Origin of the sequence: Varunaivibrio sulfuroxidans, assembly GCF_029318635.1 — a bacterium.
In the GTDB taxonomy this organism is placed as follows: domain Bacteria; phylum Pseudomonadota; class Alphaproteobacteria; order Rhodospirillales; family Magnetovibrionaceae; genus Varunaivibrio; species Varunaivibrio sulfuroxidans.
Genome location: NZ_CP119676.1, coordinates 1,795,074 through 1,851,658, shown reverse-complemented (window position 1 = coordinate 1,851,658; position 56,585 = coordinate 1,795,074). Strand labels below are relative to the sequence as shown.

Genomic DNA, 56,585 nt, shown 5'->3' with positions numbered 1-56,585 from the left:
TCGAGAAAATGCTTAGGATTGGACATAGCGGGAGCTCCTTAAGACGCTTGCCGGGCGGCGACCGCGGCGAGAATGCCCAGGGCCTCCTCGACGTGCGCTTGTTCGATGATCAGCGGCGGCAGAAAGCGCAGCACATTTTCTCCGGCCGGGGCGACCAGAAGACCGGCGTCCTCCAGGGTCTTTTTGAGATCGCGGTTTTCGACTCCGGGGGCGCATTTCAAGCCGAGCATCAAGCCCTGGCCTCGGCTTTCGACGAAGACCTGGGGGAAACGCCGGGCCAGATCGTCGAGCCCGGCCTTGAGGGCGCCGCCGACCTCGACCACATGACCGAGAAAGCCGTCTTCCAAAATAACATCGAGAACCGCGTTTCCGACCGTCGTCGCCAGGGGGTTGCCGCCATAGGTGGTGCCGTGGTTGCCGACGCCGAGCACGGCGGCTTTTTCGGTGGCGAGACACGCACCCAGGGGGAAGCCGCCGCCGATGCCCTTCGCGGTGGCGACGATGTCGGGGCGGATGTCGGCCCATTCATGGGCGAACAGCTTGCCGGTGCGGCCCATGCCGCACTGCACCTCGTCGAACATCAAAAGCAGGCCGAACTCGTCGGCGACACTGCGCAGGCGCTTTAGATATTCGGGGTCGGCGGCGCGCAGGCCGCCCTCGCCCTGCACCGGCTCGACCAGGATGGCGGCGGTCTGGGGGGTGATGGCGGCGCGCAGTTCGTTTAGATTGCCGAAGGCGACATGGTCGAAGCCGTCCATCGCCGGGGCGAAACCCTGAAGATGCTTTTCCTGGCCGCCGGCGGCGATGGTCGCCAGGGTGCGCCCGTGAAAGGCGTTGCGACACGCGATGACGCGGTACTTTTCTGGATTTCCGGCGTCGTCGTGATACTTACGGATCATCTTTAGGCCGCATTCCACCGCCTCCGCCCCGGAGTTGGTGAAAAACACGCTGTCGGCGAAGGAGGCATCGACCAGCCGTTGGGCCAGGCGCTCCTGCGTGGGGATTCGGTACATGTTCGACAGGTGCCACAATTTATCCACCTGCGCATGCAGCGCCGCCACCAGATGGGGGTGGCAATGGCCCAGCGAGGAGACGGCGATGCCGGCGGCGAAATCCAGGTATCGCTTGCCGTCCACGTCGTATAAATAAACGCCTTCGCCCTTTTCGAACACGACATCGCCGGGAGCGTACGTTGGCATCAACGCGGGGATCACAATTCTCTCCTTCAACTGGCTGTGGCCGCGACATCGCGGACCGTAAAATTACGGAAAGCCGGAGAGTATCTGGCCCCGCACCGGGGCTGTCAACGCTATTTCATCGTGGTGTCAACGGATGACGGTATGTGGTGGCGGGGGTTTGGGCGGAAACTGAAGGCTCACGCCTTCAGTTTATAGCCGGTCTTGAACATGCGATAGCAAATGACCCACAACACCAGATTGACGAAGAAAATCACCGCAAGTCCGCGCATGGGCGGCGCGTCGGCGACGCCGATGAAGCCATAGCGAAAACCGTCGATCATGTAGAAGAAGGGATTGATATGGGCGAAAAACTGAAAATTTTCCGGCAGCCGGCTGATCGAATAAAAAGTGCCCGACAAAAATGACAGTGGGGTCACGATGAAGTTGGTGACCGCCGCGATATGATCGAACTTGTCGGACCAGATGCCCCCCACTAGCCCGAGCAAGGAAAGCATCAAAGACGCCCCCACCGCGTGAAATAGGATATAGCCGAAATGATGGATGTGCAGGGGCACGAAAAGGGCGACCACCGCGGCGACGACGACGCCCACCACGACACCCCGGGTCGCCCCGCCCATGGCGATCGCCAGGGTTTGTTCGTGGGCGGTCAGCGGCGGCATCAGGGTATCGACGATATTGCCTTGGACTTTCGAAATCACGATCGAGGACGAGGTGTTGGCGAACGCGTTTTGCACCATCGCCATCATAATCAGGCCGGGGGCGAGGAATTCGGTGAACGGGATGTCGCCGACCATCCTGACCGAACGTCCCATCGCCAGAACGAAAACGGCTAAGAATAATAGTGTCGTAACCACTGGGCCAATGATGGTTTGCGTGTAAACTTTTAGAAAGCGGCGCACCTCGCGCACATAAAGGGTGCCCAGGCCGATCCAGTTACTGCCGGCAAGATTGTCCATGTTTTTCGTTTCCTCGGGACTGTCGAGATTGTCGCCGTTGCGGGCGGCGGGCGCATGTGGGGTAATATAGGGAAAAGAGCCGCGCACGCCACCCCACGTGAAGCCGCAATGTAGGATTTTATGTCGATGAAGAGAGAAAAATCGAAAAAAAGCGCGGTAAAAAACACGGCGGCCTCGCGCGTACGCGAGGTGACGCCGCGCTATCTGGAGAACGCGGCGTTATACTACCTCGAACGGTTTGCCTCATCGGCGGCTAATTTGCGCGCGGTGCTGATGCGTAAAGTCGTCAAATCGGCCTATCATCACGGCGCCGACCCCAAGGAGGGCGAGACCTGGGTGGATGCGTTGATCGCGCGGTTTGTCGCCTCGGGGTTGCTTGACGACCGCGCCTATGCCGAGGCGCGGGTTGCGAGTTTACGTCGTCAAGGAAACTCGGCGCGGGCCATTCGGGCCAAGCTTTTGCAAAAGGGCGTGGATGGGGAGCTCATCGAAGAGGCGCTAAAAAAGCACGGCGCGGGAGAAGAGCTTTCGGCGCAGGATGAAGAATTCGAGGCGGCGTTGCGCTTCGCCCGCAGGCGCAGGTTGGGGTCCTTTGCGCCCGCCGCCACCCGCGCCGTGCGCCGCGATAAGGACATGGCGGCCCTGGCGCGCGCCGGATTTTCCTACGATACCGCCCGGCGCATCATCGACGCCGTCCCCGAGGACCCGGAGGCGTGAAGCGTGAGACATGAGGCCGGGCCTTCCGAAAATTGCGCAGTCATGATACCTCTGGGGACCGTCGCCATGCGGGGGCGCATTTTTTAACGTATTCGGGGTGTCATGGGTCAAGACATTGGAGTGAAGTTGGAAAAATTCTGGGTGTTGGTGGTCCAGGTCTGGCGCACCGGGGTCCTCGGGATTGACATCGGGCATATTCTGGGCGCGATGGGTATTTTTCTTGTCTTCATTGTGTTGCGGCGGGTCGTCAGCGCCTTCATCATGGCGCGGCTCGAAGCCTGGACCCGGCGCACAAAGACCGACATCGACAATCGAATTGTCGATGTTCTCGAACCACCCATTCAGTTTATTCCCATCGTTCTGGGTGCGTTTTTCGCCGTCGATTTTCTCAATCTGAGAAGCACGTATGCTCTGCTCGGCGACAATATCGTGCGCAGCCTGATCGTGTTCACGATCTTCTGGGCCTTTCACCGCGCCGTGGCGCCCCTAAGCGACGGCCTCAAGCGTTTGGAAAAGCTGTTCACCGCGGCGATGCTGGAATGGTTGGTCAAGGCGATCAAGGCCGCGATTATTTTTATCGGCGCGGCGACGATCCTGCAAATCTGGGGGATTCAGGTGGGGCCGCTGATCGCCGGACTGGGGCTGTTTGGCGTGGCCGTCGCCCTGGGTGCGCAAGACCTGTTTAAAAACTTGATCGCGGGTCTTCTGGTGATCGCGGAAAAGCGCTTCAATCAAGGCGACTGGATCTTGGTCGAAGGCACCGTCGAGGGCACCGTGGAAAGTATCGGCTTTCGTTCTACCTTGGTGCGCCGCTTCGACAAGGCGCCGGTGTACGTTCCCAATTCGAAGCTATCGGATACCGCCGTGGTCAATTTTTCGAAAATGACCCACCGGCGGATTTATTGGAAAATCGGCGTCGTTTACAGCACCACGGTGGCCCAGTTGCGCCAAATCCGTGACGATATCGAGGCCTATGTGTTGGCCGGCGACGATTTCGCCAAGCCGCCCGAGGTGGCGATGTTCGTGCGTATCGACCGGTTCAACGACTCGTCCATCGATATCATGCTGTATTGCTTCACCAAGACGACCGTTTGGGGGGAATGGCTGGCGATCAAGGAGCAGCTCGCCTATCACGTCAAGGAAGTTGTCGAGGGGGCGGGATCGTCGTTCGCTTTTCCGTCGCGTTCGCTGTACGTCGAAACGCCGGGCGCCGACCAGGCGGAGACCTTTTTGCCTCCGAACGACACCCCTCCTCCATCTTTATGACCGAAACGATAAAGGATACGCCGTGATGACGACGACAATTTATCACAATCCCCGATGCAGCAAATCGCGACAGACCCTAGCGCTGATCGAGGAAAAAGGAATATCGCCACGTATTGTGGAATATTTGCAAACGCCGCCGGACGCCGCCACGTTGCGCGATATTTTGACCAAGCTGGGCAAGGGCCCGAAAGACATCGTACGCGTCAAGGAGGCCCGAGAGGAAGGGTTGGACATCGCCGCGCTGGATGACGACGCCGTGATTGCGGCGATGGTCGCCCACCCGCGGATTATCGAGCGTCCAATCGTTGTTAAGAACGGTAAGGCCGCCCTAGGACGGCCTCCCGAAAGCGTTCTCGACATTCTCTTATAAACTCATAAGAGGTTGTCGAGGCGCGCCCGGCGGCCCCGTTAGTCTTCGCGGATTTGGACGATGAAACGCTGAACCTCGCCGCGCAAGGATTCGGACTGGCGGGAAAGCTCCGTCGCCGCCGATAGGATTTCCGCTGAGGATTGCCCGGTTTCGGTCGCGGCCTGAGTGACCTCCATGATGTTCGTGGACACCCGAGACGTGCCGTCGGAGGCCTGCTCGACGTTGCGGGCGATTTCCTGGGTCGCCGCGCCCTGTTCCTCGACCGCGGCGGCGATCGCCGAGGCGATCTCGTTCATCTCTCCGATGACTTTGCCGATCGACCCCATGGCCTCCACCGCCTCGCGGGTGGCCCCCTGGATGCCGCCGATCTGGGCGCCGATTTCCTCGGTCGCCTTGGCGGTCTGGTTGGCCAGGTTCTTGACTTCGGAGGCGACGACGGCGAAGCCCTTGCCCGCCTCGCCGGCGCGCGCCGCCTCGATGGTGGCGTTGAGCGCCAGCAGGTTGGTCTGATCGGCGATGTCGGTGATCAGCGCCACGACCTCGCCGATTTTATTGGCGGCCTCGGCGAGGCCCTGAATTTTGGCGTTGGTGCCATCGACCTCGGCCACCGCGGTGCCCGCGATCTGGGTCGATTGGGAAACCTGGCGCGAGATTTCGCTGATCGAGCTGGACAGTTCCTCCGCCGCGCTGGCCACCGTTTGCACGTTGCTCGAAGCTTCCTCGGCGGCGCTGGTCACCGCGCCCGAACGGCTTGAGGTCTGTTCCGCCGTCGCCGACATCGACTTGGCCGAGGCCTGCAATTCGGTCGCCGCCGACGATACCGCCTCGACGACGTGACCGACGCTGGATTGGAAACTTTCCGCGAGATCGTTTCTTTGGCGGCGGCGCGCTTCGAGATTTTTGCGCTCGACGTCCTGACGGTCGATTTCCGCTTGGTCGGCCTGGGCCAGACGCTCCATCGCGGTGTGCAAGATTTTCGCGACGCGGCCAAATTCGTCTTTGCGCGCCGTGCTTAAACTTAATCCCGCGCCATAGTTTTTATCGGAAATTTTGGTGATGTCATCGAGTAGAGCATCGATACTGCCCTTGATAAGCCGGTATAAATAAAGCGCGCCGCCCAGGGCGATCAAAAAACCGACCCCGGCCAAGATGAGGTTGATGCGGATAATCTGAGCGTTTCCCGTTTCGAGGGCCTTGTTGGCGCCGGCAAGGGCCGCGAGGCGCGCATCGGTCGCTTTTTCGACGAGAGACGTCAAGCTATCCATGCTTTTGCCGATTTCCGAGGCGACGGCATCGAAGCTGGGCATCATTTTATTGCCCCCGGCGGGTCCCTGTTCGATATAAATTTTCGCCATTTTTATGCCGGTTTGGTAGTAGGGGTCGAACGCCTTCGTCGCTGCGTCGAGCGCCGTGACCACGTCCGCGTGATTCATGGAGCCGGCGAGGGCGCGGGCTTTTTTGACGTCCTCGGCGAATTTTCCGGCAAATTGCGCCGCGACGTCCAGGCCGTCGTTCAGGCCGTCTTGGCCGCGCGTCGCGGAAATATCGGAAATCCATTGCTGTACCTGGATAACGTCTATTTTGATTTCCTTGATCGACGAGAGCAGCGGGATCGCCCTGTCGCCGACCGCAGCGGCCTCTTCGCTGGCGGCGCTCAATCGGTTCGTTTGGGAGCCAAGATTGAAGAAAGTTACCGCCGATGCGCCGGAAAAAACAATCAAAATGGCGATTAAGATGGCGCCCAAGCGAAACGTAACGGTCATAGCGGCCTGTTCCTTTATTTCAAGCAACGCATCTGTGCGTTGGGAGAATTCTTAAAACATGTGGTGGAGGGTATGCAACAAGTCCCTCGCAAGGGGGTTCACTGAGACATAGGGACGATCACTCTAAGTTACACATGATAAATTTATACATATTATTTTTGTTAAATAGAGCCCGGCAAGCGCACGACAGCCCCGCTCGTGTCGGTTTTTTAGAGATGGCGTAGGGCAGGTTGGCGCAACCGCGTACGCCCCTTGAGCGCGCGGTCGATTTCATCGATCAAGCGGTTGCGATCCTTTGGTAAGACGCCGGCGAGCGCGAGGCAGTTGGAGGCATGATTGGAACGAAAAATGATCCCCTTCGCGGAGTCGATTGCGGCGATGAGGTGGCGCTGTTCATGCAAAACGGCCAAGTCGTCTTGGGCGTCGAAACCGCCGTCGTAGGCCGTGAGGAAATGCCTTTCGATCGCTTGTTCGAGGGTTAGTTGGAGGGTGGATAGATAGGTCGGCGGCGCGGCGTTGAGCAGTTCGGCGGTGGCGTTGATATGCTCGCGCCATAGGCGGCGCCCGCCAAGGCCCAGAATGACCGTGGCGGAGACCTTCATGCGTGCTTGCGCCGCCTTCTGCAGGGCCTCGACCATGGTCTCGGCGCGGCCTTTGCGGACCGCCCTCAACACCGTGTTTGAACCCGATTCGAGGCCGAAGTATAACAAGGAAAGCCCACCCGCCCTGAGTGCCGTCAATTCCCGGGGAGTCTTGCGTTTTAGGTTGATCGGCGTGGCGTAGCACGAAACCCGCGTCAGCCCGGTAAAGCGTTCTTTCAAACGTTCGAGAATGCGTAGCAGGTGATCGCCGGGCAGGCCCAGGGCGTCGCCGTCGGCCAGAAAGACGCGCCCGGCGTCCGGCCAGACGGCGTGGGCGCGGTCGATATCGGCGAAGACGTCGCCCAGCGCGCGCGCGCGATAGCTCTTGTCCTTGTACATCGAACAAAAGGTGCAGGCGTTGAAGCTGCATCCAAGCGTCGCTTGGATGATCAGGTTTCGCCCCTCCGAGGGCGGGCGGTACAGCGGCATGTCATAGGTGATCATGAGGACAATCTAACGCCGGGCGGAGGCTACGACAAAAACATTTCCAAGACTTGCGAAAAGTCCGTCAAAATTCAATACTATCGGGATGTTCGGCAACGCGAAGACCAAGGCTCGGTAACTTTAAAGAGTTGTCACTTTCAAAAAGGGGCACCACATCGTGCTGTATGCGCCGACGCGCGCGCGGCTCCGTGTGGATGCGAGGCGAGCAATATCCGGGAACGACAAAAACCGGAGATGATAACGAGATGTCCATGGCGCGACAGGAAGCCAGCATGCCAAACAACGCACCTGTGGAATCCGATGTGGCGGAACAACGCCATCCGGTCCGTGTTCAAGAGGCCCGGCGTTTGTTCGCCATGGCGTCCGACCATCATCGCCGCGGCAACCTGGACGAGGCGGTGCGCGGATATAGCCGGTCGATCGCATTGGATCCGAAGGTGGCCGAAGTGTTCGCCAATCTGGGCGCGGCGATGCGCGCGCAGGGCAAGCGGGAAGCCGCCATCGCCTGTTATCGTCACGCCCTGGCGCTCAACCCCGACTTGGAAGGGGTTTATATCAACCTCTGTCATGTCTTCCGCGATCTGGGGCGCTTCGAGCAAGCCGCCGTCGCCGGCCAGAAAGCCGTGAAAATCAGTCCGCACTCGCGGCAGGCGATCTTTAACATGGGGCTGGCGCTCAGGGATTTGGGGCGCGCGGACGTGGCGCTGGGGTTTTTCCAACAAGTGCTGAACGCGGCGCCCGACTTCCCCGAATGCCGTCTGGAACGGGCCAAGACCTGGTTGCTCAAGGGCAATTTCGAGGCGGGCTTCGCGGATTACGACTGGCGGGAAAAGGTTTCTCCGGTTTCTTGGGGAAATACGCCAAAGCCGCGCTGGCAAGGCCAGCCCCTGGCCGGCAAGACCCTCCTTATCCACGGCGAGCCGACGCTTGGCGAGACGCTGCTGTTCGCGCGGTTCGTTCCCCGGGCCAAAAAACAAGGATGCCGCGTCCTGCTCGAAAGTCCGGCGGAAACCGCGCGCCTTTTGACCGGCGTTGATGGCGTGGACGAAGTCATTATCGCCGGCACGGGGGTGGATGATTTTGATTATCATGTTTCCCTAGGATCCCTGCCCGCCCTGCTCAAGACGGACTGGGCGGCGCTCGCCACGCTGACGCCCTACGTTCGCCCTCCCGAGTTACACACGATCCACGTTCCCACCCGGGAAAATATCCAACTTAAGGTCGGTCTCGTTTGGAACGGTGCGCCCGATTGTGAAGAAACGGCCCAGGATAACTGCCCTTTTGAGACCTTTATCGACCTGATGGGGGTGCCTCGGGTCGCCTTTTTTTCCCTTCAAGGAGGAGAGAAGGCGGGAGATTTGCACACCCACGCTTGCGCGCCGCTGATTACCGACATGGGGGCGATCTTCGACGATTTGTCCGACGCGGCGGCGGCGATCGCACAGCTGGATTTGGTGATCACGGTCAATGCGCCGATAGCCCATCTGGCCGGGGCGATGGGACGCCCGGTATGGCTCCTCGCCGCGCGTCGCAGCGATTGGTTTTGGATGGATGGGCGCGCGGATACGCCGTGGTACCCATCCGTGCGAATTTTTCGTCAGACGCAACAAAACGACTGGCTTCAGCCGATGGGCGCGATCCGCACGGCGTTGCTGGAAATGAGCGATAAGATGATGGCCTCTCTTAAGGGCCGGAAGAGCGCCGCCGCCGCCGGGAGTTGAGATGGCGACACCCAAACCCGCATCGCCTCCTTCTCGGGACGCTCCGCCCGATCCGCCTTCCCGTCTTGGCTTTTGGTCCCGGTTGTTCGGCCTTGGTCCATCCGTCGGACGGATCGATATTCGGGTGTCGCCGTTCATTGACGCCGCCGGGCAAGATCAATCGGCGGCGATTCTGGAAATTTTGGGGGCGCAAAAAGAATTTCGCGTGCGCACGTTGGCGTCGCTGCCGGCGATCGCCGCCGAGGGCAGCCGCGAGGACGCTCTGCGGGCCTGCGCGCAAAGCGCGCAAGGCGAGTTAACGAAATTGGGCGCCGATGTGATCGTGTGGGGCGATGTGCCGCCGCCGGGGACGACGTTGCATGTCTTTTTCGCCGCACCGCCGATTATCGACGACGACCCTCCCGGCGCGATCGAGCCGTTGACGTTGCTGAAGATGCCGGTTGTGATGACGCCGCCGCTGGACGCCATTTTCACTCTGTGCACCCTGGCGGCCACCAACGTGCCGACCGACGCCAAGGTACATCTGATCAAGACGTTGCTCCCTCCGTTGCTGGAGGCCTGCGCGGCGGGCTTCAAAACCTTGCCACTCGATCTTAGCGGGCGTGAGAAGGCTTCGATCGAAATGGTTTACGCCAACGCCTTGGCGATTTTTGCTCAGCGCCTGGGTGTCGGCGAACTGTATGCGTTGTCGCTCAAGCCTTACCGCAACGCGCTTAAGGGGCTTTCCGGCGACGACGTCTTGGGCTGGGCGCGTACCCAGAGAAATCTGGGCGCGGTGCTGCAAACCATGGCCGAGCGGGCCGAGGGAGATATCGAGACCCTGGAGGAGGCCGCCAAATGCTACCGCTCCGCGCTTGAGCGCCTCAGCCGCGAGGCCGCGCCGCTGACCTGGGCGTCGGCGAATAATCGGCTGGGCGAGGTGCTGTACAAGCTCGACCTGATTAGCGGTGAAACCGCGGGAATTAAGGAGTCCCTGACTCTTTATCAAAACGCCCTGCAGGTCTTCAACCGGGCCAGGACGCCCCGTCTGTGGGCCGAGGTGATGACCAATTTCGGACAGGCGGCGCAGGTTTTGGGGCGTGAAATGGGCAATCACGAACTCGTCGAACGGGCCATCGACGCCTGTCGCCACGCCCTCGAAGTGCGTTCCAGAGAGGCCAGTCCGGCGTTGTGGGCGGCGGGTCAGAACAATTTGGGGTCGGCTTTGTTTTTGCTTGGCAACATGTCGGGGAACGTCGGCCACTTCGAGGAGGCCCTAGGAGCGTTCGTCGCCGCGCGCGATATCTATGTGGCCCTGGCCGCGCCTAAGATGATCGAAGTCACCGAGCGCAACATCGCCTACGCCGAAAGCCGATTGCCGGGGACGAACGCCAAGACGGTGCGCACGGGGACGGATGACCGGGAGGGGGACGGCGAGGAATGGTGGCGCATCGGTGAGGAGGAAGAGCGTTCCGATAAGGCGTCGCCGCCCGGCGCGCCGGGGTCCGGGACTCCCGACGCTTAAGGCGCCGCCCGCGCTTAGGAGCGATTACCCGACGGGGCGTGATCGGTCGTCGTGCGGAAATGGATGGGGGGCGGTGACGAAAGTTACCAGACCTTCCATGGCGCGTCGCCGGAGGCCCAGAGATTTTCCAGCAGGCGTTTTTCACGCAACGTGTCCATCGGCTGCCAGAAACCGTCGTGGCGGAAGGCGGCGAGTTGGCGGTCTTGGGCCAGACTTTCCATCGGCGCTTTCTCCCACACCGTATCGTCGCCTTCGATGCGATCGAGAACCTCGGGCCTAAGCACGAAGAACCCACCATTGATAAAGTCGCCCTCGCCGGCGGGTTTTTCGGTGAACCGGGTGACGTCGTCGCCCTCGATCCGGGTGCTGCCGAAGCGCCCCGACGGGCGCACGACGGTCAATGTGGCCTCGCGGTTCTTTTCGTTGTGAAAGGCGATCAGCTTGCCGATATCGACATCGCACAAGCCGTCGCCATAGGTCATGCAGAAGCTTTCATCGGGATGAAGATAGGGCCGGACGCGCTTGATGCGCCCGCCGGTCATCGAATGCAGGCCGGTTTCGACCAGTGTGACCTTCCACGGCTCGGCCTCGGAGGAATGGTAGACGATCTCGTTTTTCGCCAGGTCCAAGGTAACGTCGGAACGGTGCAGGACGTAGTTGGCGAAAAATTCCTTGATAATGTAGCCCTTGTAGCCGAGGCAGACGATGAACTCGGTGAGACCATGGGCGGCGTAAATCTTCATGATGTGCCAGAGGATCGGCATCGACCCAATTTCGATCATCGGTTTTGGCTTAAGGTCGGATTCTTCGGCGATACGCGTGCCCAAACCGCCGGCCAAAATGACGACTTTCATATCCAATTCTCCACCATCGACCCCCTGTTTTCCATCGCCGTCCGACGGTGGGGCCATACGACCGACAGGAATACCCGATGGTCCGGCCAAACACAAGCGCAGGACCGACCGCGCGGCGATGGTGGAAATTCCTTTGAGGGTGATGTCCTTTCCTCTATATTTCCGACTTCGTTTCCCCCTCGGTTTCTCTTTCTCGGTAGATTCATGACCATTTTAATTACAGGCAGCGCGGGCTTTATCGGCAGCGAATTGAGCCGACGTCTGCTCGACGCCGGCCACAGCGTCGTCGGCATCGACAATCTTAACGATTATTACGACGTGCGCCTGAAAGAGGCCCGTCTGGCGCGAATCAAGGATCACCCCAACTTCACCGAGGCGCGCATTGACCTGGACGACCGCACCGCCGTCGAGGACGTGTTCGCCAAGCACCGACCGCAAAAGGTGGTTAACCTGGCGGCCCAAGCGGGCGTGCGCTACAGCTTGGAAAATCCCCATTCCTATGTTGACAGCAACATCGTCGGATTTTTGAATATCCTGGAAGGGTGCCGCGCGGTGCAGTGTCGCCATCTGGTGTTCGCCTCGTCCAGTTCGGTGTACGGCACCAACGCCGAAATGCCGTTCGCGGTGACCGACCGGGTCGATCATCCGATCAGTATGTACGCCGCGACCAAGCGGGCCAACGAACTGATGGCGCATACCTACAGCCACCTGTTCGCGATTCCGACGTCGGGGTTGCGCTTCTTCACCGTGTACGGTCCATGGGGCCGCCCGGACATGGCCTTGTTCCTGTTCACCAAGGCGATCTTGGAGGGGCGGCCGATCGACGTCTTCAATCACGGCGACATGAAGCGCTCGTTCACCTATATCGACGATATCGTCGAGGGTGTGCTTCGGGTGCTCGATCATATTCCGACGCCCGCCGCCGCCGCCGCCCCGGAAATGCCCCACGAGAGCAAATCCGCGCCGTTTCGCGTCTACAATATCGGCAGCGACAAACCGGAAAGCCTGATGCGCTATATCGAGGTGCTGGAAGATAATCTGGGACTCAAGGCGAAAAAGAACATGCTCGGCATGCAGCCGGGCGACGTGCCCGCGACCTGGGCCGATGTCGATGATTTGAAGACCTCGGTCGGTTATCAGCCGACGACCAGTGTCGAGGACGGCGTCGCCCGCTTCGTCGCCTGGTACAAGGATTTTTATAAAATTTGAACGTCCACGCGCGTCCGCCCGGATTCGCGGCGCGCCCGAGGGCCGAGGCCCGAAGCAGGCGCGTGGTTTTTTCTCGATAAGTGCTTTGGCGGGATACTCACTTCAGTGCAACCTCTTCGCGTTCGCGCCTTTTTTACCCCCCCCCTGTTCGCCGCGACCCTGATCGGTTTATCTCTGCCCCTGTTGATTTCCGGGGTGGCGACGTTTCAAGGCGCGATCGCGCTGGCCTTGATCGCCGTGCTGGCCGTCGGCGAGGGGCGCAAGGCGGTGCTGGTCGCGGCCAAGGACGCCCTCGCGACCCCCATGGGATTTTCCGTGATGGCGGTCTTGATCGCCTGGATTCCCAGCGTGGCGCTGTCGTACGAGCCGTCGTTTTCCGTCGTTACCTGGGGACGGATGATCGTGTTCGCCGGCGGCGTCGTCATTTTATGGGCATTTTTAAACCGGGATGCGGCGCGCTATCGGCGCGCCCTAATGATTTTTTTAGCGGCGTTCACGGTGATGCTGGTGCTGGCGGCGCTCGGCATGCGCGGCTTCGATGTTCCGATCGCACTGCTTAAGGGACGTGCGCCGGGCAGTTTCGTCGTCAGCAATTCGCTCAAGGGCTACGCCTCGGTGGCGGCCTGCGTCATCCCGGTGACGATCTGGGCGGGCTGGCGGTTGGGCGGGCTGTGGCGCGCGGTTGCGGTGCTTGACGTCCTGCTTAACCTGGATGTCATCGTCACCAGCGAAAGCCGGTCCAGCTTCGTCGGGCTATTGGCGATGGCGGCGTTGGTCGTCGCTTATGTGGTGTGGCGGAAACGACGGGGGCCGTTGCTCTTTTTCGTCGGCCTTATCGTCATCGCGGGGCTCGGCCTTTTGGCGTTGGGGTTGCGTTGGGAATATTTGGTGTTGCCGTCCTATTCTCCCGCTGCGCGCGCCGCCAATGTAATGCTACATAGCTATTGGGCGCCGCCGTGGCTGATCGACGTGCACAGGCAGCACATCTGGCAGTTTGTGTTTACCAAATTCCTCGCCGCGCCGTGGTTCGGCCAGGGGCTCGATGTCGTCAACCGCCTGCCCGGGGCGAGCGATCTTATCCCCGGCATCGGTTATGCCTATGTGCCGTCTCACCCCCATAGTTGGTTGTTGGAAATTTCCGCCGAAACCGGCATCGTTGGGCTTTTTGCCGTCCTGTCGGTTTTGGTTCGTCACGGCGTGTGGATATTTAAAGAGGCGATCGTTAAACGGCGGACCCGGGCCTTGACCATCGGGGCGGTATCGGCGGTTTTTTGGTCAACCGGTTTGTTTAACTTTTCGTTCTGGTCGTCGTGGTGGCAGCTGTCCTATTTCTTGTTGCTGGCGCTTGTCGCCGCCGCCCCGCAAAGCGGAGATCCGGATCATGGCGGTGGATAAACCCACGCCGTCAATTCTTTTCCTCGCCACCGAGGATACCGCCTTTTTGCGCCATCGCCTGCCGATGGCCGAGGGCGCGCGCCGGGCGGGCTTCGCCGTCGCGGTGGCCAGCGGGGACACCGGACACGGCGGCGAGATCGCCAAACACGGCTTCGCGGCCTTGCCCTGGAAGATCGCACGCAAAAGCCTAAATCCACTGCGCGAAGCGACGGCGATCGGTGATCTGGTGCGGATATTTCGCCGCGTCACGCCGACGGTGGTCTACGCCGGTGGCGTTAAGGCGATCGTTTATGGGGCGATCGCCCGCTTGTTCCATCGCCGCGCGACGTTGATTGCGGCGTTCACCGGGTTGGGGTACGTCTTTATCGGTTCCGACCCGAAGGCGCGTATTTTGCGTTTTTTCATCGTCGCCGCCCTGCGCCTTCTGCTGCGCGGCGGGCAGGCGCGCATTTTGGTGCAAAACGAAGATGATCGAGAATTTTTAAACGATCGGTTAAAAATAGGCACGTCGGCGCGCACGGTGATTATCGCCGGCTCGGGTATCGACCTTGACGCCTATCCCGTTCCGCCCGAGGAAACCGAAACGCAGAAGGAACGCCCCGTGGTCGCCCTTTATGTCGGACGGATGTTATGGGACAAGGGTGTCGGCGAATTGATCGCGGCGGCGCGCATTCTCGCCGTGCGCGCGCCCGCGGTGCGGGTCCGCCTGATCGGCGCGCCCGACCCCGCCAACCCGCAAAGCGTTGCCGCGGGCGATCTTGAACGCTGGCGCGATGAAGGCCTGATCGATTGGTTGGGACCGCGCGCCGATATCGCCCGGCAGTGGGCGGACGCCGATATCGCGGTGTTGCCGTCGTATCGCGAAGGGTTGCCCAAGAGCCTGCTCGAAGCCGGCGCGTGCGCCCGCCCGTCCGTTACCACCGATGTCGCGGGGTGCCACGACGTCGTTCGTGACGGCGTCAACGGATTTTTGGCGCCGGTGCGCGACGTTGCGGCGCTGGCCGACGCCATTGAACGGTTGGCCGCGGACCCGGCGGCGCGCCGACGCATGGGGCGCGAGGCCCGCGCCATCGTCGAGGCGCGTTTCGCCGCGCCGATCATCGCCGCCCAGTTTGGCGACTACATCAAGACGTTGGTGCAATCGGCGGCGTAATCGGCGCCGCCATCGCATCGCTTTCACCTTGGCGGGAAAACTGCTGGTGATAGACCCCGGCGTAATAGCGCCCTTTGGCGAGTAATTCCCGATGCGATCCCTGCTCGACGATGGTTCCGTCATTGATGACGTAAATGATGTCGGCGTTGACGATGGTCGATAGGCGGTGGGCGATCACCACCGTGGTGCGATTTTTCATCAAGTGTTCCAGGGCGCCCTGGACGTGGCGTTCGGATTCGGTGTCGAGCGCACTGGTCGCCTCGTCGAGCAGTAAAATCGGGGCGTCTTTCAAGATGGCGCGGGCGATGGCGATGCGCTGGCGTTGTCCACCCGACAGGTTCATGCCGCGTTGCCCGACGGGGGTCTCGAAGCCTTCGGGCAACGCCTGGATGAAATCGAAGGCTCCGGCGTGACGGGCGGCGTCCTCGATCTCCCGTTCGGACGCCCCGGGGCGTCCGAAAGCGATGTTGGCGCGCACCGTGTCGTCGAACAGGACGATATCTTGGCTAACGAAGGCGATCGCCGCGCGCAGTGAGGCGAAGCTAAGGTCGCGCACGTCGTGGCCGTCGATGCGCACCGCGCCGCCCGTCACGTCGAAGAAACGGGGAATAAGGTTCAAGATCGTCGTCTTGCCCGCCCCGGACGGGCCGACCAGGGCGACCGTTTTACCCTGGGGGATGGCGATCGACACGTTTTCCAACGCCGGCGTTTCGGGTACATAATGGAAGGCGACATGATCGAACGCCACGTCGCCGCGGCAGTTCTCCAAAGTCACGGCGTCCGGCTTTTCGACGATCGCCGCCCGGCGGTCGAGCAGCACGAACAGGCGCTGCGCCCCGGCCAAGCCTTCCTGCAAGGTGGTGTTCAAGTTGGCCAGCGCCTTCAGGGGGCGGTAGGCCATCATCAACGCGGTGATGAAGGAAAAGAACGCGCCCGCCGTGGTTTCATGGGAAATCACCCGGTACCCGCCGTAGATAATCACCACGGCGACGGCGACGCCGCCCAGGGTCTCCATCACCGGGCTGGACAGCGCCCGGGTGATCGCCGCCTTCTGGGTGAGGTGATAAATCCGCTCGGTCAAGGTGCGCACCTTGGCGGTTTCGTAATCCTCCATGGCGAAGGACTTGACCATCCGGTTGCCGTGGAAACTTTGTTCCAGCACCATGTTCAAGGTGCCCAGTTGTTCCTGGGTGTTGACCGTCACCTTGCGCATCCGCTTGCCGAGGCGCGAAATCGGATAAATCGCAATCGGGAAAACAATGAACGACGCCAGCGCCAGAATCCAATCTTGGTAAAACATCACGCCGACTAGGGCGATCACGCTGAGGGTATCCTTGCCGATGCCGGTGATGGCGCTGGCGATGGCCTGGCGCATCATGCTGATATCGACCATGAAGCGCGACACCAGGCTGCCCGGCGAGGTGACGTTGAAAAACGGCACGTCCAGGGTCATCAAGTGGGCGAACAGGCGGCATTGCAGATCGGCGATGGTGCGCAGGCCGACGTGGTTCATCAGCGCGGCCTGGGCGAATTCGGCGCTGCCCTTGGTGAAGAACGTCGCCAGCACCGCGCCGGCGACCCACCACAGTTTGGTTTGATCGCCGTGGGTGAAGACGTCATCGACCACCGGTTCCATAAGCCATGCGGTAAGGCCTTGACAGGCCGCGGCGATGGCCATGAACGCCAGCGCCAGCATGATCCGTCCCAGGTAGGGTCGGATCGCCTCGCGAAACAGGCGATGGACCAAGGGCCAGGTCGCGGTTTGGGCGGAAGGTTTAAACACCGATATTTTTCCTCGCACATAAAGTCGGCGGAACGATCGTAGCGGCGCAAGGTTGGTGCGCGCCGAGAAATATTTATATGACCGGCCCTTGTCGTACCATTACCGGCGCGCGCGCGAAACCGAAAGATGCGAATGGGGACGACACGAAGGGACGACGGAACATGACAAAACCGCCGGCCTCTGTCATAAATTCGGGTCATGATAGGGCGCACGAGGCGATTCGGGGCAAGGACCCCCAGGGGCCGGAATCGGTCGTCGGGGCTTGGAAGGCGGGGGTCAATGAGCGCAAAAGCGATATTACTCGGGGCGGGGTTCATTTTTCCGCCGCGCCGGGGGGAGGCTGCGCCCCATGGCCGCTGAGAACCCGTCTCTCGCCGTCGTGTACCTGCTGCGCAAGGGCGGCGAGGCCGCTTTTCTGGACAGATTCTTGGAATCGTACCGCCGCATGAAAGAGCCGCGCGTCCATGATTTAGTGGTTGTCTTCAAGGGATTCGAGGGGCCGGACAAAGCGCCGTACGCGGCGCGCCTTTCCGGCCTTCCCCATGTGTCGATGGATGTCGATGACCGCGGTTTCGACTTGGGATCGTATTTGGAGGTCGCCCGCCAATGCAGATACGATCGCTTTTGCTTTTTGAACACATACAGTGTCATTCTCGCGTCCAATTGGCTGCATAAATTGAATGCGGTTTTCGAGCGGCGGTCGAACGCCGGCATCGTCGGGGCGAGCGGGAGTTGGGAGCCGATCGGCCCGGAAACGCCGTTTCCAAATTATCATATACGCACGACGGGATTTTTAATTTCGAGAGCCCTTTTCTTGGATCTCGAAACCTGGCCGATGAACGAAAAGAGAGACGCTAACTTATTCGAGGCGGGCCCCAACGGCGTCACGCGGCAAATTTTGAAACGGGGATTGGAGCCTTATGTCGTCGATCGAGATGGGGAAATTTTCGCCAAGGAGGCATGGTCCGGTCCGCCCATTTTTCGCAACGCCGGACAGGAAAAATTATTGATCGGCGATAACCGCACGGAGGCCTATGACGCGGCCGATCCCGAAACGCAGGTATGGTTGCGCAATTTAGCATGGTCTTCCGAGGACGCGGGACCCGATCCCCATAAAAAGAGGGGACTCGCGCGGAGATTTAAAAAATGGCGGCGGGCGCTTCGCCAAGGCGGATAGTAGATAAATCGCCTCGGGTCGGAGCCAATCTTCATAAAAGGACGGCTAAGCGTTGTTTTTCAATTCACGGACGTGTAACTAGGGTCAGGACCTCTTAATCTAATGCGTCTGGCGGAGATGAATTTAAGTGTGGGTTAGGCGGAGGGCCCGCCGCAATGGCCCTCATTGCAAGGGTTTTTCAACGACATCCGCGCTTAAATTCATCCCGTCCCGCAGGGATTTGTGAAAACTGCCCCAGGAACGTCGTCGAAGACTTTTGAAAGTGAACGGCACTTCCGGCAAGTCTTCTCCTAGGCTTGTGACATTTTTCACAAACCAGACGCATCAGATGAATAAGTCCTGACCCTGGGGTCAGGACGTTGACCTTAACTCACCGCGAGGAGCGCGCGTTGTCCCTTACGCAAGCAGACATCAAACAGGCCGTCATCGAAGCGGGATCCGACCATGGCGAGGTTTTCGGATTCCCCGAAAAAGCGGACGGTCTACATCTTCAACAAGACCCCGAGGAATATTCCCAGTTCGTTCATTTCATGGCGACCGAGGTTCCTCCGGCTAAGCTGGCGCTGGATATTGGCATCGCCTCGGGTGGACAGACAAAATTTCTGCGCGATTACTACCGGGTCGATAAAACGATCGTGGTCGATATCGGCGAGCATCCGAAATTCCCGCACTGGGACCGCATCAAAAAGACGGTTAAGACCGAAATCGTCCTTGAGCTGATCGAGGATTCCCACAAAAAAAGCGTGCGCGAGGCCATCGAGGGTTATGCCGGTCAGGTGGACTTTACCTTCATCGACGGCGACCACAGCTATAAGGGGTTGAAGCAGGACATCGACCTGGCGAAAACCGTGACCAAAAAGGGTGCGATTTATGTTTTGCACGACACCCTGGCCGTCGCGGACTGCAAGAAGGTTTTCGATGAATTGTGCGCCGATCCGGATTTTGAACTGGTGCGGAATTTCGACCGCCATTTCGGGATTTCGGTCTGGCGCTATCTCGCCGTTCGCGGCCCGAAGAGGTCGTGGTGGTCACAAATTTTCGGTTAACGACAGCAGGAAGGCCGCGCGCTTTGGCGGAACGCGTAAAAGACCCGAACGGTCCGCACTGTCGGTCTACCCATGATCGCCGGGCCCCGTCCACGTCATGGCGGAAAACAACGGTCGTCGTCGTCACTCACAACAGCGGGGCGGTCATCGCCGCGTGCCTGGAGGCGATCGGCCATGCTCCGCACATCGTCGTCATCGACAACGCCAGCAGGGACGACACTCCGGACGTGGTCGCCCGTGTCGCGCCGCACGCGACACTGGTGCGCAACGTCCGTGGAGTCGGCTACGGAAACGCCGCCTCGATGGGGCTGGCGCGCGTGAAAACCCCGTTCGCCCTGTTGTTGAACCCCGATTCGATTCTCATCGGCGACGCCCTCGAACGGTTGGTCGAAGACGCCGAAAACGACCCCCGAGCGGCCGTGATCGCCCCCGCGCTGGTGGCCCCGGACGGGTCCATCGACAAATCGTTCGACGCCGCCGTGCACCGACGGGAAAAAATGCCTCGGGGTCGCGCGGACGAGCCGGTTCCCGAGGGGCCGTTCTGCACCTGGGTGGTTTCCGGCGCGGTCAATCTGGTGCGCATGACGGCGATGCGTGAAATCGGCTTTTTCGATCCCGCGATCTTTTTATATTACGAGGACGACGATATGTGCATGCGCCTACGCGCGCGCGACCACACGGTCATTTTCGATCCCACGGCCCGGGCGGAGCATATCGGCGGCGGGTCCATCGGCGGCGGTTGGTGGCCCCATGTCGAAAAATTTTATCATATATCGTGGTCGCGATTTTACTTCGAGGCCAAGTATCGCGGCAAGGCCCGTGCCGCCGCACTGGCGCTGAGGGCGATGGCGCGCCACGGACCCAAGGCGCTTGGCTACGCCCTCATTTTGAACCGCGCCAAGGCGCTGCGCGACGGTGCGCGCCTCGCCGGGGCGGCGGCGTATCTTTTGGGGCTGGCGTCGTCGCGTCACGGGGCGCGGCTGCGGGCGGCGGATAAGGCGCGCATGGGGGCGCCGAGAGAGGATGGACAATGACCATTGATCGTAATTTCTGGGAAAACAAGCGAGTCCTATTGACCGGCCATACCGGGTTTAAGGGAAGCTGGGCCGGGTTGTGTCTGGCCGACCTGGGGGCCAAGGTCACCGGTTTTTCCCTGACCCCGGAAACCACGCCGTCCCTGTTCGCCCTGTTGGATGGCCACGGGGGCGTAACCTCCCACATCGGCGACATCCGCGACGGTGGGGCGGTGGCCGCCGCGGTGCAGGACGCCGATCCCGAAATCGTCATCCACATGGCGGCGCAGGCGCTGGTGCGCCGATCCTATCGCGAGCCGCTGCAGACCGTGCACACCAACGTGTTGGGTACGGCCAACCTGCTTCAGGCTCTGCGTGCGGCGCCGTCCCTAAAGACCGTCCTGGTGATCACCAGCGACAAGGTCTATCGCAACGACGAGCGCGGCGCGGCTTTCGGTGAGGATGCGCCGCTCGGCGGCGACGACCCCTACTCGGCCTCCAAGGCGGCGCAGGAGATCGTCGCGCAATCGTGGGCGTCGAGCTTTTTCGCCGAAAAGGGCGTCACCGTCGCCACCGCGCGGGCGGGCAACGTGATCGGCGGCGGCGACTTTTCCGAAGACCGCCTGATCCCCGATATCTGGCGCGCCGAAAAGGATGACCGCGCGTTGACCCTGCGCTATCCTAAGGCGACGCGCCCGTGGCAGCACGTGCTCGACCTGACGGCGGGGTACCTGATGTATATCGAGGCCCTGGCCCGCGACCCGGCGACGCCCCGGGCGCTCAATTTCGGTCCCTTGTCGGACGATACCTACACCGTCGAGGCGATCAGCGCGCGCATGTTGGCGGCCTTGGGTTCGCGCCATGTCCCCCGCGTCGCGCCGTCCGACCTGAAGGAAAAAACAGCGCTTGCGGTTGACGCCGCCAGGGCCGCCGCCGCGCTGGGCTGGCGGCCGCGCCTGTCGTTGGCGCAAAGCGTCGGCCTGACCGCGCAGTGGTACCGAGCCTTCAACGCCGGGGCGGATGTCGTCCGGGAAACCATGGATCAAATTCACAGCTATTGGGATGGGGGCGCTGCGCCATGACCACCTCTTGCCGATTTTGTGGCGCGCCGCTGCGCCATGCCCTGGTCGATCTGGGCCGCCAGCCGCCATCCAACAGCTATGTCGATGATCCCGCAGCGGCGGAAAAAACCTATCCTCTGCGCGCGATGATCTGCGGGCAATGTTTTTTGGCGCAGCTCGATGAGGTGGTCCCCGCAGATGAAATATTTTCCAGCGATTACGCCTATTTTTCATCCTATTCGTCGAGTTGGGTCGCCCACGCCAAGGCCTATCAGGAAGCGGTCACGGCGCGCTTCGCCCTGGGTCCCGGCTCCAAGGTGGTCGAGGTCGCCAGCAATGACGGTTACCTGCTGCAACACTTTCTGAAGGCGGGGATCGGGGTGCTGGGGGTGGAGCCGTCCTTGAGCGTGGCCAACGCCGCCGCGCACAAGGGGATCCCCACCGAGGTGCTGTTCTTCGGCGCCGCCACCGCCGCCCAGTTGCGCCGTGAAGGACACGGCGCCGACATCATCGCCGCGAACAATGTTCTGGCCCATGTTCCCGATATCACCGATTTTGTCCGCGGTCTGGCCACCTTGCTCAACGACGACGGCGTGGTGACGGTGGAATTTCCCCACCTGTTGAACCTGATCGCGCAGGTCCAGTTCGACACCATCTATCACGAACATTATTCCTATCTGTCGCTGATGAGCGTCGAGCGCGTTTTCGCCGCCGCCGGGTTGCGGGTGTTCGATGTCGAAGCGTTGCCGACCCACGGCGGCTCGCTGCGCATCTACGCCTGCCACGAGGGGGCCGTCCATCGTCCCTGTCCGGGGCTGGCCGAGATGCGCCGCCGGGAGGCGGAGGCGGGATTGGACGACTTGGCCACCTATACCGATTTCGACGCCCGGGTCCGCGCCGTGCGCGATGGGTTGAAGGCCTTCCTGGCCGAAGCGCACGCCCGGGGCAAGACCGTCGCCGCCTACGGCGCGGCGGCCAAGGGCAATACCTTGTTGAATTATTGCGCCGTGGGGCCGGACGATATCGCCTTCGTCGTCGATCTTAATCCGGCCAAACAGGGGCGCTTCCTGCCGGGCAGTAAAATCCCGATCGCGGCGCCGGAAAAATTGTCCGCGGCGCGTCCCGATTACGTGCTGATCCTGCCCTGGAACCTGCGCGGTGAAATTACCGAACAGATCGCCTTCATCCGCGACTGGGGTGGGCGCTTCGTGGTCGCGATCCCCGATATCGAGGTCTTTTGATGCGTATCGACAAGACCCCGATCGGCGGGGTGCGCACGGTCGATATCGATTCCCATGGCGACGACCGGGGGTTTTTCGCCCGCACCTACTGTCGGCGGGAGTTCGAGGCCGCCGGGATCGACCTGACCGTGGCGCAGACCAATCTGTCGGTCAACAAACGGCGCGGAACGCTGCGCGGCTTGCATTTTCAAGGCGTCCCCCGGCCCGACCCGAAATTGGTGCAGTGCGTACGGGGGGCGATTTTCGACGTCGCGGTGGACCTCAGGCCCGCTTCGCCGACCTTCCGGGACTGGTTCGGGGTCGAACTTTCGGCGCAAAACCGCCGCGCCCTGTTCGTCCCGCCGGGCTGCGCCCATGGCTTCCTCAGCCTTAGGGACGATACCGAGGTGCTCTATCTGATGGGGGAATATTACGAACCGGCGCTGGCTCAGGGCGTGCGCTGGGACGATCCCGCCTTCGCCATCGCGTGGCCGATCGCCCCCGCCGTGATCGCGCCGCGTGATCGCGATTACCCGGATTTTAGTTTTTAATCTTCGCCATTTTCGATCGCGGTTCGCCAGCCGGCGATGGCGTCGTCGATGCCCTGTTGCAATGTGATCGTCGGCGTAAAGCCGACCTCACCGCGCAGGCGGGCGACATCGGCGACCAGGCGGGGTGGGTCGTCGGGGCGGTCGGGCCGCGCGCCGAGGCGGACCAAGTCGGGGCGTTCTAGGCGGGCGGCGATCAGCCGTGCGATATCCGCCAGGGCGTGACCTTCGCCGCTGGCGACATTAAGCGGACCCCGAAACGAACCGGTCGCCAGCAGAGCGAAGGCGCGCCCGGCGTCGCGGGTGTCCATGACGTCGCGCACCGCCCGGCCCGACGCGCACAGGGCGGGCGCGCCGCCGAGCAGGGAGCGGATTACGTAAGGGACGAAACGCGCCGGATCCTCGCCCGCGCCATAGAGGAAAAACAAGCGGCCCCAAGCGCTCTCGACATCCTGGCGGGAAAGCCAGTCGTGAAACTGATGTTTCGCCGCGCCGTACGGGGTGTGCGGGGTAAGTGGCGTGTCCGCCTCGTCGCACAAACCGTCGGCCAAAGCCGGGGCGCGCCAGTCGTATTCGGCGCAGGTCCCCGCGCCGACGACGCGCCGCCCGCCGAGGCGGATAAACGCGCCCACCATCGCCTTGGAGGCGTCGCGCCAATCGGCATTGGCGGGATCGGACCAAAATTTTCCGTGGGCGGTGGTCCAGGCGAAATGGACCAGCACCTCGGGGCGGATGTCGCATAAAACGGCGTCCGTGGCGGTGTGGTCGCGCAGGTCGCAGGCGTGAAAATGGGCCCCTCCCGTCTCCGGCGGCTGGCGGCGGGACAAGGCTCGGGTTAGGACATGAACCTCGTGGCCCATTGCGATCAGGGCGGCGACGGCGTGTCGCCCGACGATACCGGCGCCGCCGGTGATGATGATGGGACCCATGTGCTGGCGGTCCTTCGTTTTCGGCTGTTTTTGGTTTTGCGCGAGACTATTTAAACATAGCGAAGACCGGAGCAAAGCCTTCCAAGCCGCGCCACGGGATAATCATGGTGCGGGACCGGAACGACGACGCAAACGAGGAAGAAAAAATGGTGCGCCCGGGAAGACTCGAACTCCCAACCTCCAGATTCGTAGTCTGGCGCTCTATCCAGTTGAGCTACGGGCGCATGTCCTTCATCGAGGGGAGCATTTTGCCCCTGTTTGGGATATTGAAATTCCCATGACGAAAGTGGGCGGAACCTACACAACACGGGCGGGGTTGGCAAGAGCCTGAATGGCGCGCCGACAAACTTTTTTCCTCATGTGAATATCCTCCGGCGGCCTCGTGACGCCCTTATGACGGTTTTTCGTGTGCGGCCCGCACACCGGCCCATGGGCCTATTCCCTCCGTCTGCGGGGCCATTGACGATAAAACCTTGTCACTTGTGGGAAAATCGGCCTTGTCGATAGTGTGACCATTGAGTAAGATCGCACAAATTATTCATGGGCTTGCAGTGCGCTATGATTCGATGGCCGTTCAGATGACCGTTTACTATGTGCTGTGATTGTCCGTTCCGGGGGTTATTTAGATTCAAAGGCATCTGCGCGAAATGGTAATGTCGAGATATCGGGCGCTCGTGGTTGGGGCTGTTTTACTGTTACCGGCCTGTTCCTTTTCCGAGTCGGCGCTTTGGCCGACGTTGACGGGCGAGGACCCGACCACCCAAAGCGCGTCCTCTTCTTCCCAGAAGAAGACGCAGGCGACGTCGGATCAGGCGGCTCAGCAAGCTCAGGGCGCCCCTTCCGCGCCGGCGACGCCCGATGCGACGAGCGTCGGTGCGGGCAGTGTGCCACCGCAACTGGGGAACGGCGATTTTCGGCCCCCGGGCGTGACCCCGGGCAAGGATACCGGCACCTTCGTCGGACGTAAGGTCAAGGAACTGCGCGGCGAATTGAAGCGGATGCAGGAATCGATCGGTACCTACAACACCAAGCTGCAGGAACTGCGCGCGCGCATGGTCGCCAACGCCCAGGCCTATCATCGGGACGTCGCCCTGATCAACACCCGCCTTCAGGTGGGCACCACGCCGGGCAATCCGATCCTGATGCAAAAATTTAACGACGCCCAAACCCAGCTTGCCGCGCTCAACGGTGACGTGGCGGCGATGAATCAGTTGGCGACGGCGGTTTCCGGCGTTTCCACGATGTCGTCCTATCTGGCGGAATCGACGCGCGCCGCGTTCGGCGTTTCCGGGGCCGTCGATGAGGACCATCGGCAATTGCGCGTTCTTCAGGACGAGGTCAACCAGACCGTCGTGCTGATCGAGCGGTTGTTAACCGAAATCAGCGGCGATATTCGTCGCCAGAGCGCCTATGTCTCTAGCGAGAGATCGAACCTCAACACCCTGGCGGCGGGCATCAAGTCCGGTGAAATATATGGCGCGAGCCTGTCCAACGTGGCGCGCGCCGCCGAGGGGCCGGGACCCGTCGCGGGCAAACCGATGGACACCACGGGCCGCCGCCCGCTGGTGGTGATCCGTTTCGATCGCCCCGATGTCGCTTTTCAGCAGGCGCTTTATAACGCCGTCGGGCGTGTGCTCGAACGTCGCCCCGACGCCGCTTTCGATCTGGTCGCGGTGACGCCGAGCGCCGGCGGTCCTGCGCGGGTGGCGTTGAACGCCAACAAGGCGCGCCGCCATGCCGAGGACGTCCTGCGCGCCCTGGTCGATATGGGCCTGTCGCCCGCGCGTGTCGCGGTGTCGGCGAAGACGGACAATAATGCGCGCAGCAGCGAGGTGCGCTTGTATTTGCGCTAGTCCGTCGTCGTCGCCCGGCGCGCTTTCTTCTTGGGCGCCGGCGCAAGCCGCCTTTGAGGACGACGAAGTTTCGGTTAAAAACCGGTGGCTATAGCCCCGGTTTTTTTCGTTTCCACAATGCACAAGGCGCATTTTGTCTACGCACAAACAAACGGATTGATACGATGACTGAAATCTCTGCCCCGACCCTTCTTTTAAGTTGGCCGGAAGTCCACCGGACCGCGAAACTCCTTGCCGCCAAATTGCATGGCAAAGGGGCGTGGCGAGGCATCATCGCGGTGACGCGCGGCGGCATGGTTCCCGCCGCGATCGTGGCCCGGGAACTTGGCGTCCATGTCATCGAAACCCTGTGTATTTCAAGTTATGACGAGCAGCTTCAGGGCGCGCTTTCCATCCTGAAAAAGCCCGATATGGCGATCGCCGATGTCAGGGACGGCGAGCAGGTCGGGGAAGGATGGATTGTTATCGACGATTTGACCGACACCGGGACAACCATTCGCGAGTCGCGCGCGATTTTGCCGGGCGCGCATTATGCCGTGCTTTACGTCAAGCCCGCCGGCCAAATCTTGGTCGATACCTTCATGGACGCCGTGTCTCAGGACACTTGGGTGCATTTCCCTTGGGATACCGATATTCAGTACACGCCACCGTTGGCGCGATCGTAAAGATTGCGTGCGCCGGACCCGATCGCGCTCACGTGTTGTAAAAATGTAACATTTGTACAAAAAACCATGCACGTAGTACCCGTGTACTACTCGCGGTGCGATAAAAAGGAATATGCTATTCTCATTACAGCAGAAATGCGCCGTAACAGGGAACCGAGAGATACTGGGACGATAGATTGTCTAAATATCCGGTCCGGTCTCGTCTCGGCTGTGGTTGATTTTCCGTTCACCTGAAAAAGCCCAAAAGAGGTTTTGCGCGGTGGCGGTTTTGTCTGGGATAGATAAATCCGGGATACTTAAAAATGCATAGCCGCGGGGTGGTCCACAGGGGATTTTGCCGCGGCCATGGGGGAACAAAAATGATTTCAAAATTTTTTAAACTCGCTCTGCTTTCCGGTGGGGCGGCGCTTGTCCTTACGGGCAATGCTTTCGCCACCAACGGTTATCTTCCCAACGGATACGGCACGGCCGCCAAGGCGATGGGCGGCGCGGGTTCGGCGATGAGCCTGGATACCCAGGCGGCGGTGAATAACCCGGCCGGGATGTACGCCTTGGGAAACCGCGTCGATATCGGCGTTTCGCTGTTCAACCCGAACCGCGATTACGACGCGCAGGATAGCGGCTTTATCAATTCCGCGACGGGCGTGGGCAAACATAAAAGCAGTAAACGCCTCTTCCTTATTCCGTCCATGGGCGTCAATTTCGACCGTGGCGATTACACGCTGGGCTTCACCTTGACGGCCAACGGCGGCATGAACACCACCTACAAGAACACCGTGTTCGCCGGCAGTAGCGGCAAGACCGGCGTCGATTTGGCGCAGGTTCTGCTGGGCATGACCTATGCGCGCAAACTGGATTCCAGAAATACCTTCGGCATTACCCCAACCCTCGCCGCGCAACGCTTCAAGGCTTACGGTTTGCAGGGCTTCGCCGGAATTTCCGAGGACAGCACCAAGCTGACCAACAACGGATATGACTATTCCTACGGGTATGGCGTGCGTATCGGTTGGCAGGGTGAGATGACCGACCGGTTGACGCTCGGCGCGTCGTATCAGTCCGAAATGATCATGACCAAGCTGAGCAAATACGCTGGGCTGTTCGCCGATCACGGGAAATTCAATATTCCCCCGGTCATCAACTTGGGCGCGGCTTTCAAAGCGACGCCGAGCGTGACCATCGCCGCGGATTTTCAACATATCCGTTACGGCGATATTCCAGCCATCACCAACAGCCATAACTATGCTGCGGTAAGCGGCGCGAAATCTCAACTCGGTGGATCCAACGACATGGGATTCGGCTGGCAGAACGTCAACGTTCTGAAATTGGGTGCGCAATGGAAATACAACGATCAGTTGACGTTACGCGCGGGGGCCAGTCACAGCGACAAGCCGTTTAAAACGTCGGAAACACTGTTTAACATACTTTCCCCTGCAACGGTTAACACCCACTTGACCTTTGGCGGCGCATACGCCTTGGATGCGCGTAATACGATCAACGTTTCCTATGTTCATGCCTTCTCGGCGCATATCTCCGGGGGCTCCAACGCCAACCTGGGCGGAAAGGTCGTCGATTTGCGCATGGATCAAAATGACTTCGAGGTCAGCTGGGATTACAAATTCTAGGTTTCTCGCGCGCTTTATGAAGAAAGCCCCCGTCATATTTGATGGGGGCTTTCTTCATGGTTGGGGAGGCGAGCGTTCCTAAGTCGCGCCGTAGACGATAAACAGCACGACGGCATACCGTCCCGCCTTGGCGAGAGTGACCAGGATCATAAAGCGCCACAGTTCGACGCGCAGCAGGCCGGCGGCGAAAGTGATCGGATCGCCGGTCACCGGGACCCACGACAGCAGCAGCGACCACACCCCGTAACGGGCGAACCAGCGCTCGGCCTTGATCCGCTCGCGCGCCTTGAAGGGGAACCAACGCCGGTCCTGAAAGCGGATCAGGTAACGTCCCAGCCCCCAGTTGACGAGCGCTCCGAGGATATTGGCGGTGCTGGCGACGGCCCACAGCCAGAGCGGATCGTAGCGCCCGGCGGCGAACATTGCGGCGAGGATGGCCTCCGAAGAGAACGGCACGAGGGTGGCGGCGAGAAAGGCGGCAAGGAACAGCCCGCCATAATCGATCATGGGGGCGTGCCGCTTCGGGGCGCATTCAAGGGGCCGAGCCGTGGGCGGTTAAACGGGAACATTATCGATCAGCCGCGCGCGTCCCAAATGCGCCGCGCCCAAGACGCGGGCCGCGCGCCGGGGGTCTTCGATCATGGAGAGGGTTTTGGCGTCGCGCACCTCGATATAATCGACGGCATCGAAGCCGGCGTCGAGCAGGACGCTTCGCGCCCAGGTCGAAAGGGCCTTGCTGTCTTCACCGTCCGCGAAGCGCTGCGCCATGGTTTGCAAGGTTCGGTGCAAAGTCGGGGCGATTTTTCTTTGATCGGCATTCAGATAAGCGTTGCGTGACGACAGCGCCAGGCCGTCGGCCTCACGCACCGTGGCGACGCCTTCGATACTGACGGGAATGTTGAGATCCGTCACCAGCCGACGGATAATTTGCAATTGTTGATAATCCTTTTCGCCAAAAAACGCCCGATCGGGAAATCCCTGCAGGAGCAATTTCGTGACCACGGTCGCGACGCCGTCGAAGTGGCCGTGGCGCAGTTCGCCGTCCAGGACCTCGCTGATCCCTTTGACGCTGACTTCGCTGGCGAACCCCGAGGGGTATATCTCTTCGACCGCAGGGGCGTACAGGGCGTGGACGCCGTGGGCCTCAAGCAAGGCGCTATCGCGCGCTTCGTCGCGGGGATAGGTCGCATAGTCTTCGCCGACGCCAAACTGGGTCGGGTTGACGAAAATGCTGACGATGACGCGATCGCAGGTCTCGCGGGCGGTGCGCACCAGGGCCATGTGTCCCTCGTGCAGGGCGCCCATGGTGGGTACGAAGCCGATACTCAGACCGCCGTGTCGCCACGTCATGACGGTTTGGCGTAGATCGTTGACCGAACGGAGAACCGTCACCCCGTGCACGCTGAGGGCCGGGTCAATCATGGGGCGTGCTTTTTTCGATGCCGAAACAGTGTTCGAGGGTGGGAAAGCGTCCGGCGCGGACGTCCTCGGCATAGGCCTTGGCGGCATCGCCAATTCCCTTGCCCAGTTCGAGATAGCGCTTAACGAAGCGCGGTTTGAAATCGGTGAAAAGCCCGGCGATGTCCTCCATCACCAAAATTTGCCCGTCGCATGCCGGCGAGGCCCCGATCCCGATGGTCGGTATGGATAGGGCTTCGGTGATGCGCCGTCCCAAGGGTTCGACGGTGCCCTCGACGACGACCGCGAAAGCGCCGGCGTCGGCGACGGCGTGCGCATCTTGCAAAATGGTCTCGGCCTCGGCGGCCTCACGCCCGCGCGAACGAAAACCACCCGCGATATGAACCGATTGAGGCATAAGCCCGATATGCGCCAGCACCGGAATGCCGCGTTTGACCAAATAGGAAATGGTTTCGGCCATTTCCACGCCGCCCTCCAACTTGACCCCGTCACAGCCGACCTCCTTGATGATTCGCGCCGCGTTGCGAAAGGCCATCTGCGGGGATTCCTGGTAAGATCCGAACGGCATATCGACGATCACGCAGGGGCGTCGCGCGCCGCGCATGACCGCTTGGCCGTGGGCGATCATCATCTCCAAGGTCACACTGAGAGTGTCTTCGAAGCCGTACAGCACCATCCCCAGGGAATCGCCGACCAAAATCAAATCGACGTGATCGTCCAACAGCTTAGCGGTTAGCGCGGTATAAGCGGTCAGGGCGACCAGCGGGACCGCGCCGTGCGCGCGCTTATGCGCGGCGATGTCGGGCACGGTTATTTTTCGGGGGATTCCCGGCGGCGGCGGTGTGTGTATGCTCATGTTCCATCCCCAAGCCATATTAGAGATTAGAACTCTAGTTGGGCGTCCGCGTATTGCAACCGCGAAATCACTGTTTTGAGATCATTTCGTCATGAAAATTGGCCGGTTGCATCACCATGGGGCGACGGCATCTTTGGGCTTGCGCCCAAAAAGTGCGCGCCCCTTTTTTCGTTCCGCGCAAAGATGTAGCATGTCTCGGGTCTTTGGTAAGGAGAGCGTTCATCATGGTTCAGCGCAGCGGCGAAGAGAGGGCGCGCCCCCGGCGGTTGCCGACGACGATCTTATCGCGGGCATGCAAGGGGGGAATCGCGCTGGCGCTGTTGGCGCTGGCGGCCTGCGCGCCGCAAGCGGCGACGCGTTCCACGTCCTTAGCCACAAAACCCGCGCCATCCGAAAAATCCCAGGCGGCGTCAACAAACGAAGCCGCGCGCGCCGCGCCCGAGGCGTCGTCGTCCAAGCCCCTCGTCACGTCGGCGCCGGTTCACGCCAAAAAATTCATGATCGTCGCGGCCAACCCCTATGCCGCCAAGGCCGGGCGCGATATCTTGGCGCGGGGTGGCTCCGCGGTTGACGCCGCGATCGCCGCGCAGATGGTGCTTAACGTGGTTGAACCACAATCTTCGGGGATTGGCGGCGGCGCGTTCATGCTGCACTTCAACGCCGCCGATGGCGATATCGCGGCTTATGACGGGCGTGAAACGGCCCCCAAGGCGGCGACGCCCGACATGTTCCTGGACGCCCACGGCGCACCGCGTAAATTCTACGACGCCGCCGTCGGCGGCCTATCGGTGGGTGTGCCCGGGGTTTTGCGGATGCTCGAGATGGCCTATCGCGAGCATGGCAAACTTCCTTGGAAGTCCTTGTTTCAACCCGCCATCGACCTCGCCCGCAAGGGATTTCCAGTTTCGCCGCGTCTGCATGAACTGATCGCGCGCGACAAGTATCTGAAGACGTTCGCCCCGGCGGCGAAGTTATTTTACGACGCCGGCGGCGCGCCGTTGGCCGTTGGGGCCACGTTCACCAACCCCGAACTGGCCGACACCCTAAGCGAGATCGCGAACAAGGGGGCGGATGCGTTTTATCTTGGGCGGATCGGCGGCGATATCGTTCATGCCGTGCGCACCGCCTCGCGCAATCCGGGACGTCTCGGCAGTTCGGACATGGTGGCCTACCGGGCGATCAAGCGCGCTCCGGTGTGCGCGCCCTACCGCAAGTGGCTCGTGTGCGGTATGGGGCCGCCCTCCTCCGGGGGGATCACGACGGCGGAAATTCTTGGAATTCTGTCGCATTTCGATCTCGCCAAGGAAGGGGGCGTGACGGTCAAGGCGGCGCATTGGATCGCCGAGGCTTCGGCGCGCGCCTTCGCCGATCGCAATATCTACATCGCCGATCCGAAATTTGTTCCGGTGCCTCAGGAAGGCTTGCTCGATCCGGCTTATCTCAAGGCGCGGGCGGATGAAATCGGCCCGCGGGCGAGTGTGACGCCGGTCGCGCCCGGCATGCCCGCGATGTCTACCGCGCTTAACTTGTCGCCGTCGGGAAATGCCCCGGGGGCCTCGACCACCCACCTTAGCGTGATCGACGGCGCGGGCAATGCGGTGTCGATGACCTCAAGCATCGAAAACGCCTTCGGTTCGCGGCTGATGGTGCGTGGCTTTTTGCTCAACAATCAATTGACGGATTTTTCCTTCCGTCCCGTCATCGACGGCGTACCGGTCGCCAATCAGGTTAAACCGCGTAAACGTCCGCGCTCGTCGATGGCCCCGACGCTGGTGTTCGACGCGGCGGGCCGCCTGGTGATGGCGTTGGGTTCGCCCGGCGGCTCACGAATCATTGGGTACGTCAGCGAGGCGCTGATCGCTTACCTCGATTGGGGAATGAACGTTCAGCAAGCGGTCAGCCTGCCTCACCTCGTCGATCGCAACGGTCCGATCGAGCTTGAGGCCGCCACGCCGCTTACCGCCCTCAAGACGCCGTTGGAGGCGCTCGGCCATAAGGTGGTGGTTAAGACCATGACCAGTGGGCTGCACGCCATTGCACAGGGCGCGGATGGCTTAAGTGGCGGCGCCGATCCGCGGCGCGAGGGGGTGGCGCTCGGAGAGTAATCATCCGCGTCGAAAATGAATCCCAATCGTGGTCTTGAAGCCTGCGGGGCGGTTCCAATATATCTCTTAGGAACGGCGTGTTCCCGGCGCATACCCAACATCGAGTAAATGGGGCCGATATGAATAAAGATAAAAATTTGATTATTCTGTGCTGCCTGGAAAACCCCGAGGCGAGGGCGGATCATGTCGAAAGCGTTTTAGCGACATTTGGCCCAACGGTGCGCCTGAATACGGAATCATGGTGGGTGCGCACCGCCGCGCCCCTGCGCGAAGTGCGCTATGCTTTGGCGAACGATCCCGGACCGGTCGCCCCAGGGTGGCCGGGCAGCGGCATCGACGACGATTTTTATATCGTTAACGCCGGCGCCAACAGTATCGACGCCTGGCAGGACGCGCGTCTTCTGTTGCCGAAGATGGGCGCCTGGGCGCAACCGGATGCGCCTTCGGGTCTCCTGGAGAATCCCGATAGTCAGGGCGATAACGTCACCCCGTTCGACCCCGACCGCTTTCGTCGCAATTGATCCGGGTCTTTTAGGCGGCGTTGTGGGCGATGATGAACTGGCGGGTGAAGGGAAAAAGGGTTTTGCCGTCGGCGCGCCGGGGATAGGCGCGCGCGAGGCGGGTGCGGACCGCATCCAAAAATTCCGCGCGCCAGGGTTCGGGCAGGGCATTCCTCAAGGGAGCCAGCGCGGTCGAGGATATCCACTTGAACACCGCGTCATCGCCGTCCAGCACCTGGAGATACGTCGTTTCCCAAATATCCAGGCGTGCGCACACGGCGGACAAAATATCCCAGTACACCTCGGGTGGGGCGACCGGGACGGGGCGCAACAGCGGTTCCAATGTTTGCGCCCAAGGCCCGCCGCGCGCGGCGGCGGTCATTTCCATATGCGACGGGGCCGAGAAGTTGCGGGGCATTTGGACCGCCAAAACGCCCCCCGGGGCAAGCATGGCGAACAGGCGGGGAAATAGCAGGGGATGATCGTCCAGCCAATGCAGTGCGGCGTTGGAAAAAATCAGATCCGGCGCACCGTCCGGGGCCCAATCGGCGATATCGCCCTGGGTGAAGGTGATTTTTCGGAATATTTCTTCCCGCCGGAGGGTGTTTTCCTCGCGGGCGCGGGCGAGCATCTCGGGGGCGCTATCGACGCCGAGGATCTCGGCGTCGGGCCAGCGTGCGGCGAGCAGGCGGGTCACGGTCCCCGGCCCGCAACCTAAATCGACGATTTTCCCGGGGTGATTCAGGGGGATACGCACCAGCAGGTCTTGCGCCGGGCGCAGGCGGGGTTCGGCATAGGCCAGATAGGCCTTGGGGTTCCAGTCGCTCATCATCGTTTCCTAGGGGTTTGACCGAGACAAAAGGGTCCGCCGACAGGCGGGTTGTTTTGTTGAGGCAAATCAAACCCTATCAAAAAGATAACCTCGTGGCGCGGCCCGGTGTTTCGGGATCCTCGTCTTCCTTGGTCCTCGCGACCGTGGCGTGCACGGCGAAGGTAAGACGGAAAACCGTTCCCGTTTCGCCGGTTGTACGCAAGATGACGTCGCCGCCATGGGCGTGCATGATGTCGCGGGCGATGACCAGACCCAGCCCGGTGCCGCCGTCGCGGGCGGATCCGACGAAAGGCTGAAAGAGTTTTTTTTGCGCCCGAGGGGGCAATCCGGAGCCGTCGTCGGTGATGTCGAGATAAAATGGGCCATCGTCGGGGCGGGCTTCGATACGCAGGGTTTTTGCGCCCGCCTGCAAGGCGTTCATGGCGATATTAAGAATGGCGCGAAAAAGATGCTCGCGATCCGCCGTCAGGACGATCGCGAAAGGCACCCGGTTTTCGAAGATAAACGACCGGGGCTCGCCGAAACGTTCCTTTAGCGCCGCGCACACTTCGGCGACCAACTCACGGACGTGAAACGGCTCGGGGCGCAGTGGCGCCCTGCCGTCGCCGACGTAATTAAGAGTCTGGCTACACAGGTTGACCGCACGGTCGATCGCCGTGTACAGCCGGGGAGTGACCTTTTGCACCTCGGGGTCGTCGATATCCGCCAAACGGTCGGAAACCAGCACCGCCGTCGCCAGGGAATTGCGCAGGTCGTGATTGATCTTGGCCATCGCCCCGCCCAGTGTGGCGAGGCGGGTTTGTTGTTTCAGCGCGCCGCGCACCCTCTCTTGCATTTGCGCCAACTCGCTCTCGGCACGACCGATTTCGTCGCGTCGCCCGCTGGGTGCGATCGCCGTGCTTTCGTCCAGCGGATTGCGTCGAAAACGCACCATCGCCCGGATCAGTTCGCGAAATGGGCGAACCATCAGCCATTGCAGGGAAAAATAGACCAACCCCCCGGTAATCAACGAGATGACCACGGAAAGCTGGAGAATGCGGTTTGAATAATCCAGCATCTGGGCGCGCAGAGGGGCTTCGTCGATGACCACCTCGACATTGACGTCGGGCGTGCGCTGGGTCGTCCCCTTGACCCTGATGACTCGATTGCCGTGTTGGATCAGGGCTTCGAAGGCGTCCATGATCCATGTCGTGAACATCATGTTGGCGATGTCGAATTCGGCGTCAACCTTGGGCGGCATGGATTCCGAAAGCATCAGCGAGCGGCGATGGGGATAATGAACAACGATGCCGTAGGCGCCGGTATAGCGGAGCAGGCGCGTCTCCAGGTCCTTGCTCAGCATGTTGTCGGGAGTGGCCTCCAGGGCGAGCATCGCCAATTGCGCCTGGGCGAGGCGCTCTTCCAGGTATACCTTGCGAAAACGTGAGATCGACGGCACGTAAATCATGATTTCGGCGAACATCACGAATGCCGCGGTTAGCACCAAGAGCCGGGCCGACAGGCCAAGCCCGGATACGTCCTGGTCCTCCGATTTTGCGTCGGTGCGCCCGCTGAGACTGTCCATCGCGCAAGATTAACCGAAAAGTGCGAGAAACCGGACCAGTTTTCGCATGAACGGGGAAAAAAGCCGCGGCGTGAAAAAGGATCCGGCGGCCCGCTTACCGATTTCGCTAAGCGTGGGGTACGGTGCGACGATCGCGGCCATGGCGTCGATTTTAAGCCCCCGGGAAAGGACCAAAACCCAGGGTAGGATCAATTCACCGGCATGCGGCCCGACAATACCCGCGCCGAGAACGCGTCCCCGGTGGGTGCAAATCACCTTGATTAGGCCGTCGGTTTCATCCTCGCAGCGGGCGCGGTCGTTGTCGGTGAACGGCGACGACAGAACGCGCACGCCGCCCGCGCCGAAACGGGCGCGGGCGGCGGCCTCGTTCAATCCGACCTGGGCCAATTCGGGATCGCTGTAGGTCACTCGGGGAATCACGCCGTCCGCCTTGGCGGGTAGACGCAATAGGGCGTTGCGAATGACGACGCCGGCATGATACCCGGCGGCGTGGGTGAATTGGGCGCGCCCGATGACGTCGCCGATGGCGAAGATTTTGCCGTTGGTGGTGCGCAGCCTACGATCGACGGCGATGGCGCGATCGTCATGGGCGACGCCGGCGGTTTCCAGTCCTAGGTCGGCGATATTAGGGCGTCGGCCCGCCGCGATCAGCAAATGCGATCCCGCGATCGCGGTTTTTGCTCCCGACGGCGTGCGAATGAAGACGCGGACGGCGCCCGGTGCGCCCTCGACCTTGTCGATTGCGGTGTTTTCGTGGACGTCGATTCCCTCGTCGTTTAGCCGGGCGCGCACGACCTGGACCAATTCGGGGTCGTCCCCGGCCATGATCCCGGCCATTTCGAGGATCGTCACCCGCGCCCCCAGGCGGCGATGGGCTTGCGCCATCTCGACGCCGATCGGCCCGCCGCCGATCACGATCAGGCGTTCGGGGATCGCCTGTTGTTTGAACACGGTCTCGTTGGTGAGGAAGGGCGTCTCGTCCAGGCCCGGGATCGGGGGTACGAAGGGGTGCGACCCGGTGGCGATGACGAAGCGCCGCGCCCGCACGTCACGCTCGCCCACGCGTACCGTGCGCCGGTCGGTGAAAGTGGCCGTCCCGGCGATCACGCGCACGCCCAGGCCTTCGAATCGTGGGGTCGAATCGTGGGGTGCGATGGCCTGGATGACGGCCTCGACGCGGGCGAAGGTCGCCCGTCCGTCGATTGCCGTCAGACGGGCTTCGACGCCGAAACGGTGCGCACGGCGCACGGCCTCGGCGGCCTTGCCCGCCGCCAGCAGGGCTTTCGACGGCACGCATCCGCTATTCAGGCAATCTCCGCCCATGGCGGCTTTTTCGATAAGGACGGTCTTGGCGCCCATCCGGGCCGCGCCGGCGGCGACGGACAGCCCGCCCGCGCCCGCCCCGATGACGCAAATGTCGGCCGCGATCGGGGCGCTCATGGGTGGGGCGCCTTTCCGTTTTGGGCGGTGGATCGGGCGCTTTTAGGAGCGAATTTCTTGTAAACAACCGGAATCAACGACAGCGCCGATAGGCCAAGCAGCGGCCACAGCACGCCGGGGGCGAAAATGGCCGACATGTCGGGCGTTTTCCCCGCCGCGATCAAATCCCCAAGGCCGGCGCCGACGCTGGCGTAAACGACAATCCCCGGAATCATGCCCAGGGCGCTGGCGATGACGTAGGTCGAAAGGCGCACGCCCAACAGGGCGGGGACCAAATTGACCAGCCAAAATGGAAACAGCGGGGCCAAGCGCAGAACAAGAAGATAATTGAAGGCGTTCTCACGAAAACCGTCTTCCATTCGGCGCAAGACCGACCCCGCGCGCGCCTCGAAAAAGTCGGCGAGCGCGGTGCGCGCGGCGAGAAAGACCGCCGTCGCGCCCACGGTCGCCGAAAAAAGGATTAAGATTGAGCCCTGGACGGCGCCGAACAAAAATCCGCCGGCCAGTGTCACCCAAAGCGCGCCGGGCACCGACAGGACGACAACTAAAATATAAACGGCGCAAAACAGTGCGGCGGTGAGGGTGGGGTTGGCGCGTGTCCAGCCCATCAACACATCGCGGTGTTGGGTCAGGGTCTCAAAATTCAGGTAGGATTGGAGATCGAGGGCGAAAAAACCGACGAAGCCGAGGACGAGCACCCCTAACGGCGCGAACCGCATCGGATTCGCGGGGCTTTCCAGGGAATTTTTTGGCGTGCCTTCATCCATGAAAAAATCCGTACTCTCGGCGTGACCGGAGGGTTTTCGGGGACCTGTCGGTCGGGGCGCCCGTTTGAAAAGGTCCCGCAGGAGGCCTTCACGACGGGGATTGGTGGGTCAAATATGCCGCCCGCGTGCAAGATGCGCCAGTCACCATCTCGTGAGGCGGATGTGAGGAAGCGCGTGGCGCGTGGCGGAAGTTTGGTTCCGGTTGGCGGTGTGGTTGACTTCATCGTCTCCAAGCCGTATATACCGGGACCTGATTCATACCGGAGAAGACCCGTGAAACGTACTTTTCAGCCCAGCAACCTCGTCCGCAAACGCCGTCATGGCTTCCGTTCGCGTACTGCCACCGTTGGCGGTCGCCGTGTGTTGACCGCACGCCGCGCCAAGGGTCGCAAGCGCCTTTCCGCGTAGCCGAAGCGCCATGGCGAGCCCCTTGGCGCGTCTCAAGCGGCGTTCGGAATTTCTTCGGGTCGCCAAGACGCACCAGAAGTGGGTGGCCAGTGGGCTCGTTCTTCAAGTCAGGCGATACGGACGCAGCGAACGCGCCGCCACCGGCGGCGCGGTGTTGCGTGTTGGCTTTACCGTGAGCAAAAAAGTCGGCAACGCCGTCGAACGCAATCGCGTGCGTCGGCGTCTTCGGGTGGCGGCGCAGACGGTGATCGGCGTCCATGGCGCGCCGGGGCGTGATTTTGTCGTTATCGGACGCAAAAATGCGCTAAAAAGGTCCTTCGCGGCCTTGCTAAAAGATATGGAGACGGCGCTTAAAAAACTCGACGCTTGGTGCGAAAATCAGGATGCGAGCAGCTCAAGGCCCGACATTCGAGACGCTGAAAATAAAAATTCCAACGAACCGTCCCAAAAAATTCATGTAAAGGGCGAGGGGCACGGCGGAAAGGAACGCGACGCGGTATGACCATAGGACGGATGTTTGCGCGTGGTTTGATCAGGGGCTATCAGCTTTTGATTTCCCCCGTGTTGCCCGGCAGTTGCCGTTACTATCCGACGTGCTCGTCCTATTCTCTGGAGGCGATCGGTCGGTTTGGGCTGGCAAAGGGAGGGTGGTTGACGTTAAAACGTATCGTGCGCTGCCATCCTTGGGGGGGAGAGGGGTATGACCCCGTGCCCGACGCCCCCTGTCGGCATGGGCACGAAGCCGACGGCGCGCACCCACATACGCCGCCGGTACGACGCGGCCCCGGTCCCTCTTGATCCGGTTCTTTTTGATCCGGTCTTCTTTGTAACGCAACCTTCCAGGCGAAACGGTCTAAATACCCATGGAAAATCGCAACGTCATCTTGGCGATCGTTCTCTCTCTCGGCATTCTGCTCGGGTACGATTATTTCTTCGTTCAGCCCAAGCGGGCGATAGAGGCCCAACGTCAAGCGGCGAATACCGCGCAACAGACCACGCCTCCTTCATCGCCGTCTTCCTCGTCGCCCGCGGCGATTCCCCGTCCCGGCGATGCTCACCTTCCCGGCGCCCAGCCCGAAGCCCCGGGAACGCAAACCAGCGCATCGTTGGCCGAGGTGCTGAGCAAAAGCCCGCGGATCACCATCAGTTCGCCGCGGTTGCACGGGTCGATCGCCCTGCGCGGCGCGCGTCTGGACGATCTGACGTTGGCCGATTATCACCAAGGCCTCAGCCCCAAGACGCCGGAAATCATGTTGCTGTCGCCGCGCGGGCGTAAGGGCGCCTATTTCGCCGAATTCGGGTGGACCGGAAACGGCGTCAAAGTGCCGACCTCCGATACCCTGTGGACCGCCGATCGCACCACCTTGACGCCGCAAACACCGGTCACGCTGACCTGGAACAACGGGCAGGGATTGACCTTTTCGCGGACCATCGCGCTGGACGAGAACTATATGTTCACGATCAGCCAGAAGGTCCAAAACACCTCAAACGCACCCGTCACGCTCAATTCCTATGGCCTGATTTCGCGTTGGGGCACGCCCAAGACCACCGGTTACTTTATCCTTCACGAAGGCCCCCTGGGAGTCTTCGACGGCACCTTGAAGGAGGTCAAATACAAGGATCTCAAAAAAGACCCGAAGATGGAGCAGACCACGACCGGCGGCTGGATCGGTTTTACGGATAAATATTGGCTCGCCGCCCTAGTGCCCGACCAAAAAGAAAAGGTCGATACCCGTTTCGTGCATCGCCTGGACGGCGGCATCGATAAATATCAGACCGACTATCTGGGCGCGCCGATGACGGTGGCGCCCGGCGCGTCGATTTCTACCCAAGACCGGATTTTCGCCGGCGCCAAGGAAGTTAAGCTGCTCGACGCCTATAAGGAGAAACTCGGGATCGCCCGTTTCGATCTGGCGATCGACTTCGGTTGGTTCTATTTCCTCACCAAACCGATTTTCTATACGCTGATCTGGTTCAACGAGCATCTGGGCAACTTCGGCCTTGCCATTTTGTCGCTGACGGTCTTGATCAAGTTGGCGCTGTTCCCGCTCGCCAACAAGTCCTATCGGGCGATGAGCAAGATGAAAAAGCTGCAGCCGGAAATGAAAAAGCTGCAGGAACGCTTTAAAGAAGATAAAAGTCGCCTCAATCAGGAAATGATGGCGCTGTACAAGCGAGAAAAAGCCAATCCCGCCGCGGGGTGTCTGCCGATGGTGGTTCAGATTCCGGTCTTCTTCGCCCTGTACAAGGTGCTGTTCGTCACCATCGAAATGCGCCACGCGCCCTTTTATGGTTGGATTCACGACCTTTCGGCGCCCGATCCGACCTCGGTCTTCAACCTGTTTGGGCTGATCCCGTGGAGCCCGCCGGCTTTCTTGTTGATCGGTGCTTGGCCGTTGATCATGGGGATTACCATGTGGCTTCAGCAGCGCCTCAATCCGCAGCCGGCCGATCCCATTCAGGCGAAAATGTTCATGTTTTTGCCGGTCGTGTTTACGTTTATGTTGGCTCATTTCCCGGCCGGACTGGTGATCTATTGGTCGTGGAACAACTCGCTGTCGATCTTGCAACAATGGGTCATCATGCGCCGCGCCGGAGTGAAACCGTAAGCGCGACGCCGAGCCACGCCCGGCGTCCAGAGGAAGATCGAGGGAGCCTATGATCCGGAAGGCCGAAATATGAGCGCGGATACGCTCGGCGGAAAAGCTTCCGCGCCCGTCGTCGCGCCGGCGGCGACGGCGGAAGTCGGAGAGGCCCACGCGTTCGAAGCCGGGGAGGTCGAGGAAGGTCGTTTGCTGTTCGCTCGGGAGTGCGTCTTCGTTCTCGGCATGGCGTCATTGCATCAGATTCCCGACCCCGATCTTCCCGAAATCGCTTTCGCGGGGCGCTCGAATGTCGGCAAGTCGAGCCTGATCAACGCCCTTACCGGACGTAAGGGACTGGCGCGAACGTCCAATACGCCGGGACGCACGCAGCAGATCAATTTTTTCAATTTGGACCGACGTCTGATGATCGCCGATCTGCCGGGTTACGGCTACGCCAGGGCGCCCAAGGATCAGGTCGAAAAATGGACCCGCCTGGTAAACGCCTACCTGAAGGGCCGTCAGCCGCTGGTGCGCACCTTTTTGTTGATTGACGCCCGCCACGGTGTCAAGGACGTCGATCTGAAGATTCTCGATATGCTGGATCGGGCGGCGCAAGTTTATCAGGTGGTTTTGACCAAGTGCGATAAAATCAAGGCGACGGCATTGCGCCAGTTGGTCGCCCGCACCGAACAGGATCTCGCCAAGCGCCCGGCGCTTTTTCCCAGGATCGTCGCGACCAGTTCCGAAAAAGGGATCGGTATCGCCGGGCTTCGCGCCGAGATCGCAGCGTTGGCGCCCTCCCGCAGGGCGTGATGTTTTTTGTGGCCATCGCCGGGGATCGCTCCGATGGGTCTGAAAAAGAGAGGAAGCTATAGGGGACATGGGCAAGCGTATTCACGACACCAGTAAAACGCATGAGCAATGGCTCGAACAAGCCGCCACGTTATCCGAGGCGCTGCCCTATATGCGCCGTTACGCGGGGGAGACGTTCGTCATTAAGTATGGCGGTCACGCCATGGGTGACGCTCACCTGGCCCAGTTGTTCGCCCGCGACATCGTGCTGTTGCGCCAAATCGGCTCCAATCCCGTGGTGGTGCACGGCGGAGGGCCGCAAATCGGCGCGATGCTCGAACGTCTGAAGATCCAAAGCGAGTTTATCGACGGCCTGCGCGTTACCGACCAGGAAACGGTCGATGTCGTGGAAATGGTGTTGTCCGGGTCGATCAACAAACAGATTGTTTCTTCGATCAATGCGGCGGGCGGCTTCGCCGTCGGGTTGTCGGGCAAGGACGGCAACCTGATTCGGGCGGAAAAACTACGCCGTACCTTGCGTGATCCCGACAGCAATATCGAACGTATTCTCGACCTCGGGTTGGTTGGCGAGCCCACCGAGGTGACGCCGCATGTCCTCAATTTCTTCAACGCCTCGGACATTACGCCGGTAATCGCTCCGATCGGTATCGGCGCCGAGGGGGAAACCCTGAACATCAACGCCGACACCGCCGCCGGCGCGGTCGCCGGCGCGCTGGGCGCGCGCCGGCTGATCATGCTTACCGATATCGTTGGCGTGTTGGATCGCGATGGCGTTTTGATCAAGGACATGAGCGCCGCCCAGGCGCGCGAAATGATCGCCGACGGCACCATTCACGGCGGCATGATCCCCAAGGTCGAAACCTGCCTGAAGGCCATCGCGAGCGGCGTCGATGGCGCGGTGATCATCGATGGGCGGGTGCCCCATGCGGTGTTGCTCGAATTGTTTACCGAGCACGGTGCGGGGACCATGATCGAAGCGGACTGACGTCCTGGGGATCGAAGCGGACTGACGTCCTGGGGATCGAAGCGGGTGGGCGTTTTGTCGGGACCCGGTCAGGGGGCGAGATCTTGGAAGAATTCCAGCTGCCAAGTCATCTCGTCTTCGGTAAAGGGATACTCGGCGCTGTGCATGCCCAAAACGTCGGACGGTGGAATTTTGGCCACCCGCTGTTGGAGCATGACGGCTGTTTTCATGGGAAATCCGGCTTTCCAACTGAGTGCGATCACGCCTTTGACCGAGGATGTCGAGAGCGCTTTTTGCACCGTTTTCAGGGCGATGTCCGCGCGCACCGCCAAGATCGCTTCGACGAAGGCGTGATCGCCGCTCTGGATGGCGTCAACCATGGCCTGATTGGTTAAGCCGCCGTTTTGGTGCAAGTCACGCGCGCGTTGTAGGGGATCGACCTTGGCGGGGGCATCTTGGGAGGGCGTGCTTTCGGCCATCCGGCGGTGAAACTCGTCACGTACCGCAAGTGCGGTTTCAGGATCGAGGTCGGCGCGGGTTTTCAGGGTTTCCAACAGACTGTCGGCGACGAATTCGGCGAGGCGCATCGCCGCGCGCAGGGATAATTTAGGCCGTTGGACCAGGGGGCGATGCCATTGTTCGATTTCTTCGGCGCGATCCAAAATGCTATCGAGGGTCTGTTCGCGGATTTGCGCGCTGGGGTTGGCGAGGAGATCGCGAATCGCGCCGACGTCGTCGCTTTCGGCGATAGCGTCGGATACGGCTTCGCTGATCAACCGCCGTTTTGACACCGCGTTGAGCGCGCCCTGAACCGGATCGCTGGCGATGATTTCGAGGAGATCGGCGTCGGATAGAACCGGAGAATATTCGAGAATTGGCCCGGAAACGACAATTTCAACATCGCGCGCCAAGCGAAGGATCACTTCGGAAGGGGCGTTGGCGACATCTTTTAGGGTTTCGGCGAGAATTTGGCGTACCCGCACCGCCTGATCGCGCGCCAAGATTTCCAGGACTTCGAAGGTGACGTGGCGAACTTTATCGAGATCGTCATTGCTGAGGCCGGGGACCAAGGAAGAAATTTTATTCGCCAGTTGCGAACGGACATCCTCGTTGTCGTCACGGGTCAGCAAAAGATCGGCCTGACGCGGCGCGGCGGCGTTTTCGGCGATGGCGCGACGTACGGCGGGTTCGGGATCTTCCGCCAGATAATATAGAATTTCCGGCTTGATGTCGCCGCGCGCTGCGAGCTTGCGGCGAATTTCCACGTCTTTGTGGCGGGCCAGACCCTTCGCCTCGTCATAATCCAGCGGCTTGCGTCGTCTCAGTTTTGCCAAAAATCCCTTGATCACGGTCTATTCCTCGTCAACGGGGGGCGGTGCGCCTCCTCCGTCATAAGGCGGCGCGAGCAAAAAACGCCCCTTATCTTGATGCTTCACTTGGTACATGGCTCTGTCCGCCCGGGCGAGCAGGCCGGAAAGGTTTTCCCCCGACTGCGGACGATAAACGGCGATACCGACGGAAATACCCAGCGGACGCTCGGGAACCCCTGAAAATTCACGCAGAGCTTGTGCTTTTTCGATGAGTTGTCGGGCGCGGTCTTGCGCCGTGGTTTCGTCCATGCCGTCCAGCCAGAGAGCGAATTCATCACCGCCCAGGCGGGCGATCATATCGCCCGGACGGGAAAATTCGCGCAGTATCGTGCACAAGGCCAAAATCGCCTCGTCGCCTTTATGGTGGCCATGTTCGTCGTTGACCAGTTTAAAATTATCCATATCGACATAAAATAGGGCGGCGCACAGGTTGTCTTGTTTCAGGCGCGCGGCGCGGCGGGGAAGTTCTTCATCGTAAAAGGCCCGACGGTTCAACAAGCCGGTCAGGCTGTCGGTCCGCGAGAGGGTAACGATGCGTTCATGATGAATGACTTGTTCGATGGCGATTCCGACATGGCCGGCGATTTCTCCGGCGAGAAGAATATCGTCGGGAACCCATTGTTCCCGCTTGAACAGGCACAAGACGCCGTTGATGGCGTGGCGGTATTGGCAAGGCGCTTCAAGGATGCGCCATTCACCCCGGCGGCTTTCGCGCACGGCGAGGTCTTCGGGGGTGAACGTGGGGTTTTCGGCGCTCTGCTCGGGAAGGCCGTCGTCGCCGTATGTTGCGGCGATTTGATAGGGATCCTGCTGGGTTTGTTCCGGCGGCGGCCCTTCTTGATCCTCGTCGTCGGGGCGGCTGACGCGAAGAATGCGACAGCCCTGCGCCCCCAGGGCGCGGGCGGTGGCGGTGGCGGCGGCGGCAAGCATGGCGTTGGGGTTGACTTCGTCGCGAATCGACCTAACGATATATCCCAAGACCTGTTCGCGATGGGTCGCCCGCGCCAGAGCCGCGGTGCGGGCGCGTTCGATGCTGACGTCGCGTCCGATGCCGCGCACGCCCTTGAGGCGGCCGTCTTCGGACAGGATCGGTAGCGCCGAGACGAGCACGCAAGCGGCCTCTCCATCGGCGCTTCGCATCCAGACCTCGACCTCGGTTTCTGGGGTTTTGGAGATAAAGGGAAGGGGGGCGTATTCTTGTGGGCTGATGACGAAGGTTTCCGGCTTTTCGCCGACGATATCGTGAGGTGGATAGCCCAGCGCTCCGGTCGGCGAAACGAAGGAGAACAGCTCCTGTTCATCGACCTCCCAGGAAAAATCGCTCGAAACCTCGACCAGGTCTTTATAGCGTTGGCGTGATTCGACGAGGGCGCTGCGAAGATTGTGGTCCAGCGACTGATCGTGCAGCAAAATTAGGACGAGGTCGTTCAGTATCGAGGGAACGACAATCGCATCGAAGGTATGGTGCGCCCCCGCGGTGGGCAGGCTGAGCGTCAGCGTGGAGACACGGCCCAAGGCCCGGGCGCGTTGGGCGAGGCCCCGTAATTCGGCGCCGTCGGGACCGTCGAACAAAAAACTAAGCTTGCGCGCCTTGGCGTTGGTGAAAACCACCCCACCGGTTTCATCAAGCAGCGCCGCCGCCTCGCCATAGGTGTCGATCAGGGTCCGCGCCGCATCGTGCGATGGGGGTGGGCGTGTGTCGGTGGCGGGCGTATCATGCGTTATCTCTTCGCGCGTCATCTCTGTTTTCTATCTCTTTTCGCTACGGAAACGCCAGCGATTTAAGCTCAATCACATGGGGACGGCATGGTTTTACATTGTGCAGGGAGATTGCAATTGTAAGCCAAAACGTCCACAAAGGACATATGAACGAACGCGCGCCAATCAACCACTTAAATAACGCCGCCGCCCAGGCGGCGTCGCCAATGACGGGGCGTCAATTGGCGGGCGCGGCGACGTGGGTGTTCGATTTGGACAATACGCTTTACGACGCCACCACCGGTTTGTTCAGTCAGATCGACGCGCGTATGAAGGCCTTTATCGCGCGCCTCCTCGATCTGAGCGAGGAGGCGGCTTTTCGGGTGCAAAAAACCTATTTTCGCGAATACGGCGCGACCCTTCGCGGACTGATCAAACACCATCAAGTCGATCCCCGGACTTTTTTGGATTTTGTGCACGATATCGATCTGTCCCCGATCGCCCCCGATCCGGCCTTGGATGCGGCCCTCGCCCGCACCGGGGGGCGCAAGATCATCTTTACCAACGCCGATCGTCTTCATGCCGAGCGGGTGTTGGCGCGCCTCGGCATCGCGCGCCACTTCGATGGTATCTTCGACATCGAGGCGGCCGAATATGTGCCCAAGCCCGACGCCGGCATTTATCGCGACATGATCGCCCGCCACGGCGTGTCCGCCGCTTCCGCCGTGATGGTTGAAGACATGGCGCGCAACCTGCTTCCGGCTCACGACCTGGGAATGACCACGTTATGGGTTGAGACCACGAACGTATGGGGCCGCGAGGGGGCGGCGGGCGCGCATGTTCACCACCGCACCGCTGCGTTGAGCGATTGGTTGAACGCCCTATAAAACGCCTCGCAAGAGCGTGTCGCGCCCCCCTTTGGGTTGACACGACAGGTCCGCTCAAGCATCTTCTGGGGCGGTTTTCGCGGCCTTTCCCCAGAACGGGAAAGGCGTCCCTCTTTTACGGGAAGAAGGGATGATTTACGGGAAGGGTGGATGAGGCGAAGGCGGACGGTTTAATTGTCATAGCCACCGATTTCATTGTGCAGCAATTTTAAGGAACGCCATGAGCCACGCAGACTTGAGCCACGCAGACTTGGAAAAAATTATCGACGCCGCATGGGCCGATCGTGACGCGATCGCTTTGGATACCCAGGGCGAAGTCCGCGATGCCGTGAACGCGTCGATTTCCCTGCTCGACGGTGGCGAGGCGCGGGTCGCCGAGCGGGTCAGTCGAGGTAATTGGAAGGTCAACCAATGGCTGAAAAAAGCGGTCTTGTTGTCGTTTCGTCTTAACGACATGGCGCCGATTTCGGGCGGTCCCGGCGGGGCCGACTGGTTCGACAAGGTGGACAGCAAGTTCAAGGGCTGGGATGAGGCGCGGTTCCGCACCGCCGGACTGCGCGCCGTCCCCAATTGCGTCGTGCGCAAGGGGGCCTATATCGCCCCCGGCGTCGTGTTGATGCCGTCTTTTGTGAATTTGGGCGCGTACGTTGAGAGCGGGGCGATGATCGACGGTTGGGCCACGGTCGGTTCGTGTGCGCAAATCGGCAAGAACGTCCATCTTTCCGGTGGTGCGGGGATCGGCGGCGTACTGGAACCGTTGCAGGCCAACCCGACGATTATCGAGGACAATTGTTTCATCGGCGCGCGCGCCGAGGTCGCCGAAGGGGTAATTGTCGAGGAAGGCTCGGTTTTGGGGATGGGCGTGTATATCAGCGCATCGACCAAGATCGTCGATCGCGCCAGTGGTGAAATTCATTATGGCCGGGTTCCCGCCTATTCCGTGGTCGTCGCCGGTTCGATGCCGTCGGGTAAGACCATGGCCAACGGCGCGCCGTCGCCCAGTTTGTACTGTGCCGTGATCGTCAAGCGGGTCGATGAGAAAACCCGCGCTAAAACGTCGATTAACGAATTGCTGCGCGACTAGGCGCGCGGCGGCAAACCGGGCGGGTTCCGGCGTCGCATTCATCAGGGAGAGCGTCATGGGCGGGGCCATCGACCCGGTTGAACTCAGCGCGCAGCTGATCCGCTGTCCCAGCGTCACGCCCGAGGACGCCGGCGCGCAGGCGGTCTTGGCTTCGGCGTTGGCGCCCTTGGGGTTCGCCTGTACGACAATGGTTTTCGAGGCCGAGGACACGGCGCCGATCACCAATCTGTACGCCCGGCTGGGATCGCGGGGGCGCAACTTTTGTTTTGCCGGGCACACCGATGTCGTTCCCGTCGGCGACGCCGCGCTATGGACGTCCCCGCCGTTCGAGCCCGCCGTGCGCGATGGTCGCCTGTTCGGGCGCGGCGCGGCCGACATGAAATGCGCGATCGCTTGTTTTGCCGCCGCCGTTTCGAAATTTACCGCCGAGCGGGGGCAAGATTTCGGCGGATCGATTTCATTTTTGATCACCGGCGACGAAGAAGGCCCGGCGATTAACGGTACGCAAAAGATGCTGCGCCGCCTTGCCGATGACGGAGAGAAAATCGACGCCTGTATCGTCGGCGAGCCGACCAGCGTCGATCGTCTGGGCGACACGATCAAGATCGGGCGGCGCGGCAGCCTGAACGCCCGCCTCGCCGTGCGTGGGGTGCAGGGGCATGTCGCCTACCCGCATCTGGCCGATAACCCGATCCCGCGGTTATTGAAAACCCTGAGCGCCCTGAACGCCGCCACCCTCGACGGCGGGACCGCGCATTTCCAGCCGTCGAACTTGGAAATCACCGCCCTCGACACCAACGCCGGGGCCGGCAATGTCATCCCCGCCGAGGCGCGGGCCGCGTTCAATATCCGTTTCAATGACACGCATACGGGGCATGATCTGCGCCGATGGATCGAGGGCGTCTGCCGGGAGCACGCCGGGGACCATGCGCTTGAGATCGCCGTTTCCGGAGAGGCGTTTCTCACCCCACCGGGTCCCTTGAGCGCCATCATGGTGCGCGCCGTGGAAGGCGTTTGCGCGCTGACGCCCGAACTGTCCACCTCGGGCGGCACCTCGGACGCCCGCTTCATTAAGGATTGTTGTCCGGTCTGCGAATTGGGCCTTCAAAATGAGACGGCGCACAAGGTGGATGAAAATGTCCGCGTCGGCGATGTCGAACGGTTGAGCGCCGTCTACCTGGAAATATTAAGGCGCTATTTCCCCTGACTCGGGGCCGAGCGCGGATAGGAAAACGCGGCGATGATCACCTTGCGCGAAAGCGTTCTTTCCCTTTACGGCGCGGGTCGTTTGGCGCGCTTCGATGCGTCGGGGTTGCGCTATTTCAGCCCCGGCGTCGATGGGGCGAAGCGGTCCTTCTACGCCGCCGCCGTCGTTGCGCCGCTTTACGTGCTTTATGTTTATGTCCAGATTCAAAGCGGATTGATCAAAACGCCGTTGGTGCGCCTGATTCCATTGGAGAGTGTCGCCTACGCCGTCTCCTGGGTCGCCTATCCGTTGGCGATTTTAAGCTTCACCCGGGCGCTTGGCCGTGATCGTCATGTGGTGCGCTATATCACCGCCTATAATTGGTCGAACGTGCTTCTCAATGCCTTGTATTTGGGGATCGGCATGATGATGATGCGTGCGGGCGGCCCGGCGGCGGGCGGTGGCGCGTTCGCGCTTCTGGCGACGGTGTACATGACGGTTTTTTTATGGTTTATCGCCAAAAGCGCCCTTGGCGTATCGGGCCTCGTCGCCGCCGGCGCGGTCCTGATCGACTTCACGCTTGGGCTATTGGTTCAAATTGCCAGCGCCTACATGCTGTGAGCGTTTCTCCGCCTGAAAGGCGTCATCTCGGGGGTTCGCCGAGGACGCACAACTCGGCTTCCCCGTGGCAGTGGGTACAGCGCGAGGGCGTCGTTTTTTTTTCGGCGAGCAAGGCGCGAAAGCGCGCGCCGTTATGGTGGCGGGTGAAACGGGGGGTCGCGGTGATGCGTAGCGGCGCGGTATCGGCGGGAATGTGCTTCATCAGGCGTCGTCCCCAATGGGTGCCGCCGCCATCGGCGGATTTTGAAATTAAATAAGCACGTATATGGCGCCGAGCCGTTTCGTTGATCACGAGGCGCACGCCGAAGTGATCGTCGAGGTGATCTATCAGCGTGGACCACGAGCGTGCGGGCAGGTTAATCGGCGCATAGGCCATGTGACAATCTCCGCAAAAACGTCTTGTAAGATCGTCGATTACGGCGTTGCCCAGGTCTTTTCTCTCGGCCAACGCCGTGGGCGGGCCGATCGCCACCAGGATGTAAGCGGCAAGACTGCTTAGAAGAACGAATACGGCGTGGGCGATCATCGGTTTTCCCGTCGGCGTTGTCGTTGCGGGCCGCCACCTCCGCACGGTGTGGGAGAGCGGGGGGTGTCCGCCTACATCGCGGGAGCGCCCATATGCATGAATGCGGCCATCGCCCCTAGGCCCAGCGTCATCAACAGGAACGGCGACGTCGCGGTGGCGATCACCGCCAAAACGATCGCGCTGACGCCCCAAAAAACCTGACCGACGAAGAGCGCGATCACGCCACAAATCAGGGCCAGGGGAACAAAAATCACCGACCACGTGAAGACGCCCAGGACACCGAAGGCGACGGCGAACCAGCCCAATACGGGAGATTTGTCGGTATCTTGGCGCGGCCCATCGCCGTTGGGCGCGCGTCCGGCGCGCCCGTGTTGCGATGTTTCGCCGCGAGGCGGCGTGTCGGGACCCTCCGGGTCCAATGAGAGATCAATTTTACGCATGGGTACGAGTATAGAATTAATAACGCACTTCGACCAGATATAACCCCGCCGCCGGCGCCGTGGGGCCGCCGGCGGCGCGGTCGCACGCCGCCAAGGCGGCGGTGATGTCCTGAGCCGTCCACTTGCCCTCGCCGACCAGTTTCAGCGTGCCGACGAGGTTGCGGACCTGGTGATGGAGAAACGAGCGCGCTTGCACGGAGACCACGATCTCCTCGCCCCGGCGCGCGATGTCCAGCGTATCGAGGGTTTTGACGGGCGATTTCGCTTGGCAGAACTTGGCGCGGAAAGTAGTGAAGTCGTGTTTTCCGGTCAACGTCTGGGCGGCGGCGTGCATGGCGGCGGCGTCCAGCGGCTGGGGCACCCACCAGACCCGGCCCTTGTCCAAGGCGGGCCGGGCGGGGCGGTTTAAAATTCGGTACAGGTAGGTCCGTTCCCGGGCCGAAAAGCGGGCGTGGAAATTTTCATCGACCGCTTCGACATCGCGCAAAACGATGGGAAGATCGCGCAGATGGGCATTTACCGCGCCGTGGACCTTGTGCGCCGGGAAATACCGTTCTAGATCGAAATGAGCGACCTGGCCCAAGGCGTGGACGCCGGCGTCGGTACGTCCGGCGCCGAAAAGGGTGACGGTTTCCCCCGAAAAGGCGTGGATGGCGTCCTCGATCGCCTGTTGGACGCTGGGGCCGTTGATCTGACGTTGCCAGCCGACGAAGGGGCCGCCGTCGTATTCGATGGTGATGCGATACCTGTGCATGGGGCCTTTGTACTCAAGTGGAGGCCTCTTCGCGATACTTTTGTTTCCACCGCCGGCGCGCCATTGTCCAGGCGCGCGACGCCGTTTTGTTTGATCTTTGTTCCGTCGCCCCCTAGACTCGTCGAGGGGGAGCGGCCTTGAGACCTTGTTTTATTGCTTTAACGCCCCTCACGTGATGGGGAGGACGAAGCCAAAGCGATGAGCACTCACAAAGATGCGGTTGAAATCAGCGACCACGATCGCGACGCGCTTCACGTTTTGCCGCTGGCGATCGTTCCTTTCGATTCTCCCGTGGTGCGCCGCGCCCGGATGATCAAGAACGCCCGCCTGGAAACCGTCGTTGAAATTTTCTCCAACGTGCATACCGGAAGCGGACAGATCAGGGTCGAGGATCTCAGTCGGGAGCTTCAGGATTTGGGCAGCGCTTCGCATCGGGATATCGGTATTTTACACCGCTTGGCGCGGTTGCCCAGCTACGATGTCTACAGTTTGCGCGTCGCCCTGCGCGACCAGGACATCCCGGTCAACAATTTTGACGACTTGCGTCTGTCGGAAACCAAGAACCTCGAACTGGCGAGCTATATGAAGGCGTTCACGTTGCCGTTGATTGTCGAAATCTACGGCAGCGACGACATGTCGATCCAACGCTTCGAGGACATCATTAAATTGTTCAAGGACCCGGATATCCGCCGCGCCAAGGAAAAATTGCAAATGGTCGCCGTCAAGCTCGGCATACCGTTGTCCGAGGTGCCTCATTTTCTTGAGGATTACGGCGATATTTTCCTCTCGCTTTCCTACTATAAGAATTGCCTCGATCGAATCTTGCCGACGACCGCCAACTTTCTTTCGTCATTGAAGGACATTCGTAAAAACTGGCAACTCAGAAACGATCAGAACCTAATGACCACCTGTGACGTCTTGGAAAGCACGATCATCAGCTTGACCGCCAACATCAAGCGCCTTTTCGATGATTTCGATAAAAACAGCCGCCACATGTGGGATAACATCAGCGCCGAAAAATTTCACGAGGTCGAGGATATGATTTCGGGCTATCACACCACGATCGGTGCGATTTTGTGTGCGCTTAGCGTCAAGATGGATGCTTGGCACGCCCTGTTTCCCAGCAAATCCGTCGGCGGTCCGGTCAAGCGATCGGAATTTATCCTCAGCGAGATGAAGCAGGGCATCGAGAGTATTCGCAAGTTGCGCAAGGACGCCACCCAGGCTCATCCCCATGCGGACCGTCAGTGGGCGTCGCGGGTTTAGGGACGAAGTCTGACCCTAGTGGTTCGCGGGAGCGAAACGTCGGGCCGATCCACTAGAGAAACCGCGCGCCCGGCGCGATCGGATTGCCGCGCAGGAAGTCGGCCGCGGCGAGGGCGGACTTGCCCGCGCGCTGGACCGCGATCAGGCGCAAAACGCCGTCGCCGCAGCGCACGGCGAGCGCGTCGTCAATGACCTCGCCGGGAACGCCGGAAATATGGGTTTTCGCCTCGCCGGTTTTGGCGTCCTCCGCCTTGGCGGCGAGGATGCGGATTCTCTCTCCCTCGAATGTGCACCAGGCCCGGGGGTAAAGGCCACGCACTTGGCGCGCGATCCGGCTCGCCGAGACGTTCCAGTCGATGCGCATTTCCTCGCGCGTGATCTTCGCCGCATAACAGGCCCCGGCGTCGGGTTGCGGTCGGCCTTTGAGTGCGCCCGTGTCGCGGCCCTCAAGGGCGGGCGCGATCATACGCGCGCCGATCGCGCTAAGCCGGTCGTGAAGCTCGGCCACGGTGGTGTCGGGGCCAATCGGCGTTTCTTCCATGCATAGAATATCGCCGGTGTCCAGGCCTTCATCCATCTGCATGATGGTGACCCCGGTGCGCGTATCCCCGGCCATGATCGCCCGCTGCAGGGGCGCCGCGCCGCGCCAGCGCGGCAACAGCGAGGCGTGAACGTTGATGCAGCCTAATCGCGGCGCTTCCAAGACGGCTTTCGGCAGAATCAGCCCATAGGCGGCGACGATACCGGCGTCCAGGCGCAGGTCGGCGAACGCGTGCTGTTCATCGGGATTTTTCAGCGACACCGGCGTGCGCACGGGAATGCCCCGCGCCTGGGCGCGGGCGTGCACCGGCGTGGGCTGTTCCTTATGCCCGCGCCCCGCGCGTCGGGGAGGCTGGGCATAGACGCAGACGACATCATGCCCGGCGTCGATCAGCGCGTCTAAAATGGGGACGGAAAAGTCGGGCGTCCCCATGAACGCCAGGCGCAGGGGTTTAACCATTAGGCCGGGGCTTCCGTCATTTTTTTGCTTTTGACCAGTTTACGTAAAATCATGTTGCGTTTCAGCGACGAGATATGATCGACGAACAAAACACCGTCCAGGTGGTCGATCTCATGCTGAATGCATACCGACAAAATACCCTCGGCGGTCAGTTCGCGAATTTCGTTTTCGCGATCCACGTAGCGCACCGTCACGACGCTGGGACGCAGAACGTCGGAGTAATGTTCGGGCAGCGATAGGCAGCCCTCTTCATGAAGGGTCGCGTCGTCGGATTCCCATATGATTTCCGGATTGGCCATGCAAATCGGGGCGGGCGGCTCGTCCGAGCGCGACACATCGACGACGACGACCCGCCGCTTATCGCCGACCTGAGGCGCGGCCAATCCGATGCCGTTGGCGGCGTACATGGTTTGCAGCATATCGTCCATCAAGGCGGCGACGGCGTTGGTCACCTTGGGGACGGCCTTGCACGACACCTTAAGGCGGGGGTCGGGCGCGACGATAATGGGCATGATCGCCATGAAGAATGTTCCGTTTATCTCGCATCGCGCGCGCGTCGGCGCATTGGCGCGTTGATTGTCCATGTATCGGGTTCAGGGCACCACTTAAGGCGCACGCGGTCCGTCGTCAAGGGTCGGCTTTTCCTCTTTCCCGCCACAACGGCGCTTCCATCACCGAAAAGTGACGCCCCATGACACCCCACATGCGCTAGTGTACACTCTATCGTATTGGCGCGATCGGTTGTAGCGATACCTCTGAACCTTGTATTGAGCGGCGGAGAACCGATGAGAGCGAAACTACATTACTTGGCGATCATGACGATCATGCCGATATACGGCATTCAGGTTTGCCCCTTTATCGAGAGCCTGAGCGCGATCGAGGTTTTCGTCACCTTCGACGTCATTTTAGTTTTGATCTATTTCGCGCGCGGTCCGTTGAGGGCGCGTCTGGTCGATCGCGCGCCCCTTGCGGCGCAAACCCTGCGGGTGTTCACGCTCGAACTGGTTCTGTTCGCATCCGCCGCCCTGATTTTGATGTTCTACAATACGGAGGTCCATCATTTCCCCTTGGTCAGCGGCATGAAGGTGTTGGTCGGCGTCACCGCGATGGGGTTTTTCGCCAGCGCCGATTTGGCCCTGGAACGCGAGCGCGAGGTCGCCCACAGAGTCGAGCGAGAACGCCTGAGCCTACCGCTGTCGGGAAATTTTTTCCCGCTGTCCTCGAAGTTGGCGCTTTTCGCCGCCGGTTGCGTGGCGCTGTTGGTCGGGGTGTTTATGTTGCTGGTGAACAAGGATCTCGATTGGCTGGTCGAGGTCGGCAGCGCGATCCCCCTGGCGGAGGGGCGGCTCTCCATTTTGAAGGAGTTCGGCTTCGTTCTCCTGGTGGCGATGCCTGAAACGCTGAACATCATCTGGTCGTTTTCGCGCAACTTGAACATGTTTTTGATGCGTGAAAACGGTGTTCTGGCGTGCGTCACTTCGGGCCATTACGACATGGCGGTGCCGGTCAGCAGCAACGACGAGTTCGGCGTCATGGCCCAGCATACCAACGAAATGGTGCGCCGCATCCGCGAGCGCACCGAGGAACTGCAACGCACCCGCGACGTCACCATTATGACCCTGGCGTCCCTGGCCGAGACGCGCGACAATGAAACCGGGGCGCATATTTTGCGCACCCAGCGCTATGTCCGGGCGTTGGCGATTTATCTTCGCGACCATCCGCGCCGGGCCGACGTCATGGACGATGAAACCATCGACCTTTTGTATAAGTCCGCGCCCCTGCACGACATCGGCAAGGTCGGCATCCCCGACGCCATATTGCTCAAGCCCGGCAAATTGACGGAGGAAGAGTTTACCGTCATGAAAGACCACCCCAAGATCGGCGCCGCCGCGCTGAGGGTGGCGGAAGATGAATTGGGCGGCAATTCGTTCCTCAACTACGCCCGTGAAATTTCCCTGTCCCATCACGAAAAATGGGACGGCAGCGGCTATCCCCAGGGCCTGAAGGGCGAGGACATTCCGCTGTCGGGCCGCTTGATGGCGGTGGCCGACGTTTATGACGCCCTGATTTCCAAGCGCGTCTACAAGCCCGCCTTTTCGCACCAAAAGGCGATGGCGATCCTGCGCGAGGGGCGGGCCAGCCACTTCGACCCGGTGCTGATCGACGCCCTGGACGCCGTCGAGATGGCGTTTTGTGAAATCGCGCGCGCCTTCCGCGACGAGGGCCAAATCGACGAAGACCCTGCCTTGGGACATTTGGCGCATTCGTCGCGGTAGTCTCGCCTCGGGGAACGCCCGGCGTCAATTTTGGCCCCCCCGGGTTTCTCGATTTGCCTTTGTTCACGCGGTGGTGCAAGTTGGGATCAGTTGACAACCGTTCGGATGCCCACCGTGATCGACGATACCACCAAGTTGCTGCTTACCGTCGGCCTGATCGCCGTTATCGTCGGGATTACGGCGCTCATCGCCGCCATGGCGCGGGCGCGGGCGAAAAATAATGACGCCATAACCACCCTTGGTCGGATGACCGAGGACCTCGCCCGGCACATGTCCCAGGCCCAGGCCGAACTGGGCGGGCGGTTGCAGCAATTGGCGGAAAATCAGACCGCGTCCCAGGCCCAACTGACACGTACCTTGGATCAACGCCTGGAGGCGGTCACCCACCGCCTCGGCGAGGGGCTGCACCAGCATACCGAGAAAACCGGCGAGGCGATGGGTAAGGTGCACGAACGTTTGGCGGTGATCGACAAAGCCCAGGAGAACTTGACCCAGTTGTCCAAACAAGTGGTCGGCCTACAGGACGTCCTGTCCAACAAGCAGGCGCGCGGCGCTTTCGGCGAGATCCAGTTGGAGGACCTGGTGCGCGACATGCTGCCGCCGTCGGCCTATGGCTTTCAGGTCACCCTGGGCAACGCCAAGCGCGCCGACTGCGTGTTGAAACTGCCCAATCCGCCGGGCTCGATCGTGATCGACGCCAAGTTCCCGCTGGAAAGTTACCGCGCCCTGCGCGCCGCCCGGGAGGAGCCGGCGCGCACCCAGGCGTTGCGCGCCTTCGCCGCCGATGTGATGAACCACATTCGCGCCATCGCCGACAAATACATCGTCCCCGGCGAGACCGCCGAATCGGCGATGATGTTCTTGCCGTCCGAGGCGGTCTACGCCGAACTGCACGCCTCGCTGCCCGACATCGTCGCCAAATCGTTTAGCAAACGGGTGTGGATCGTCTCGCCGACGACCCTGATGGCGACCCTGAACACGGTGCGCGCAGTGCTCAAGGACGCCAACATGCGCGAGCAGGCGGGCGTTATCCAGGGCGAGGTGGTCAAATTGTTGGGCGATATTAAGCGCCTGGACGAACGGGTCGGTAAGTTGCAGCGCCATTTCGGCCAGGC

General features: G+C 61.1%; 54 protein-coding genes and 1 tRNA gene (2 of these 55 cut by a window edge). 32 read left to right on the top strand and 23 right to left on the bottom strand.

Going from position 1 to position 56,585, the window contains the following annotated elements:
- The 3 genes from argF to P3M64_RS08745 form a co-directional block, all read right to left on the bottom strand.
- Positions 1-26: the beginning of an ornithine carbamoyltransferase gene (gene argF / locus P3M64_RS08755; protein WP_132937698.1), read on the bottom strand. It extends 886 nt beyond the left edge of the window; the window shows 26 of its 912 coding nt (coding positions 1-26); the start codon lies at positions 24-26; the stop codon falls past the left edge of the window.
- Between the two features lie 12 nt (positions 27-38).
- Positions 39-1,214, bottom strand: a complete 1,176-nt coding sequence (locus P3M64_RS08750; protein WP_243644668.1) for an aspartate aminotransferase family protein — start codon at positions 1,212-1,214, stop codon at positions 39-41.
- A 161-nt stretch (positions 1,215-1,375) separates the two neighbouring features.
- The gene (locus P3M64_RS08745; RefSeq protein ID WP_132937919.1) at positions 1,376-2,155 is read right to left on the bottom strand and encodes an ABC transporter permease; all 780 of its coding nucleotides are present in this window, start codon (positions 2,153-2,155) and stop codon (positions 1,376-1,378) included.
- 126 nt (positions 2,156-2,281) lie between these two features.
- Here P3M64_RS08745 and P3M64_RS08740 point away from each other — a divergent pair, with 126 nt between their 5' ends.
- The 3 genes from P3M64_RS08740 (at position 2,282) to arsC (ending at position 4,508) form a co-directional block, all read left to right on the top strand.
- Positions 2,282-2,872, top strand: coding sequence for a regulatory protein RecX (locus P3M64_RS08740; RefSeq protein ID WP_132937699.1), 591 nt, complete (start codon positions 2,282-2,284; stop codon positions 2,870-2,872).
- 102 nt (positions 2,873-2,974) lie between these two features.
- Positions 2,975-4,138, top strand: coding sequence for a mechanosensitive ion channel family protein (locus tag P3M64_RS08735; RefSeq protein WP_132937700.1), 1,164 nt, complete (start codon positions 2,975-2,977; stop codon positions 4,136-4,138).
- Positions 4,139-4,163: 25 nt separating this feature from the next.
- Entirely contained in the window at positions 4,164-4,508 is a 345-nt protein-coding gene (arsC, locus tag P3M64_RS08730; protein ID WP_132937701.1) for an arsenate reductase (glutaredoxin), read from the top strand.
- Positions 4,509-4,546: 38 nt separating this feature from the next.
- Here arsC and P3M64_RS08725 read toward each other — a convergent pair whose 3' ends face one another.
- Positions 4,547-6,271, bottom strand: coding sequence for a methyl-accepting chemotaxis protein (locus tag P3M64_RS08725; protein WP_132937702.1), 1,725 nt, complete (start codon positions 6,269-6,271; stop codon positions 4,547-4,549).
- A gap of 209 nt (positions 6,272-6,480) precedes the next feature.
- Positions 6,481-7,356, bottom strand: a complete 876-nt coding sequence (locus tag P3M64_RS08720; RefSeq protein ID WP_132937703.1) for a radical SAM protein — start codon at positions 7,354-7,356, stop codon at positions 6,481-6,483.
- 272 nt (positions 7,357-7,628) lie between these two features.
- Between P3M64_RS08720 and P3M64_RS08715 the strand changes: the two genes are divergently transcribed.
- Both P3M64_RS08715 and P3M64_RS08710 read left to right on the top strand, forming a co-directional pair.
- Positions 7,629-9,077, top strand: coding sequence for a tetratricopeptide repeat protein (locus P3M64_RS08715; RefSeq protein ID WP_165886202.1), 1,449 nt, complete (start codon positions 7,629-7,631; stop codon positions 9,075-9,077).
- A gap of 1 nt (position 9,078) precedes the next feature.
- Positions 9,079-10,581 carry a tetratricopeptide repeat protein gene (locus P3M64_RS08710; RefSeq protein ID WP_132937705.1) on the top strand — a complete coding sequence of 501 codons (1,503 nt, stop codon included), beginning with the start codon at positions 9,079-9,081 and terminating at the stop codon, positions 10,579-10,581.
- Between the two features lie 83 nt (positions 10,582-10,664).
- Here P3M64_RS08710 and rfbF read toward each other — a convergent pair whose 3' ends face one another.
- Positions 10,665-11,492, bottom strand: a complete 828-nt coding sequence (rfbF, locus tag P3M64_RS08705; RefSeq protein ID WP_456119826.1) for a glucose-1-phosphate cytidylyltransferase — start codon at positions 11,490-11,492, stop codon at positions 10,665-10,667.
- A gap of 147 nt (positions 11,493-11,639) precedes the next feature.
- Here rfbF and P3M64_RS08700 point away from each other — a divergent pair, with 147 nt between their 5' ends.
- The 3 genes from P3M64_RS08700 (at position 11,640) to P3M64_RS08690 (ending at position 15,192) form a co-directional block, all read left to right on the top strand.
- Positions 11,640-12,644: an NAD-dependent epimerase gene (locus P3M64_RS08700; RefSeq protein WP_132937706.1), complete on the top strand. Its 1,005-nt coding sequence runs from the start codon at positions 11,640-11,642 to the stop codon at positions 12,642-12,644.
- 105 nt (positions 12,645-12,749) lie between these two features.
- Complete coding sequence (locus tag P3M64_RS08695) at positions 12,750-14,039, top strand: O-antigen ligase family protein (protein ID WP_132937707.1); 1,290 nt, start codon at positions 12,750-12,752, stop codon at positions 14,037-14,039.
- Entirely contained in the window at positions 14,026-15,192 is a 1,167-nt protein-coding gene (locus P3M64_RS08690) for a glycosyltransferase family 4 protein (RefSeq protein ID WP_132937708.1), read from the top strand. Before P3M64_RS08695 ends, P3M64_RS08690 begins: the two co-directional genes overlap by 14 nt.
- On the opposite strand, the gene P3M64_RS08685 is transcribed toward P3M64_RS08690, so the two are convergent.
- Positions 15,164-16,975: an ABC transporter ATP-binding protein gene (locus tag P3M64_RS08685; protein ID WP_243644669.1), complete on the bottom strand. Its 1,812-nt coding sequence runs from the start codon at positions 16,973-16,975 to the stop codon at positions 15,164-15,166. The two genes, P3M64_RS08690 and P3M64_RS08685, sit on opposite strands and share 29 nt — an antisense overlap.
- A 349-nt stretch (positions 16,976-17,324) precedes the next feature.
- On the opposite strand from P3M64_RS08685, the gene P3M64_RS08680 reads away from it, so the two are divergent.
- The 6 genes from P3M64_RS08680 to rfbC all read left to right on the top strand — a co-directional run bounded on the left by P3M64_RS08680 (position 17,325) and on the right by rfbC (position 23,043).
- Positions 17,325-18,152 carry a hypothetical protein gene (locus P3M64_RS08680; protein WP_132937709.1) on the top strand — a complete coding sequence of 276 codons (828 nt, stop codon included), beginning with the start codon at positions 17,325-17,327 and terminating at the stop codon, positions 18,150-18,152.
- A 389-nt stretch (positions 18,153-18,541) separates the two neighbouring features.
- Positions 18,542-19,198, top strand: a complete 657-nt coding sequence (locus tag P3M64_RS08675; protein WP_132937710.1) for a class I SAM-dependent methyltransferase — start codon at positions 18,542-18,544, stop codon at positions 19,196-19,198.
- A gap of 23 nt (positions 19,199-19,221) precedes the next feature.
- Positions 19,222-20,232 carry a glycosyltransferase gene (locus P3M64_RS08670; protein ID WP_165886203.1) on the top strand — a complete coding sequence of 337 codons (1,011 nt, stop codon included), beginning with the start codon at positions 19,222-19,224 and terminating at the stop codon, positions 20,230-20,232.
- The gene (gene rfbG, locus P3M64_RS08665) at positions 20,229-21,293 is read left to right on the top strand and encodes a CDP-glucose 4,6-dehydratase (RefSeq protein ID WP_132937712.1); all 1,065 of its coding nucleotides are present in this window, start codon (positions 20,229-20,231) and stop codon (positions 21,291-21,293) included. Before P3M64_RS08670 ends, rfbG begins: the two co-directional genes overlap by 4 nt.
- Positions 21,290-22,513, top strand: a complete 1,224-nt coding sequence (locus P3M64_RS08660; protein WP_132937713.1) for a class I SAM-dependent methyltransferase — start codon at positions 21,290-21,292, stop codon at positions 22,511-22,513. The genes rfbG and P3M64_RS08660 overlap by 4 nt, the downstream gene beginning before the upstream one ends.
- Complete coding sequence (gene rfbC / locus P3M64_RS08655) at positions 22,513-23,043, top strand: dTDP-4-dehydrorhamnose 3,5-epimerase (protein ID WP_132937714.1); 531 nt, start codon at positions 22,513-22,515, stop codon at positions 23,041-23,043. Before P3M64_RS08660 ends, rfbC begins: the two co-directional genes overlap by 1 nt.
- On the opposite strand, the gene P3M64_RS08650 is transcribed toward rfbC, so the two are convergent.
- Together P3M64_RS08650 and P3M64_RS08645 are read right to left on the bottom strand one after the other, a co-directional pair.
- Positions 23,040-23,969: an NAD-dependent epimerase/dehydratase family protein gene (locus P3M64_RS08650; protein WP_132937715.1), complete on the bottom strand. Its 930-nt coding sequence runs from the start codon at positions 23,967-23,969 to the stop codon at positions 23,040-23,042. The genes rfbC and P3M64_RS08650 overlap by 4 nt on opposite strands.
- 147 nt (positions 23,970-24,116) lie before the next feature.
- A tRNA-Arg gene (locus P3M64_RS08645) sits at positions 24,117-24,193 on the bottom strand.
- A gap of 423 nt (positions 24,194-24,616) precedes the next feature.
- Here P3M64_RS08645 and P3M64_RS08640 point away from each other — a divergent pair.
- The 3 genes from P3M64_RS08640 (at position 24,617) to P3M64_RS08630 (ending at position 28,109) form a co-directional block, all read left to right on the top strand.
- Positions 24,617-25,822: a hypothetical protein gene (locus P3M64_RS08640; protein ID WP_132937716.1), complete on the top strand. Its 1,206-nt coding sequence runs from the start codon at positions 24,617-24,619 to the stop codon at positions 25,820-25,822.
- 164 nt (positions 25,823-25,986) lie between these two features.
- Positions 25,987-26,487, top strand: a complete 501-nt coding sequence (gene gpt, locus P3M64_RS08635) for a xanthine phosphoribosyltransferase (protein ID WP_132937717.1) — start codon at positions 25,987-25,989, stop codon at positions 26,485-26,487.
- Between the two features lie 359 nt (positions 26,488-26,846).
- Entirely contained in the window at positions 26,847-28,109 is a 1,263-nt protein-coding gene (locus P3M64_RS08630; protein WP_165886204.1) for an OmpP1/FadL family transporter, read from the top strand.
- A gap of 78 nt (positions 28,110-28,187) precedes the next feature.
- On the opposite strand, the gene P3M64_RS08625 is transcribed toward P3M64_RS08630, so the two are convergent.
- From P3M64_RS08625 to panB, 3 genes are read right to left on the bottom strand one after another with little or no spacing between them, the layout of a single operon-like run.
- Positions 28,188-28,616, bottom strand: coding sequence for a YqaA family protein (locus tag P3M64_RS08625; RefSeq protein ID WP_132937719.1), 429 nt, complete (start codon positions 28,614-28,616; stop codon positions 28,188-28,190).
- Between the two features lie 48 nt (positions 28,617-28,664).
- Positions 28,665-29,531: a pantoate--beta-alanine ligase gene (panC, locus tag P3M64_RS08620; protein WP_132937720.1), complete on the bottom strand. Its 867-nt coding sequence runs from the start codon at positions 29,529-29,531 to the stop codon at positions 28,665-28,667.
- Complete coding sequence (panB, locus tag P3M64_RS08615; RefSeq protein WP_132937721.1) at positions 29,524-30,384, bottom strand: 3-methyl-2-oxobutanoate hydroxymethyltransferase; 861 nt, start codon at positions 30,382-30,384, stop codon at positions 29,524-29,526. Before panB ends, panC begins: the two co-directional genes overlap by 8 nt.
- A 224-nt stretch (positions 30,385-30,608) precedes the next feature.
- Here panB and ggt point away from each other — a divergent pair, with 224 nt between their 5' ends.
- Positions 30,609-32,489, top strand: a complete 1,881-nt coding sequence (ggt, locus tag P3M64_RS08610; protein WP_132937722.1) for a gamma-glutamyltransferase — start codon at positions 30,609-30,611, stop codon at positions 32,487-32,489.
- A gap of 119 nt (positions 32,490-32,608) precedes the next feature.
- A complete protein-coding gene (locus tag P3M64_RS08605) occupies positions 32,609-33,010 on the top strand; it encodes a hypothetical protein (RefSeq protein WP_132937723.1) in 402 nt (133 codons plus the stop codon).
- 10 nt (positions 33,011-33,020) lie between these two features.
- On the opposite strand, the gene P3M64_RS08600 is transcribed toward P3M64_RS08605, so the two are convergent.
- The 4 genes from P3M64_RS08600 to P3M64_RS08585 all read right to left on the bottom strand — a co-directional run bounded on the left by P3M64_RS08600 (position 33,021) and on the right by P3M64_RS08585 (position 37,592).
- On the bottom strand, positions 33,021-33,821 hold the full coding sequence (locus tag P3M64_RS08600; protein WP_207893081.1) for a methyltransferase domain-containing protein: 801 nt from the start codon (positions 33,819-33,821) through the stop codon (positions 33,021-33,023).
- Between the two features lie 76 nt (positions 33,822-33,897).
- Positions 33,898-35,385, bottom strand: a complete 1,488-nt coding sequence (locus P3M64_RS08595; RefSeq protein WP_132937725.1) for a sensor histidine kinase — start codon at positions 35,383-35,385, stop codon at positions 33,898-33,900.
- 9 nt (positions 35,386-35,394) lie between these two features.
- Positions 35,395-36,825, bottom strand: coding sequence for a dihydrolipoyl dehydrogenase family protein (locus P3M64_RS08590; RefSeq protein ID WP_132937726.1), 1,431 nt, complete (start codon positions 36,823-36,825; stop codon positions 35,395-35,397).
- Positions 36,822-37,592, bottom strand: a complete 771-nt coding sequence (locus P3M64_RS08585; RefSeq protein WP_132937727.1) for a TVP38/TMEM64 family protein — start codon at positions 37,590-37,592, stop codon at positions 36,822-36,824. The genes P3M64_RS08590 and P3M64_RS08585 overlap by 4 nt, the downstream gene beginning before the upstream one ends.
- Positions 37,593-37,865: 273 nt before the next feature.
- Between P3M64_RS08585 and rpmH the strand changes: the two genes are divergently transcribed.
- From rpmH to argB, 6 genes are all read left to right on the top strand, one after another.
- Positions 37,866-38,000: a 50S ribosomal protein L34 gene (gene rpmH, locus P3M64_RS08580; RefSeq protein ID WP_132937728.1), complete on the top strand. Its 135-nt coding sequence runs from the start codon at positions 37,866-37,868 to the stop codon at positions 37,998-38,000.
- A gap of 10 nt (positions 38,001-38,010) precedes the next feature.
- Entirely contained in the window at positions 38,011-38,502 is a 492-nt protein-coding gene (gene rnpA, locus P3M64_RS08575) for a ribonuclease P protein component (RefSeq protein ID WP_132937729.1), read from the top strand.
- A complete protein-coding gene (gene yidD, locus P3M64_RS08570; protein ID WP_132937730.1) occupies positions 38,499-38,798 on the top strand; it encodes a membrane protein insertion efficiency factor YidD in 300 nt (99 codons plus the stop codon). Before rnpA ends, yidD begins: the two co-directional genes overlap by 4 nt.
- 65 nt (positions 38,799-38,863) lie before the next feature.
- A complete protein-coding gene (gene yidC / locus P3M64_RS08565) occupies positions 38,864-40,609 on the top strand; it encodes a membrane protein insertase YidC (RefSeq protein ID WP_132937731.1) in 1,746 nt (581 codons plus the stop codon).
- 69 nt (positions 40,610-40,678) lie between these two features.
- Positions 40,679-41,398, top strand: a complete 720-nt coding sequence (gene yihA, locus P3M64_RS08560; RefSeq protein ID WP_132937732.1) for a ribosome biogenesis GTP-binding protein YihA/YsxC — start codon at positions 40,679-40,681, stop codon at positions 41,396-41,398.
- A 67-nt stretch (positions 41,399-41,465) separates the two neighbouring features.
- Positions 41,466-42,383: an acetylglutamate kinase gene (gene argB, locus P3M64_RS08555; RefSeq protein WP_132937733.1), complete on the top strand. Its 918-nt coding sequence runs from the start codon at positions 41,466-41,468 to the stop codon at positions 42,381-42,383.
- Between the two features lie 68 nt (positions 42,384-42,451).
- Here the strand turns inward: argB and P3M64_RS08550 are convergent, their stop codons facing one another.
- Both P3M64_RS08550 and P3M64_RS08545 read right to left on the bottom strand, forming a co-directional pair.
- Positions 42,452-43,711, bottom strand: a complete 1,260-nt coding sequence (locus tag P3M64_RS08550) for a DUF2336 domain-containing protein (RefSeq protein WP_243644670.1) — start codon at positions 43,709-43,711, stop codon at positions 42,452-42,454.
- A gap of 3 nt (positions 43,712-43,714) precedes the next feature.
- Positions 43,715-45,472 (bottom strand): diguanylate cyclase domain-containing protein, encoded by a 1,758-nt coding sequence (locus P3M64_RS08545; RefSeq protein ID WP_132937734.1) that lies wholly within the window; start codon positions 45,470-45,472, stop codon positions 43,715-43,717.
- 125 nt (positions 45,473-45,597) lie between these two features.
- Here P3M64_RS08545 and P3M64_RS08540 point away from each other — a divergent pair, with 125 nt between their 5' ends.
- From P3M64_RS08540 to P3M64_RS08525, 4 genes are all read left to right on the top strand, one after another.
- Positions 45,598-46,317, top strand: a complete 720-nt coding sequence (locus P3M64_RS08540) for a pyrimidine 5'-nucleotidase (protein ID WP_243644671.1) — start codon at positions 45,598-45,600, stop codon at positions 46,315-46,317.
- Between the two features lie 235 nt (positions 46,318-46,552).
- On the top strand, positions 46,553-47,401 hold the full coding sequence (dapD, locus tag P3M64_RS08535; protein ID WP_207893090.1) for a 2,3,4,5-tetrahydropyridine-2,6-dicarboxylate N-succinyltransferase: 849 nt from the start codon (positions 46,553-46,555) through the stop codon (positions 47,399-47,401).
- A gap of 55 nt (positions 47,402-47,456) precedes the next feature.
- Positions 47,457-48,608: a succinyl-diaminopimelate desuccinylase gene (gene dapE, locus P3M64_RS08530; protein ID WP_132937736.1), complete on the top strand. Its 1,152-nt coding sequence runs from the start codon at positions 47,457-47,459 to the stop codon at positions 48,606-48,608.
- A gap of 33 nt (positions 48,609-48,641) precedes the next feature.
- Complete coding sequence (locus P3M64_RS08525; protein WP_132937737.1) at positions 48,642-49,208, top strand: hypothetical protein; 567 nt, start codon at positions 48,642-48,644, stop codon at positions 49,206-49,208.
- A gap of 22 nt (positions 49,209-49,230) precedes the next feature.
- Here P3M64_RS08525 and P3M64_RS08520 read toward each other — a convergent pair whose 3' ends face one another.
- The 3 genes from P3M64_RS08520 to truA all read right to left on the bottom strand — a co-directional run bounded on the left by P3M64_RS08520 (position 49,231) and on the right by truA (position 50,928).
- Positions 49,231-49,734 (bottom strand): cytochrome C, encoded by a 504-nt coding sequence (locus tag P3M64_RS08520; protein ID WP_132937738.1) that lies wholly within the window; start codon positions 49,732-49,734, stop codon positions 49,231-49,233.
- A gap of 71 nt (positions 49,735-49,805) precedes the next feature.
- Positions 49,806-50,174: a hypothetical protein gene (locus tag P3M64_RS08515; RefSeq protein ID WP_132937739.1), complete on the bottom strand. Its 369-nt coding sequence runs from the start codon at positions 50,172-50,174 to the stop codon at positions 49,806-49,808.
- A 16-nt stretch (positions 50,175-50,190) separates the two neighbouring features.
- On the bottom strand, positions 50,191-50,928 hold the full coding sequence (gene truA / locus P3M64_RS08510) for a tRNA pseudouridine(38-40) synthase TruA (protein ID WP_132937740.1): 738 nt from the start codon (positions 50,926-50,928) through the stop codon (positions 50,191-50,193).
- A gap of 198 nt (positions 50,929-51,126) precedes the next feature.
- Between truA and P3M64_RS08505 the strand changes: the two genes are divergently transcribed.
- A complete protein-coding gene (locus P3M64_RS08505; RefSeq protein ID WP_132937741.1) occupies positions 51,127-52,194 on the top strand; it encodes a hypothetical protein in 1,068 nt (355 codons plus the stop codon).
- Between the two features lie 52 nt (positions 52,195-52,246).
- On the opposite strand, the gene fmt is transcribed toward P3M64_RS08505, so the two are convergent.
- Positions 52,247-53,194, bottom strand: coding sequence for a methionyl-tRNA formyltransferase (gene fmt, locus P3M64_RS08500; protein ID WP_132937742.1), 948 nt, complete (start codon positions 53,192-53,194; stop codon positions 52,247-52,249).
- Complete coding sequence (gene def / locus P3M64_RS08495; RefSeq protein WP_132937743.1) at positions 53,194-53,715, bottom strand: peptide deformylase; 522 nt, start codon at positions 53,713-53,715, stop codon at positions 53,194-53,196. Before def ends, fmt begins: the two co-directional genes overlap by 1 nt.
- 264 nt (positions 53,716-53,979) lie before the next feature.
- Here def and P3M64_RS08490 point away from each other — a divergent pair, with 264 nt between their 5' ends.
- Together P3M64_RS08490 and P3M64_RS08485 are read left to right on the top strand one after the other, a co-directional pair.
- A complete protein-coding gene (locus tag P3M64_RS08490; protein WP_132937744.1) occupies positions 53,980-55,470 on the top strand; it encodes an HD domain-containing phosphohydrolase in 1,491 nt (496 codons plus the stop codon).
- 105 nt (positions 55,471-55,575) lie between these two features.
- Positions 55,576-56,585, top strand: partial view of a DNA recombination protein RmuC gene (locus P3M64_RS08485; protein WP_165886215.1) — the 5' portion only. It continues 145 nt past the right edge of the window; 1,010 of the gene's 1,155 nt are visible here — the first part of the coding sequence; the start codon lies at positions 55,576-55,578; the stop codon falls past the right edge of the window.

Bases quoted from the DNA above. Each gene is read 5' to 3' on its own strand.
- P3M64_RS08590 (WP_132937726.1), bottom strand. From the start codon at position 36,825: ATGAGCGCCCCGATCGCGGCCGACATTTGCGTCATCGGGGCGGGCGCG.
- P3M64_RS08735 (WP_132937700.1), top strand. From the start codon at position 2,975: ATGGGTCAAGACATTGGAGTGAAGTTGGAAAAATTCTGGGTGTTGGTG.
- dapE (WP_132937736.1), top strand. From the start codon at position 47,457: ATGGGCGGGGCCATCGACCCGGTTGAACTCAGCGCGCAGCTGATCCGC.
- P3M64_RS08545 (WP_132937734.1), bottom strand. From the start codon at position 45,472: ATGACGCGCGAAGAGATAACGCATGATACGCCCGCCACCGACACACGC.
- panC (WP_132937720.1), bottom strand. From the start codon at position 29,531: ATGATTGACCCGGCCCTCAGCGTGCACGGGGTGACGGTTCTCCGTTCG.
- truA (WP_132937740.1), bottom strand. From the start codon at position 50,928: ATGCACAGGTATCGCATCACCATCGAATACGACGGCGGCCCCTTCGTC.
- P3M64_RS08630 (WP_165886204.1), top strand. From the start codon at position 26,847: ATGATTTCAAAATTTTTTAAACTCGCTCTGCTTTCCGGTGGGGCGGCG.
- P3M64_RS08520 (WP_132937738.1), bottom strand. From the start codon at position 49,734: ATGATCGCCCACGCCGTATTCGTTCTTCTAAGCAGTCTTGCCGCTTAC.
- P3M64_RS08595 (WP_132937725.1), bottom strand. From the start codon at position 35,385: ATGGACAGTCTCAGCGGGCGCACCGACGCAAAATCGGAGGACCAGGAC.
- P3M64_RS08515 (WP_132937739.1), bottom strand. From the start codon at position 50,174: ATGCGTAAAATTGATCTCTCATTGGACCCGGAGGGTCCCGACACGCCG.
- P3M64_RS08740 (WP_132937699.1), top strand. From the start codon at position 2,282: ATGAAGAGAGAAAAATCGAAAAAAAGCGCGGTAAAAAACACGGCGGCC.
- yihA (WP_132937732.1), top strand. From the start codon at position 40,679: ATGAGCGCGGATACGCTCGGCGGAAAAGCTTCCGCGCCCGTCGTCGCG.
- P3M64_RS08715 (WP_165886202.1), top strand. From the start codon at position 7,629: ATGCCAAACAACGCACCTGTGGAATCCGATGTGGCGGAACAACGCCAT.
- P3M64_RS08605 (WP_132937723.1), top strand. From the start codon at position 32,609: ATGAATAAAGATAAAAATTTGATTATTCTGTGCTGCCTGGAAAACCCC.
- P3M64_RS08525 (WP_132937737.1), top strand. From the start codon at position 48,642: ATGATCACCTTGCGCGAAAGCGTTCTTTCCCTTTACGGCGCGGGTCGT.
- yidD (WP_132937730.1), top strand. From the start codon at position 38,499: ATGACCATAGGACGGATGTTTGCGCGTGGTTTGATCAGGGGCTATCAG.
- P3M64_RS08540 (WP_243644671.1), top strand. From the start codon at position 45,598: ATGAACGAACGCGCGCCAATCAACCACTTAAATAACGCCGCCGCCCAG.
- yidC (WP_132937731.1), top strand. From the start codon at position 38,864: ATGGAAAATCGCAACGTCATCTTGGCGATCGTTCTCTCTCTCGGCATT.
- gpt (WP_132937717.1), top strand. From the start codon at position 25,987: ATGACTGAAATCTCTGCCCCGACCCTTCTTTTAAGTTGGCCGGAAGTC.
- fmt (WP_132937742.1), bottom strand. From the start codon at position 53,194: ATGGTTAAACCCCTGCGCCTGGCGTTCATGGGGACGCCCGACTTTTCC.
- ggt (WP_132937722.1), top strand. From the start codon at position 30,609: ATGGTTCAGCGCAGCGGCGAAGAGAGGGCGCGCCCCCGGCGGTTGCCG.
- P3M64_RS08725 (WP_132937702.1), bottom strand. From the start codon at position 6,271: ATGACCGTTACGTTTCGCTTGGGCGCCATCTTAATCGCCATTTTGATT.
- rfbG (WP_132937712.1), top strand. From the start codon at position 20,229: ATGACCATTGATCGTAATTTCTGGGAAAACAAGCGAGTCCTATTGACC.
- P3M64_RS08640 (WP_132937716.1), top strand. From the start codon at position 24,617: ATGGTAATGTCGAGATATCGGGCGCTCGTGGTTGGGGCTGTTTTACTG.
- P3M64_RS08720 (WP_132937703.1), bottom strand. From the start codon at position 7,356: ATGATCACCTATGACATGCCGCTGTACCGCCCGCCCTCGGAGGGGCGA.
- P3M64_RS08710 (WP_132937705.1), top strand. From the start codon at position 9,079: ATGGCGACACCCAAACCCGCATCGCCTCCTTCTCGGGACGCTCCGCCC.
- P3M64_RS08600 (WP_207893081.1), bottom strand. From the start codon at position 33,821: ATGATGAGCGACTGGAACCCCAAGGCCTATCTGGCCTATGCCGAACCC.
- P3M64_RS08660 (WP_132937713.1), top strand. From the start codon at position 21,290: ATGACCACCTCTTGCCGATTTTGTGGCGCGCCGCTGCGCCATGCCCTG.
- P3M64_RS08745 (WP_132937919.1), bottom strand. From the start codon at position 2,155: ATGGACAATCTTGCCGGCAGTAACTGGATCGGCCTGGGCACCCTTTAT.
- P3M64_RS08700 (WP_132937706.1), top strand. From the start codon at position 11,640: ATGACCATTTTAATTACAGGCAGCGCGGGCTTTATCGGCAGCGAATTG.
- P3M64_RS08490 (WP_132937744.1), top strand. From the start codon at position 53,980: ATGAGAGCGAAACTACATTACTTGGCGATCATGACGATCATGCCGATA.
- P3M64_RS08650 (WP_132937715.1), bottom strand. From the start codon at position 23,969: ATGGGTCCCATCATCATCACCGGCGGCGCCGGTATCGTCGGGCGACAC.
- def (WP_132937743.1), bottom strand. From the start codon at position 53,715: ATGGCGATCATGCCCATTATCGTCGCGCCCGACCCCCGCCTTAAGGTG.
- P3M64_RS08505 (WP_132937741.1), top strand. From the start codon at position 51,127: ATGAGCACTCACAAAGATGCGGTTGAAATCAGCGACCACGATCGCGAC.
- rfbC (WP_132937714.1), top strand. From the start codon at position 22,513: ATGCGTATCGACAAGACCCCGATCGGCGGGGTGCGCACGGTCGATATC.
- arsC (WP_132937701.1), top strand. From the start codon at position 4,164: ATGACGACGACAATTTATCACAATCCCCGATGCAGCAAATCGCGACAG.
- panB (WP_132937721.1), bottom strand. From the start codon at position 30,384: ATGAGCATACACACACCGCCGCCGCCGGGAATCCCCCGAAAAATAACC.
- P3M64_RS08680 (WP_132937709.1), top strand. From the start codon at position 17,325: ATGGCCGCTGAGAACCCGTCTCTCGCCGTCGTGTACCTGCTGCGCAAG.
- P3M64_RS08585 (WP_132937727.1), bottom strand. From the start codon at position 37,592: ATGGATGAAGGCACGCCAAAAAATTCCCTGGAAAGCCCCGCGAATCCG.
- P3M64_RS08690 (WP_132937708.1), top strand. From the start codon at position 14,026: ATGGCGGTGGATAAACCCACGCCGTCAATTCTTTTCCTCGCCACCGAG.
- rfbF (WP_456119826.1), bottom strand. From the start codon at position 11,492: ATGGCCCCACCGTCGGACGGCGATGGAAAACAGGGGGTCGATGGTGGA.
- P3M64_RS08625 (WP_132937719.1), bottom strand. From the start codon at position 28,616: ATGATCGATTATGGCGGGCTGTTCCTTGCCGCCTTTCTCGCCGCCACC.
- rnpA (WP_132937729.1), top strand. From the start codon at position 38,011: ATGGCGAGCCCCTTGGCGCGTCTCAAGCGGCGTTCGGAATTTCTTCGG.
- argB (WP_132937733.1), top strand. From the start codon at position 41,466: ATGGGCAAGCGTATTCACGACACCAGTAAAACGCATGAGCAATGGCTC.